This is a genomic window from Streptomyces sp. NPDC018947, assembly GCF_044390505.1.
In the GTDB taxonomy this organism is placed as follows: domain Bacteria; phylum Actinomycetota; class Actinomycetes; order Streptomycetales; family Streptomycetaceae; genus Streptomyces.
The window spans coordinates 1-56,094 of sequence record NZ_JBIRZD010000011.1 but is presented as its reverse complement, the minus strand read 5'-3'; the positions used below and the strand labels follow the sequence as shown (position 1 = coordinate 56,094).

Here is a 56,094-nt window from a genome sequence, read left to right as displayed (position 1 = left end):
CGCGACCTGGTTGGAGAACCGGGTGCAGCGGGCGCACAGCACGCACCGCTCGCGGTCGAGGAGCACCTGGGTGGAGATCGCCACGGGCTTCTCGTAGGTCCGCTTCCTGCCCTCGAAGCGGGACTCGGCGTTGCCGTGCGACATCGCCTGGTTCTGCAGGGGGCACTCGCCGCCCTTGTCGCAGACCGGGCAGTCCAGCGGGTGGTTGATGAGCAGCAGCTCCATCACCCCGTGCTGGGCCTTCTCCGCGACCGGCGAGGTGAGCTGGGTCTTCACCACCATCCCGTCGGTGCAGGTGATGGTGCACGACGCCATGGGCTTGCGCTGGCCCTCGACCTCGACGATGCACTGGCGGCAGGCGCCGGCCGGGTCGAGGAGAGGGTGGTCGCAGAACCGGGGGATCTCGATGCCGAGCTGCTCGGCGGCCCGGATGACCAGGGTGCCCTTGGGCACGCTGATCTCGATGCCGTCGATCGTCAGCGAGACGAGGTCCTCCGGGGGGAGGGCCGGCTCTCCCCCGCCGGAGGGAGCGCTCGTGGTCACAGTCATGCGTTCACCTCCGTACGGTGGTCGGCCCAGGCCGTCGACCGGGCCGGGTCGAAGGGGCAGCCGCGGCCCGTGATGTGCTGCTCGTACTCCTCGCGGAAGTACTTCAGCGAGGAGAAGATCGGCGAGGCGGCACCGTCGCCGAGGGCGCAGAAGGACTTGCCGTTGATGTTGTCGGCGATGTCGTTCAGCTTGTCGAGGTCGCTCATCGAGCCCTTGCCGGCCTCGATGTCGCGCAGCAACTGCACGAGCCAGTACGTGCCTTCGCGGCAGGGCGTGCACTTGCCGCAGGACTCGTGGGCGTAGAACTCGGTCCAGCGGGTGACCGCGCGCACCACGCAGGTCGTCTCGTCGAAGCACTGGAGTGCCTTCGTGCCGAGCATGGAACCCGCGGCGCCGACCCCCTCGTAGTCGAGGGGGACGTCGAGGTGCTCGTCGGTGAACATCGGCGTGGAGGAGCCGCCCGGCGTCCAGAACTTCAGCCGGTGGCCGGGGCGCATCCCGCCGCTCATGTCGAGGAGCTGGCGCAGCGTGATGCCGAGCGGCGCCTCGTACTGGCCGGGGGTGGCGACGTGGCCGCTGAGCGAGTACAGCGTGAAGCCCGGGGACTTCTCGCTGCCCATCGACCTGAACCACTCCTTGCCCTTGTGGAGGATCGCGGGAACCGACGCGATCGACTCGACGTTGTTCACCACGGTCGGGCACGCGTAGAGGCCCGCGACGGCGGGGAAGGGGGGCCGGAGCCGCGGTTGGCCGCGGCGGCCTTCGAGCGAGTCGAGCAGTGCGGTCTCCTCACCGCAGATGTACGCGCCCGCGCCCGCGTGCACGGTGAGTTCGAGGTCGAGTCCGCTGCCGAGGATGTTCTCGCCGAGGAAGCCCGCCGCGTAGGCCTCGCGCACGGCCGCGTGCAGCCGCCGCAGCACCGGGACGACTTCACCGCGCAGGTAGATGAAGGCGTGCGACGACCTGATCGCGTAGCACGCGATGACGATGCCCTCGATGAGGCTGTGCGGGTTCGCGAAGAGGAGCGGGATGTCCTTGCAGGTGCCCGGCTCCGACTCGTCGGCGTTGACGACGAGGTAGTGGGGCTTGCCGTCCCCCTGGGGAATGAACTGCCACTTCATCCCCGTCGGGAAGCCGGCGCCGCCGCGTCCGCGCAGACCCGAGTCCTTGACGTAGGCGATCAGGTCGTCCGGCGACATCGCCAGCGCCTTGCGGAGCCCCTCGTACCCCTCGTGCCTCCGGTAGACGTCCAGGGTCCAGGACTCGTCCTCGTCCCAGAAGGCCGACAGCACGGGTGCGAGCAGCTTCTCCGGGCTGGTGTCCTTGATCTCGGCTGCCAAGGTCATCACTCCCCCTCCTCGGCTGCGGGCCCGGCCGTATCGGAGGGGCGGGGCGAAGCCCCTCCGTCACGGGTGGTGGTGGGTGACGGGTGGGCGGGATCGGATGCGGATGTGTCCTGCGGCGCGTCGTGCGAGCTGAGGTGCTCGGTGGGGGACGGGTCGTGCACGGCCCGGTCCTGCGGCACGTCGTGCGGTGCGCCGTCCCGCGGGTGCACCACGCGCACCCCGGGCGCCTCGCCCTTGGCCAGCCTGAGCCCGGCCAGGGAGGCGGGACCCGCGCTGCCGCCGGCCTCGACGGCGCCCTCCCGCTCGTCGGGGAAGCCCGCCAGGATCCGGGCCGTCTCCTTGAAGGTGCACAGCGGCGCACCGCGGGTGGGCGTCACCGGCCGTCCCGCGCGCAGGTCGTCGACGAGTCGGCGCACGCTCGCCGGGGTCTGGTTGTCGAAGAACTCCCAGTTGACCATCACGACCGGGGCGTAGTCGCAGGCCGCGTTGCACTCGATGTGCTCCAGGGTGACCTTGCCGTCGTCGGTGGTCTCGCCGTTGCCGACGCCGAGGTGCTCCTGGAGGGACTCGAAGATCGCGTCGCCGCCCATGACCGCGCACAGCGTGTTGGTGCAGACGCCGACCTGGTAGTCGCCGCTCGGCCTGCGCCGGTACATGGTGTAGAAGGTGGCGACCGCGGTGACCTCGGCCGTGGTCAGGCCCAGCATGTCCGCGCAGAACCGCATCCCGGTGCGCGTGACGTGCCCCTCCTGCGACTGCACGAGGTGCAGCAGGGGCAGCAGCGCGGAACGGGAGTCCGGGTAGCGGGCGATGACCTCGCGCGCGTCGGCCTCCAGCCGGGCCCGGACGTCGTCCGGGTACGCGGGCGCGGGCAGTTCCGGCATGCCCAGGCTGACGCCCCGCTCCGAAGAAGAGGTGGTCACCGGTCGACGCCTCCCATCACGGGGTCGATGGAGGCCACCGCGACGATGACGTCGGCGACCTGGCCGCCCTCGCACATCGCCGCCATGGCCTGAAGGTTGGTGAAGGACGGGTCGCGGAAGTGGACCCGGTAGGGGCGGGTGCCGCCGTCGGAGACGACGTGCGCCCCGAGTTCGCCCTTGGGCGACTCGACCGCCGCGTACGCCTGTCCCGGCGGGACGCGGAAGCCCTCGGTGACCAGCTTGAAGTGGTGGATCAGGGCCTCCATGGACGTGCCCATGATCTTCTTGATGTGGTCCAGGGAGTTGCCGAGTCCGTCCGGTCCCAGGGCGAGCTGGGCGGGCCAGGCGATCTTCTTGTCGGCGACCATGACCGGGCCGGGCTCCAGCCGGTCCAGGCACTGCTCGACGATCCTCAGCGACTGGCGCATCTCCTCCAGCCGGATCAGGAAGCGGCCGTAGGAGTCGCAGGTGTCGGCGGTCGGGATGTCGAAGTCGTACGTCTCGTAACCGCAGTACGGCTGGGTCTTGCGCAGGTCGTGCGGCAGGCCGGCCGACCTGAGCACGGGGCCGGTGACGCCGAGGGCCATGCAGCCGGCCAGGTCGAGGTAGCCGACGTCCTGCATGCGGGCCTTGAAGATGGGGTTCCCGGTGGCGAGCTTGTCGTACTCCGGGAGGTTCTTGTCCATCTTCTTCACGAACGCGCGGATCTGGTCGACCGCGCCCGGCGGCAGGTCCTGCGCGAGTCCGCCGGGGCGGATGTACGCGTGGTTCATCCGCAGGCCGGTGATCAGCTCGTAGATGTCGAGAATCAGTTCACGATCGCGGAATCCGTAGATCATGATCGTGGTGGCGCCCAGCTCCATGCCGCCGGTGGCGATGCACACCAGGTGTGAGGAGAGCCGGTTCAGCTCCATCAGCAGGACCCGGATGACCGAGGCCCGGTCCGGGATCTGGTCCTCGATGCCGAGGAGCTTCTCGACGCCCAGGCAGTACGCCGTCTCGTTGAAGAACGGCGTCAGGTAGTCCATGCGCGTCACGAACGTCGTGCCCTGCGTCCAGGTCCGGTACTCGAGGTTCTTCTCGATGCCGGTGTGCAGGTAGCCGATGCCGCAGCGGGCCTCGGTGACCGTCTCGCCGTCGATCTCCAGGATCAGCCGGAGCACGCCGTGGGTGGAGGGGTGCTGGGGGCCCATGTTGACGACGATGCGCTCGTCGTCGGTGCGGGCCGCGGTCTGGACGACCTCGTCCCAGTCGCCGCCGGTGACGGTGTAGACGGTGCCTTCGGTGGTCTCGCGTGCCGACGCGGAAGACGGGGTGTGCGTGCTCATGAGTACGACCTCCGCTGGTCCGGAGCCGGGATCTGGGCGCCCTTGTACTCGACGGGGATGCCGCCGAGCGGGTAGTCCTTGCGCTGTGGGTGGCCCTGCCAGTCGTCCGGCATCATGATCCGCGTCAGGGCCGGGTGACCGTCGAAGACGATGCCGAAGAAGTCGTACGTCTCGCGCTCGTGCCAGTCGTTCGTCGGGTAGACGGAGAACAGCGACGGAATGTGCGGGTCGCCGTCGGGGGCGCTGACCTCCAGGCGGATCAGCCTGTTGTGGGTGATCGAGCGCAGGTGGTAGACGGCGTGCAGCTCGCGTCCCTTGTCGTTCGGGTAGTGCACGCCGCTGACACCGGTGCACAGCTCGAAGCGCAGGGCCGGGTCGTCGCGCAGGGTGCGGGCGACGCGGACCAGGTGCTCCCGCTCGATGTGGAAGGTCAGTTCGTCGCGGTCGACGACCGTCTTCTCGATGGCGTTCTCGGGCAGCAGCCCCTGTTCCTCCAGGGCGCCCTCCAGCTCGTCGGCGACCTCGTCGAACCAGCCGCCGTAGGGCCTGCTCGCCGGTCCCGGGAGACGGACCGAGCGGACCAGACCGCCGTAGCCGGAGGTGTCGCCGCCGTTGTCGGCGCCGAACATGCCGCGCTGGACGCGGATCTCCTCGCCGCCCTGTCCCCGCTGGCCGGGAAGGTTCTCCGCGGAGAGCTGCTTCTCGGGGTTCACGCCGTTCGCGTCACCGTTCGTGTTCTTCGCGTCGCTCACCGCAGCAGCCCCTTCATCTCGATGGTGGGCAGGGCCTTGAGCGCCGCCTCCTCCGCCTCGCGGGCCGCCTCTTCGGCGTTCACGCCGAGCTTGGAGTTCTGGATCTTGTGGTGGAGCTTGAGGATGGCGTCCATCAGCATCTCGGGCCGCGGCGGGCAGCCGGGGAGGTAGATGTCGACCGGGACGATGTGGTCGACGCCCTGGACGATCGCGTAGTTGTTGAACATGCCGCCCGAGGAGGCGCAGACCCCCATGGAGATCACCCACTTGGGGTTCGGCATCTGGTCGTAGACCTGCCGCAGCACCGGCGCCATCTTCTGGCTGACCCGGCCCGCGACGATCATCAGGTCCGCCTGCCGCGGCGAGCCGCGGAAGACCTCCATGCCGAAGCGCGCCAGGTCGTAACGGCCGGCGCCGGTGGTCATCATCTCGATGGCGCAGCACGCGAGGCCGAACGTGGCGGGGAAGACGGACGACTTGCGCACCCAGCCCGCGGCCTGCTCGACGGTGGTCAGCAGGAAGCCGCTCGGCAGCTTTTCTTCGAGTCCCATGACTAAAGGCCCCTCAGTCCCATTCCAGGCCGCCGCGCCGCCATACGTACGCGTACGCGACGAAGACGGTGAGCACGAAGAGCAGCATCTCCACGAGCCCGAAGATCCCCAGGGCGTCGAAGGTGACGGCCCAGGGGTAGAGGAAGACGATCTCGATGTCGAAGACGATGAAGAGCATCGCCGTCAGGTAGTACTTGATGGGGAAGCGCCCGCCGCCGGCCGGCGTGGGGGTCGGCTCGATGCCGCACTCGTAGGCCTCGAGCTTGGCCCGGTTGTACCGCTTCGGACCGATCAGCGTGGCCATGACCACGGAGAAGATCGCAAAGCCTGCCCCGAGGGCTCCCAGTACGAGGATGGGCGCATACGCGTTCACCGCTCCTCGCTCCTCTCAGTCGGCACTGACTGCTGGCGGTTGCACTGGGCTCACAGCCGCCCCAGCAGCCCCGCGAACCCCGCTGATCCCGGCGAAGATCGCGAACATGTGAAGCAGGTCACAAGCCCAACTGCCTCGCATCTTATGCCCGCCGCTCTGTGATCTGCGACACGGGGTATTGCACAAGCTTTGTGATCTCCACCACCTGACGAAGGATCATGAAGTCGGATGAGCGGTGATCTTCACACGGGAAGCGTTCATCTGATCACCAGAGGTGACATTTTCTCTCGTCATCGCTGGCCAGAGGGGTCCGCGAGAGCCCGTCTCAATATCAAGATGCTTCGCGTGCATGCAAATTGGTGCTGGACTTGATCTCTTGATAGTGGACGCCGTTCACACCTCGGAGGGACGGCGGGGGCGCGATGTGGACGTGTGCACGCGTTCACGAGCGGCCCGGCCGACGATCCGCGCGGGGGACGCGGCGGGCCGGGTAACCGTTCCGTGACCTCCGCCACATTCATGAGAGGTGTCCGAGAACCGGGCTTGGCCAACTGCCTCAACAAGTGGTAGGCGCGGGGCAATTCGGGCGAAACGATCAAAGCCCGTGATCACAGGTGGGTCACGACCGGTCCGCAATGTCCGTTACGGCGTCAATAAAGGGCGACACGCCCGGGATTCAGGGACCCGGCTGAGCAACTGTGGCGCAGGACACGTTTCTTGAAGGTATGGAGGAGCTCCTGATACCGCTTGTACCCATGTCCCACACCGCTCACATACGCAGCCACCGGAAGCCCCGCCGCAGCGCATCGACCCTCGCGATGCGGGCCGGAGTTGCCGGTGGCGTCCTCAGCACCCTGGCAGTGGCCGGTGCGTCGGGTTCGGCGAACGCGGCCGAGCCGGTGACGCAGACCCTCGAACTGCCCACCCTGACGGCCGACCTGGCCGCCCAGGTCGCCCAGTCCGCGGACGCCACGCAGCAGGCGGCCGCCAACTACGAGCTGCGCGCCGAGCGTGACGCGGCGGCCGTCAAGGCGGCCAAGGAGGCCAAGGCGGACCTCGCCGAGGCCAAGAAGAAGGCCGCGGAGGCCAAGAAGAAGGCCGAGGAGGCCGCGCGCAAGGAAGCCGCCGAGCGCGCCGCCCGCACCGCCGAGCGCGCCACCCTGAGCGCCTCCGCGAGCACCGGCTCCTCGTCGTCCTCCTCCTCCGGGAGCACGGCCGGTGTCAGCACCTCGACCTCGGTCACCGGTTCCGCCGCCGCCGTCGTCTCCTTCGTCGAGGCACAGGTCGGCGACGCCTACGTCTCCGGCGGCACCGGCCCCAACTCCTGGGACTGCTCCGGCCTCGTGCAGGCCGCCTTCAAGCAGGTCAACATCGACCTGCCGCGCGTCTCCCAGGACCAGTCGACCGCCGGCACCCAGGTGTCGCTGAGCAACCTCCAGCCGGGCGACATCCTGTACTGGGGCGGCGCGGGCAGCGCGTACCACGTCGGCGTCTACGTCGGCGACGGCATGTTCGTCGGCGCGCAGAACCCGTCGAGCGGTGTCGTCAAGCAGTCGCTGTCGTACGACCCGCCGAGCGGCGCCGTGCGCGTGCTCTGACGCTCGCGTCCGGACACCTCGGACCCGTACGAAAAGGCCGCAGCCGCTCGGGGGCTGCGGCCTTTCGGCGTGCGTCAGGCCTTCGGCGCGACCTTGCTCAGACCGTTGATGATGCGGTCCATCGCGTCGCCGCCCGTCGGGTCGGTCAGGTTGGCGAGCATCTTCAGGGTGAACTTCATCAGCACCGGGTGGGTGAGCCCGCGCTGCGTGGCGATCTGCATGACCTTCGGGTTGCCGATGAGCTTCACGAAGGCGCGGCCCAGCGTGTAGTAGCCGCCGTAGGTGTCCTTCAGAACGCGCGGGTAGCGCTGGAGGGCGGTCTCGCGCTGGGCCGGCGTGGCCCGCGCGTGGGCCTGGACGATGACGTCGGCGGCGATCCCGCCGGACTCCATGGCGTACGCGATGCCCTCGCCGTTGAAGGGGTTCACCAGGCCGCCGGCGTCGCCGACCAGCAGCAGCCCGCGCGTGTAGTGGGGCTGGCGGTTGAACGCCATGGGGAGTGCGGCGCCGCGGATCGGGCCCGTCATGTTGTCCGGGGTGTAGCCCCAGTCCTCCGGCATGGAGGCGCACCACGCCTTGAGGATCTCGCGCCAGTCGAGTTCCTTGAAGGAGGCGGAGGTGTTGAGGACGCCGAGGCCGACGTTCGAGGTGCCGTCGCCCATGCCGAAGATCCAGCCGTAGCCCGGCAGCAGGCGGTCCTGGGCGCCGCGGCGGTCCCACAGTTCCAGCCAGGACTCCAGGTAGTCGTCGTCGTGGCGCGGCGAGGTGAAGTACGTGCGCACCGCGACGCCCATCGGGCGGTCCTCGCGGCGGTGCAGGCCCATCGCCAGGGACAGCCGGGTGGAGTTGCCGTCGGCGGCCACGACCAGCGGCGCGTGGAAGGTGACCTCGCGCTTGTCCTCGCCCAGCTTGGCGTGCACGCCGGTGATGCGGCCCGTGCGGTCGTCGACGACGGGGGCGCCGACGTTGCAGCGCTCGTAGAGGCGGGCGCCCGCCTTCTGCGCCTGCCGGGCGAGCTGCTCGTCGAAGTCGTCGCGCTTGCGGACGAGTCCGTAGTCGGGGAAGGAGGCCAGATCCGGCCAGTCGAGCTGGAGACGCGAGCCGCCGCCGATGATGCGCAGGCCCTTGTTGCGCAGCCAGCCCGCCTCTTCGGAGATGTCGATGCCCATGGCCACGAGCTGCTTCACCGCACGCGGGGTGAGGCCGTCGCCGCAGACCTTCTCCCGCGGGAAGGCGGTCTTCTCCAGCAGGAGGACGTCGAGCCCGGCCTTGGCCAGGTGGTACGCGGTCGTGGAGCCGGCTGGCCCCGCGCCCACGACGATCACATCGGCGGTGTTGTCGGAGAGGGGCTCGGTCACGGCGGGATCTCCCCAGAGTTCGAAAATCTGCGTGCCGACGGGCACTGGACATGGGCAGTCTATTCAGCGTCACCGTTCCCCCGGCTGAAGGGCTGCCCCGTGAACCGAGCTCTGCCTGTCGTACGGCTGCGCGTCCCCACCGACGAGGACGCCGTCGCCTGGCACCGGACCTTCGACGACCCGGACGTCATGGAGTTCCACGGCGGCAGGTCCGCCGAGCTGTCCGTCTACGAGGAGCTCACCGCCCGCCAGCGCCGGCACGACGCCGAGCGCGGCTTCTGCCTGTGGACCATGGTGGACGAGTCCGACCGGGTCGTCGGCTTCACCGGCGCCCAGCCCTGGCCGCAGGACTGGGGGCCCCGGGGCGAGATCGAGATCGGCTGGCGGCTCGGGCGGGAGCACTGGGGCAAGGGGTACGTCACCGCGGCGGCCCGGCAGACCCTGGAGCGGGTGCGCGCGGCGGGCGTGACGGAGGTGGTGGCGATGGTCAACGCCCGCAACACCCGTTCCATCGCGGTCACGGAGCGGCTGGGCATGCGGCTCGCCGAGGTCTTCACCACGCCGGAGTCCCGGCAGCAGGGGCACTGCTACCGGCTGAAGCTGTGACGGCCCCGGTCAGCTCTCCTTGAAGCCCCGGTGCAGCGCCACGACGCCGCCCGTCAGGTTCCGGTACGCCACCTTCGACCAGCCCGCCTTGCGCAGCAGCCCCGCCAGGGCGGGCTGGTCGGGCCAGGCGCGGATGGACTCGGCGAGGTAGACGTAGGCGTCCGGGTTGGACGACACCGCGCGGGCCAGCGGCGGCAGGGCGCGCATCAGGTACTCGGTGTAGACGGTGCGGAAGGGCGCCCAGGTCGGGTGCGAGAACTCGCAGATGACGACCCGGCCGCCGGGCCGCGTCACCCGGTACATCTCGCGCAGCGCCGCGTCCGTGTCCTGCACGTTGCGCAGCCCGAAGGAGATGGTGACGGCGTCGAACACGTCGTCCCGGAACGGCAGCCGCGTCGCGTCGCCCGCCGTGAACGGCATCCAGGAGTGCCGCTCCTTGCCCACCTGGAGCATGCCGAGGGAGAAGTCGCAGGGCACGACGTAGGCGCCTGCGCGGGCGAAGGGCTGGGACGAGGTCGCGGTGCCGGCGGCCAGGTCGAGGACCTTCTGCGCGGGCCGGGCGTCGACGGCCCTGGCGACCTCCTTGCGCCACGCCCGGTCCTGCCCGAGCGAGAGCACGGCGTTCGTCAGGTCGTACCGTCGCGCGACGTGGTCGAACATCGAGGCGACTTCGTGCGGCTGCTTGTTCAGGGAAGCGCGGGTCACCCGCCCATTGTTGCAGGGCCGCGTCACGGCGCGGGCCCCGGCCCGTTCCGCGCGGCGGCGTCCGGCAGGCGCCGGGCGGCGGGGCTCAGCGCCGCCGGTACACCAGTCGGCCCGCGACGACCGTCGCCACGCAACTGCGGGCCCCGGCGCGGGCGAGCGCGGACTCGTCCGGGACGTCGAAGACGGCGAACCGGGCGGCGGAGCCCGCCTCCCTCGGCGGCGCGAACGTCACGGGGTGGCCGGAGGCGTACGGGTCCAGCGCGGGCACCCCGTCCGGGCGGCCGGTCTTGCCGACCACGCCCAGGCCGGAGCGGCGCAGGGCGTCCCGCACCGCGCGGATGCGCAGTCCCTCGCAGGCGACGGCCACCGTGCCGTGCGCCAGCATGCGCTGGAGTCCGCGCCGGGCGCTCGCGCCCCAGCGGGCCTCGTCCGGCGCCAGCGCGGCGAGCGCCTCACCGGTGAGCGGCTCGGTGCCCAGCTCGTCGGCCTCGCGCGGATCGGGGTGGTAGCACTCCTCCAGCAGCTCGTTGCCGTACGGGGTGACGAGCCCGGGGGTGAGGATGCCGGGCCACTGCCGCACCCGGGCGCGCGGGTGGGCGGCGGTCAGCTCCTCCAGCGGGCCCGCCATGGCGATCCCCTCGCCCTCGACGGCGAGCGCCCGGCCCCGGGAGTCGGCGTGGATCGTCAGCACGGCGGCGTCAGTTGGAGGCGAGCAGCTTCAGCTCGGGGTGGGCCGTGCCGCCCTCGATGGCCGTGGACGAGATGTGGGAGACGACCCGCTCGTCGACGGGGTCGTTCGCCGGGTCGTCGTGCACGACGAGGTGCTCGTACGTCGTGGAGCGCTGCGCCGGGACCCGGCCGGCCTTGCGGATCAGGTCGATGATCTCCAGCCGGTTGGAGCGGTGCTTGGCACCGGCGGAGGAGACCACGTTCTCCTCCAGCATGATGGAGCCGAGGTCGTCGGCACCGTAGTGCAGGGAGAGCTGGCCGACCTCCTTGCCCGTGGTCAGCCACGAGCCCTGGATGTGGGCGACGTTGTCGAGGAAGACGCGGGCGACGGCGATCATCCGCAGGTACTCGAACAGGGTCGCCTGGGTGCGGCCCTTCAGGTGGTTGTTCTCGGGCTGGTAGGTGTACGGGATGAAGGCGCGGAAGCCGCCGGTGCGGTCCTGCACGTCCCGGATCATCCGCAGGTGCTCGATGCGCTCGGCGTTGGTCTCGCCGGTGCCCATCAGCATCGTGGAGGTCGACTCGACGCCCAGGTTGTGGGCGATCTCCATGATCTCCAGCCAGCGTTCGCCGGACTCCTTGAGCGGCGCGATGGCCTTGCGGGGCCGCTCGGGCAGCAGCTCGGCACCCGCCCCGGCGAAGGAGTCGAGCCCGGCCGCGTGGATGCGGGTGATGGCCTCCTCGACCGACACGCCGGAGATCCGGGCCATGTGCTCGACCTCGCTCGCCCCCAGGCTGTGGATGACGAGGTCGGGGAACTCCTTCTTGATGGCGGCGAAGTGCTTCTCGTAGTACTCCACGCCGTAGTCCGGGTGGTGGCCGCCCTGGAACATGATCTGCGTGCCGCCCAGTTCGACGGTCTCCGCGCAGCGGCGCAGGATGTCGTCGAGGTCGCGGGTCCAGCCCTTGGCGGTGTCCTTGGGCGCGGCGTAGAAGGCGCAGAACCGGCACGCCGTGACGCACACGTTCGTGTAGTTGATGTTGCGCTCGATGATGTACGTCGCGATGTGCTCGGTGCCGGCGTACCGGCGCCTGCGCACGGCGTCCGCGGCGGCACCCAGCGCGTGCAGGGGCGCGTCGCGGTAGAGGGCGAGGGCCTCTTCGGGGGTGATCCGCCCACCGGCGGCGGCACGGTCGAGGATGGGCTGAAGGTCGGCCTTCTCGGTCACCGGCGTCCCTTTCGCAAGGTTCACAAGGGTTGTGGACGGACTTGCCCAGCGTACGCCAGCACTTTCGCCCGGCCTTCCTCAGGCCGCGTACGCGCCCGCCAGGACGCCGAGGAACGCGCCGCCGAGCAGGAACGGCCCGAAGGCGATCGCCGTCCCGCGCCCGGCCCGCCCCGCGACGACGAGGGCACCCCCGTAGACCGCGCCCAGCAGGAACCCGGCGAAGGTGCCGAGCATCAGCGTCGGCCATCCGTACCAGCCGAGGACCGCGCCGGCGCCCAGCGCGAGCTTGACGTCGCCGAAGGCCATGCCGGCGGGGTTGATGAGGAACAGCGCGAAGTAGCCGGCGCCCAGCGCGAGGGTGCCGAGCGCGGCGGTGGTCCACTCCCCGGCGTGCTCGGGCACGAGCGCGGTGACGCCGAGCAGGGCGAGGGCGGCGCCGGCCAGCGGGAGGGTCAGGGGGTCGGGCAGCCGCCGCACCCGCAGGTCGACGACCGTCAGCAGCACGCCGGCCGGAGCGAGCAGCAGCCAGACGGCCAGTTCGGGCCGGGTCCCGGTGGCGGCGGCGAGCGCGGCGCACACCAGGGCGGTGACGAGGACGGGACCGGCGGCGCCGGGTCCGTACCCCCCCGTCACGGGCACCCGCACCGGACCCTCGCCCGCGTCGTCCGGGAGCGCGCCCGCCCGGTCCGGCCCCGGTGCGGTCCCGGCCGGCACCGCGCCGTGTGCGCACCGCGCGCACCGTGCAGGACCGAGCCAGCCCCGGAGCGGGTGGCCGGCCGGACACGTGTCGCGCCACGGCTCGCCCGAGGGCGCGGAGAAGCGGTAGGCCGCCCGTGGCAGCAGCGCACCGGTCGCCGCGCCCCAGAGCACGGCGACGACGAGGACGAGCAGTTCGACGCTCATCTCCCGGCACTCCCTCCCCGTCGGCCCCCGGACGGCCGGCGGCCCGTGGACGGTGGCCGACACAGTAACGGCGCCCCACCGGGCGGGCGTCGCTTCCGCTCCACCTATCCGACCTTCGTCAGCCGCGCCTCGGGCCTGCCCGACTCGGCGCTCTCGGAGGTGTAGTCGAGGGCGTTCCCGGCCCGGGTGAAGCGGACGGTGGTGGGCGCCTGGTTGCATCCGCCGTGGTTGTCCTCGGCGCCGACGGAACCGGCGACGATCTCCTTCTCCGTCACCTGCTCCAGCGTCAGCACGTCGACGCACACGCCGCCGAGCCGGTCGGTCTGGCGCAGCCGCCCCAGTTCCTCGCCGACGGCGGCCTTCTCGATGGTGATGCGGAAGGTGCCCACCGGGAGCCGGCCGTCGAGTGCGGTGCCGGGGCCCTCCCAGGTGCCGAGGTAGGCGGCGGGGACGGTACCCGCGCCGGACGGCGGAGGGGTGCCGCCGTCCCCGCCGCCCGAACCGCCGGCGCCCGGGTTGTCGCTGCTCTGGTCGCTGCTCGGGGCGGACGGCGAGTGCGTGGCGGGGCCGCTGTCGCCGCCGCCCGCGGTGTCGCGGTGGCCGCCCGGCAGCAGGTCGAACAGGACCACCGAGCCGACCGTCACCGCCGCCATCGCCCCGGCCACCGCGAGGGCCACGCTGCAGCTCAGCCTGCGCCCGCGTCCGTCGCCGACCCGCGTGGAGGTGGCCGCCACGTGCACGGAGAGCCTGCCGGGACCTCGCTCGCCGTCCCTCTGGCCGGGCAGGGTGACGGGAGGCGCCTGGGACTCGGCCGGCGCCGGGGTCCCGTGAGGTACGTGAGCCGCCGGGGGCGTGTGTCCCGGCGGGGACGGAGTCGCGGGGGGACCGCCCGGAGCGACCAGAGCCCCGGATGCCGCGGCGGGCTCGGCGGAAGTGCCGTGAGGGCCGGAGGCCCCGTAAGGGGCGGAGGGGCCGGCAGCCCCGAAGGAACCCGGCACCCCGAAGGCCCCAGGTGCCCCCGGCATCACCGGCGGCGGCCCGAACACGCCCCCCGCGGGTCCGGCCGCCGGAGTCACCGGCGCTGCCGGCACCGCGTCCCCGCCCGCCGTCGACGACCGCGTGAACCCCACCGGACCCGACACCGCCTCGGGTGCCGCCCCGCCCTCCCCCGCCGCCTCCAGGTTGAGGAGCCGGACGGCGCCGCGGCTGACCTGCTCCACCAGCGCTCCCGGCAGCCAGCCGCCCGCGACCAGCCGGGCCGCGCCGTCCGGGGCGAGCCGCCGGGCCACCTCACCGGGCGCGGGACGGGCGCCGGGCTCCTTGGCCAGGCACCGGCGCACCAGTTCGCGCACCTCGCCGTCCAGCGCGCCGAGCTGCGGCTCCTCGTGCACGACCTGGTAGAGCAGGGCGGCCGAGGAGTCCCCGCGGAAGGGCGGCTCGCCGGTCGCCGCGTGGGCGAGGACCGCGCCGAGGGAGAAGACGTCGGCGGCGCCGGTGACTTTCTCGCCGAGGATCTGCTCGGGCGACATGTAACCGGGCGAGCCGACCGAGACGCCCGTCGAGGTCAGGGAGGCGGTCCCGTCCGTGGCACGGGCGATGCCGAAGTCGATGAGCAGGGGGCCGTCCAGGGTCAGCAGGACGTTGGACGGCTTGACGTCCCTGTGGACGAGGCCCAGTTCGTGCACCGCGGCCAGCGCCTCGCCGAGACCGGCGCCGAGCGCCCGTACGGTGTGGGCCGGCAGGGGGCCGACGTCCGCGACGGCCGCCGACAGGGGCGGTCCGGCCGCGTAGGCGGTGGCGACCCAGGGCACGCGCGCCCCGGGGTCGGCGTCGAGCACGGGCGCGGTCCAGGCGCCGCCGACCCGCCGGGCGGCCTCCACCTCGCGGCGGAACCGGGCGCGGAACTCCTCGTCGAGCGCGAAGTGCGGGTGCACGATCTTCACCGCGACCGTCCGGCCGCCGGCGCTGCGGCCCAGGTAGACCCGCCCCATGCCTCCGGAGCCCAGACGGCCGAGCAGCCGGTAGGGCCCCACGACGGTGGGTTCGTCGTCATCGAGCGGCCGCATAGGTCCACCCCTCCCCCGTACGCCGGAACCTTCCAGCAGGGTAGTGGCCCGGCCGCGCGGAGCTCAGGGCCGGAGCAGCTCGACCTTCACGTCCGCGGGGAAGCCCGTCGTCGGACCGACCCGGCGGGCGAACTCCGCGACCGCCTCGAGCTGCGGTGCGCCGAAGCTGAAGTCGAGGGTCCTGAAGTACTGCTCCAGGGTCTTCTCGTCGAAGGCCTCCCAGCGGGCCGCCTGCTCGGCGACCTTGCCGACCTCCTCCAGGGAGAGGTCGCGGGAGGCGAGGAAGGCCTCGTGCACCTTGCGGGCGATGAACGGCTCGCGCTCGGCGTAGTCGCGCCGGGCCGCCCAGACCGCGAAGACGAACGGCAGGCCCGTCCACTCCTTCCACAGCGCGCCCAGGTCGTGCACGTCCAGGCCGAAGCGCGGCCCGTCGATCATGTTGGCGCGCAGGGCGGCGTCACCGATCAGGACGGCCGCGTCGGCCTCCTGCATCATCACGCTCAGGTCCGGCGGGCAGGTGTAGTAGTCCGGCTGGACGCCGAAGCGCTCGGCCAGCAGGAGCTGGGCGAGGCGGACGGAGGTGCGCGAGGTCGAACCGAGGGCGACCCGGGCGCCGTCCAGTCGGTCCAGCGGGACCTGCGAGACGATCACGCACGACATCACGGGGCCGTCGCAGCCGACGGCGATGTCGGGAAAGGCGACCAGCTCGTCCGCGTGCTTGAGGAACTCGACCAGGGTGACCGGTCCGATGTCGAGGTCGCCGTGCACCAGTCGCTCGCTGAGCTTCTCCGGGGTGTCCTTCGTCAGCTCGAGATCGAGGAGTGTTCCCGTTCTCGCCAGCCCCCAGTACAGAGGCATGCAGTTCAGGAACTGAATGTGGCCGACGCGCGGCCGGGTGCGAGAATTGTCCACATCGTGAGGCTAGCCCTCTCCGGCCGGCCGTCCGGCGGCACCCCCCGGCGTCAGCCGAATGACACAGACGTTCAAACATTCGGGTGAAGTGATCTTGACCTCTGTTGCGCCCGGGGGCCCGCGTGCTAGGCTCACAGCAAGTTGCAGTTTGGTTTCCCTTGCAGTACAGAGCCTGCGGAGCATGTGACCGCGGGCTCTCGTCATTCTCAGACATATGCAGTTGTGCGGATCGGTCTTCACACTTGCTGGTTCTGGAGCAGGGCAACCCTTTGAGCCCAAGGAGGGCTTATGGCTACCGGAACCGTGAAGTGGTTCAACGCCGAAAAGGGCTTTGGTTTCATCGCCCAGGAAGGCGGCGGCCCCGACGTCTTCGTCCACTACTCCGCGATCAACGCGACCGGCTTCCGGTCCCTCGAGGAGAACCAGCAGGTGTCCTTCGACGTCACGCAGGGCCCGAAGGGTCCGCAGGCGGAGAATGTCACTCCTGTCTGATCGACAGCAGTACCCAAGGAGCCCCGCGCCGTTTCCGGTGACGGGGCTCCTGCCCTTTATGAATTCCCGGTGAAATCCGGTTGTCGGTGCCTGCCGCTAGGGTCCGCGCCATGACGGACGACATCGCGCGGCGCGACACCGGCTTCCTGGACACCACCCGCACCTTCTACGACACCATCGCCGAGGACTACTCGGCCCACTTCCGCACCGTGCTCGACGGCGCCCCGCTGGACCGGGCGCTGATGGGCGCCTTCGCCGAACTGGTGGGACCGGAGGGCCGGGTGGCCGACCTGGGCTGCGGACCCGGCCGGGTCACCGCCCACCTCGCCTCGCTCGGCCTGCGTGTCTTCGGCGTCGACCTCTCCGCCTCCATGGTGGAGATCGCGCGCCGCGAGAACCCGGGCCTGCGCTTCGAGCAGGGCTCCATGCTGGAGCTGGACCTGCCCGACGGCGCCCTCGCCGGGGCCGTCTCCTGGTACTCGTCGATCCACACGCCGTGGGACCGGCTGCCGGACCTCTTCGCGGAGCTGCGGCGCGTGCTCGCCCCCGGCGGCCATCTGCTCCTCGCCTTCCAGGTCGGCGACGAGCCCTTCCGCCCCGAGCGCCCCTTCGGCCACCGGGTCGCCCTGGACTTCCAGCGGCGGCGGCCGGAACCGATGGCGGAGCTGCTCGAAGCGGCCGGGTTCACCGTGCTGTCGCGGACGGTGCGCGTCCAGGAGCAGGACACCTCCGCGAAGGTCCCGCAGGCCTGTCTGATCGCCCGCCGCTGAGGCCCCGCGCCGCCTACCCCTCGTAGAGCGCCTCCACCACGTCCGCGAAGTCCCGCATGATCGTCTCGCGGCGCAGCTTCAGCGAGGGGGTCAGATGGCCCTCCCACTCCGTGAAGTCCCTCGGCAGGACGGCGAAGCGGCGGATGGACTCCGGGCGGGAGACCAGCCTGTTCGCCTCGTCCACCGCGCGCTGGAGGACGGCCCGCACCTCCTCGTCGTCGGTCAGCAGCTCCGGCGGCACCGGGTGCCTGCCGTTCATGCGGCGCCAGTGGGTGATGCCGTCCTGGTCGAGGGTGAACAGGGCGGTGACGTAGGGGCGGCGGTCGCCGAGGACCACGCACTGGGAGATCAGGGGGTGCTGGCGCAGCCAGTTCTCCAGCGGGGCCGGGGCCACGCTCTTGCCGCCGGCCGTGATCAGCAGCTCCTTCTTGCGGCCGGTGATGGTCAGGTAGCCCTCGTCGTCCAGGCTGCCGAGGTCGCCGGTGGGGAACCAGCCGTCGGGGGCGGCCGGGACGACGCCGCCCGCCCGCGGGTCCCAGTAGCCGTGCAGGACCTGGTCGCCGGCGACCAGGATCTCCCCGTCGGCGGCGATCCGGATGCGGGTGCCGGGCAGCGGCCAGCCGACGGTGCCGAGGCGCGGCTTCAGCGGCGGGGTCACGGTCGCCGCCGCCGTCGTCTCGGTGAGCCCGTAGCCCTCGTAGATCTCGATGCCGGCACCGGCGTAGAAGGCGGCCAGGCGGCGGCCGAGCGGGGAGCCGCCGCAGATCACGTACCGGACCCGGCCGCCCATCGCGGCCCGGATCTTGCGGTAGACGAGGGGGTCGTAGAAGGAGCGGGCGGTCCGCAGGGAGCGTCCCGGGCCGCCGCCCGCGCCGGTCTGTCGGGACTCCAGGGCCTCGCCGTAGCGCACCGCCGCCGAGACCGCGCGGTCGAAGAGCGGCGCACGGCCGCCCGACTCGGCCTTGGCGCGCGCGCTGTTGAAGACCTTCTCCAGCATGTAGGGGATCGTCAGCAGGCAGGTCGGCCGGAAGGCCGCAAGGTCCGGCAGCAGGTCTTCCGGTTTCAGGCTCGGCGCGTGGCCGAGCCTCACCCGGGCGCGGACGCAGGCCACGGCGACCATGCGGCCGAAGACGTGGGACATGGGCAGGAAGAGCAGGATGGACGGCTCCTCGGAGGACCTCGCCCGGAAGACGGGGTAGAGCAGCTCGATCGCGTTGTCGACCTCGGCGAAGAAGTTGCCGTGGGTCAGCGCGCAGCCCTTGGGGCGGCCGGTGGTGCCGGAGGTGTAGATCAGCGTGGCGAGTGTGGCGGGGCCGAGCACGCCGCGGCGTACGGCGACCTCGGCGTCGGGCACCCGCTCACCCAGTTCGGCCAGCCGCTCCACATGGCCCTTCTCCATGATCCACAGGTGGCGCAGATCGGGGATCCGGTCCAGTTCGGGGCGGAGGGCCGCCGCCTGGGCGGCCGTCTCGGTGACCAGGGTGACCGCGCCGGAGTCCTGGAGGATCCAGCGGACCTGGAAGGCCGAGGACGTCGGGTAGACCGGGACCGTGACGAGGCCGGCGGCCCAGGCGGCGAAGTCGAGCAGCGTCCACTCGTACGTCGTCCGCGCCATGATCGCCACGCGGTCGCCCGGCATCAGGCCCTCGGAGATCATCCCCTTGGCCACCGCGAGCACCTGGGCGGCGAACTCGGCCGCCGTCACGTCGCTCCACCGCCCGTCGCCGGACCGGCGGCTGAGCACCACCGAGTCCGGGACGGCGGACGCGTTGTCGAACGGCAGGTCCGCGAGGGAGCCGCGCCGCACGGGCGGGGCGAGCGGCGGTACGTACGCCTCCCGCACGTGCCCGTCCAGTCGCCGTGTCTCGGGCTCCACCAGGGTGGGGCCGGGCGAGTCGGCGTACGCGGCGGAGGGGGCGAAGGAGGGAAGCGGGGTGGACACGGGCGGCTCCTGGGACGTGCAGCGGCGAGACCGCTTCGCTGCATGACGTACGTGCCTCGCACGGCGGGGCGTTCATCGCCGGGCCCCGGGGATTCGGCCCGGCAGGGGGTTACCGGCGGTCAGCTCCGGGATCGTACGGGGCACGCGTGGGGAGTTGGTGCGGGTTCGGGGTCGGACCGGCGCCGGGACGGTGCAGCCCTGGGGGTTACCTGCGGGTAGGTCACGTTCGTTCCAGAATGGCCGTCACGCCCTGGCCCCCCGCCGCGCAGACGGAGATCAGGCCGCGCCCCGGCCGGTCGCGCTCGGCGAGCAGCTTGGCCAGCGTCGCGACGATCCGGGCGCCGGTGGCCGCGAAGGGGTGGCCGGTGGCCAGGGAGGAGCCGGCGACGTTCAGCCGGGTGCGGTCCACGGGGGCGAGGCCCCGCTTCTCCCAGGCCGCGAGCGTCGCCAGCACCTGGGACGCGAACGCCTCGTGGACCTCGACGAGGTCGAAGTCCTCGATGCCGAGCCCGGCCCGCTCCAGCATCCGCGGGACCGCGTACGCCGGGGCCATCAGCAGGCCGTCCTCGCCGCCCGCGACGTCGCCGCGGGGGAAGTCGACGGCCGCGCTCTCGTACGCCGTCAGATACGCGAGCGGCTCCAGGCCCCGCGCCCCGGCCCACTCCTCGCTCGCCAGCAGCACCGTCGCCGCGCCGTCCGTCAGGGGGGTCGAATTGCCCGCCGTCATCGTGGGGTTCGGTCCGGACAGGCCGAACACCGGCGTCAGGGCGGCCAGTTTCCCCACCGTGGAGCCGGGGCGCAGGTTCTGGTCACGGTCCAGGCCCCGGAAGGGGACCACCAGGTCCTGGAAGAAGCCGCGTTCGTAGGCCGCCGCCAGCCGCTGGTGGCTCGCCGCCGCCAGTTCGTCCTGGGCGTCGCGGCTGATGCCCCAGGCGCGGGCGGTGATCGCGGCGTGCTCGCCCATCGACAGCCCGGTGCGGGGCTCGGCGTTGCGGGGGACGTCCGGGACGAGATGGCCCGGACGGACCTTCGCCAGCGCCTTGGCACGGCCGGCGAGGGTCTTCGCCCGGCGGGCCTCCAGCAGGATGCGGCGCAGGCGGTCGTTGACGCCGAGCGGCGCGTCGCTCGCGGTGTCGGCGCCGCCCGCGACCGCCGATTCGGTCTGGCCGAGGGTGATCTTGTTGGCGGCGGCGATCACGGCCTGGAGCCCGGTGCCGCAGGCCTGCTGGATGTCGTAGGCGGGCGTGCGGGCGTCCAGCGCCGAGCCGAGGACCGTCTCGCGGGCGAGGTTGAAGTCGCGGGCGTGCTTGAGCACGGCCCCGGCGACGAATTCGCCGACCTCGCCGGGCCCGGTCAGCGCGTACCGCTCGGCCAGGGCGTCGAGGGCGGCGGTGAGCATCTCCCGGTTGGAGGCGGTGGCGTAGGGCCCGTCGGAGCGGGCGAAGGGGACGCGCGCACCGCCGAGGACCGCGACACGCCGGGTCCGCGGCGGCTTCAGGGGGCTCATCTCGATCTGCTCCTCATCCGCGGCGCTGCATCGACAAGGGTGCCAAGGGTTTACCTCCGGTAACCTTACTGCAGAGTCAGCGCTGTTCTCAGTCCCCGTCAGGAGCTGGAGTCACCCATGGCCGACCGCTATCTGCGCTTCACCGGCACCGCTCCCGGCCGCTTCCTGACCCGCCGCCTCGGGCTGCCCCGGCCCGCGGAGCTGATCCGCCGCTCGGACCGGCACCCCGGCCTCACCGGCGGCCTGCTGCACCTGACGGCCGGCCCGGCCGACCCCGCTGTCGCCCCGGTCCTCGCCCGCACGGGCCTCGGCGCCGACGGCACCGGCCGGCCCGCAGCCGTCGTCCTCGACGCGACCGGCGTCCGGGACGCCGAGACGCTCACCGAGGTGCACGCGGCGCTCCACCCCGTCGTCCGGACGGTCGCCACGAGCGGCCGGGTGGTGGTGCTCGGCGCCCCGCTCGACCCCGCCGACCACCACCAGGCGGCCGCGCAGCAGGCGTTGGAGGGCTTCACCCGCTCGCTCGGCAAGGAGATCGGGCGGGGCAGGACCGTCAACCTGGTCCGGCTCACCGACGCCGACGCCGCGGAGTCGACCCTCCGCTTCCTCCTCTCCCCCGCCTCCGCCTACGTCAGCGGCCAGGTGATCGAGGTCGGGACCGGTGAGGTCACCGCCCCCGAGGACTGGGGCCGCCCGCTCGCCGGACACACCGCCCTGGTCACCGGCGCCGCGCGGGGCATCGGCGCGGCCGTCGCCGAGACGCTGGCCGGGCAGGGCGCGCAGGTCGTCGTCCTCGACGTGCCGGGAGCCGAGCGCCAGGCGCGTGAGGTCGCCGACCGCCTCGGCGGCAGCGCCCTCGCCCTCGACGTCACGGCCCCCGACGCGGGCGGGCGCATCGCCGCCGCCCTGCCCGGCGGGCTCGACGTCCTGGTCCACAACGCGGGCGTCACCCGCGACCGGCGCCTGGTCAACATGCCCGCCGAGCGCTGGAGTTCCGTCCTGGACGTCAACCTCGTGAGCGTGCTGCGCACCACCGACGCGCTCCTCGCGGCGGGCGCGCTGAACCGGGGCGGGCGGATCGTGGCGACGGCCTCGATCGCCGGCATCGCGGGCAACGCGGGGCAGACCAACTACGGCGCGAGCAAGGCGGGCGTCGTCGGCATGGTCCGCTCCCTCGCCCCGCGCGCGCTGGGCGAGCACGGGGTGACGGTGAACGCGGTCGCGCCGGGATTCATCGAGACCGGGATGACCGCGGCCGTCCCGCTGCTCATCCGCGAGGCGGGCCGCCGCATGAACTCCCTCGCGCAGGGCGGGCTGCCGGTGGACGTCGCCGAGACGACCGCCTGGCTCGCGCACCCGGCCTCGGGCGCGGTCAACGGCCAGGTCGTACGGGTCTGCGGCCAGAGCCTGCTGGGGGCGTGATGACCCCCGCCGCTCCCCCGACGACCACGCTGCCCGGTGTCCCCGCCCTCGCGCCGCTCCTCGCGCGCGGCGCCCTGCTGTCGCCCCTGCGCCGCCCCAGCCCGGACGCGGACTTCCCGCGCACCCGGCTCGTCGTCCCCGGCCTGCGCGCCGACCCGGCACGGCTCGCCGCCTACGCCCGGGTGTGCGGCTTCCCCGCGGGGGCGGACACGCTCCCGGTCACGTACCCGCACGTGCTGGGTTTCCCGCTGGCCATGCGGCTGATGAGCGGCCGGGACTTCCCTCTGCCGCTGCTCGGGCTCGTCCACACCTCCCTCGGCATCACCCGGCGGTCGGTGCTCCCGGCGAGCGGGGAGTACGAACTCGCCGTGCGCGTCGAGGCGCTGCTGCCGCACCGGCGCGGCACCGAGGCCGCCGTGGTGACGGAGCTGAGGACCGGCGGGGACCTGGTGTGGGAGTCGCGCAGCACCTATCTGGCGCGGCACCGCGCGCCCGGGCACGGCTCCGCCGCCGGTCAGCCCGCCGGTTCCCCGGCCGACCCGCGGCAGGACGGGCCGCCGCTGCCCGTGCGGGCCGAGTGGCGGCTCGGGGGCGACCTGGGGCGGCGCTACGGTGCCGCCTCCGGCGACCGCAACCCGATCCACCTGCACCCGCTCACCGCCCGGCTGTTCGGCTTCCCCCGGGCCGTCGCGCACGGCATGTGGACCGTGGCCCGCTGCCTCGCCGAGCACGGGGCACCCCCGGCGGCCGTGGTGCGGGCGGTCTTCCGGGCGCCGGTGCTCCTGCCGGGGACGGTGACGTACGGGGCCGGCGGCGGGCGGTTCGAGCTGCGCGGCACCGACGGGCGGCCGCACCTGACCGGCGAGGCCGGCCCCTACCCGGCGGGCTGAGCCACCGCGTCCGCGTCGGCGCCCTCCGGCGGGGACCAGGGCCGGTCCGCCATCAGGTTGCCGAGGCCGGCCCAGGCGAAGTTCATCAGGGTGGCCGCCGCCTGCTTCGCGGTGACGCCCTCGGTCGCCCCCGCCCAGTCGGCGAGCGACTCGGCGGCACCCACGAGGGCCTCGGCGAGCCCGGCGACCTCCCGCTCCGGCAGCCCCGGGTCCCGGTGGGCGTCGCGCGCGGCGGCGGCGATGAGCTGCGTCACGAACGCGACGATCTCCTCCCGCATCGCCGCGACCTCGGCGGCGAACCGCTCGCCGTGGGTGCGGGCCTGAAGGTGCAGCACGGCCCAGGCGTCCGGGTTGCGGGCGGTGTGGGTGAAGAACGCCCGCAGTCCCGACCACAGTTGCGCGTCGGGCGCCAGTCCGGGGCGGACGCCCGCGCGGACGGCCTCGGTGAGCGCACGCGCCTCGCGGCGGATGCAGGCGGTGAAGAGGTCTTCCTTCGAGTTCAGGTACAGGTAGACCAGCGGCTTGGAGACGCCCGCGAGTTCGGCGATCTCGTCCATCGACGCCGCCGTGTACCCGCGCTGTCCGAAGATCCGCACCGCCGCGTCCAGCATCTGCTGCTCACGTACCGCCCGCGGCATCCGCTTGGTCCTGCCCACACCCATGCGCATCAGCGTACGGTCCCCGCGCCCGTACGCAGGACGGCGTCCGGACGTGGGGACGTCCGGACGCCGTTCGCCGTGCTCGGCCGGCCGCGCGGTCAGGCCGCGACCGGGACGGGCTCCGCGTCCCGCTGCTCCTGCTCCTGCTCGTCCAGCGGCGAGCTGTGCGCCTGGTCGTAGGCCTTGCGGTCGAGCAGACCCTCGCGGGCCGAGACGATCACCGGGACCAGGGCCTGGCCGGCGACGTTGGTCGCGGTGCGCATCATGTCCAGGATGGGGTCGATCGCCAGGAGCAGGCCGACACCCTCCATGGGCAGGCCCAGCGTGGACAGGGTCAGGGTCAGCATGACCGTGGCACCGGTGAGGCCGGCCGTGGCGGCGGAGCCGACCACCGACACGAACGCGATCAGCAGGTAGTCGCCGACGCCGAGCTGGATGTCGAAGATCTGCGCGACGAAGATCGCGGCGATCGCCGGGTAGATCGCGGCGCAGCCGTCCATCTTGGTGGTGGCGCCGAACGGCACGGCGAAGGACGCGTACTCCTTCGGCACACCGAGGCGCTCGGTGACCCGCTGGGTCAGCGGCATGGTGCCCACGGACGACCGGGAGACGAAGGCGAGCTGGATCGCGGGCCAGGCGCCCTTGAAGAACTGCACGGGGCTGGCCTTGGCGACGGTGGCGAGCAGCACCGGGTAGACCACGAACAGGACGATCGCGCAGCCGACGTAGATGTCCGCGGTGAAGGTCGCGTACTTGCCGATCAGGTCCCAGCCGTAGGTGGCGATGGCCCGGCCGATGAGGCCGACGGTGCCGAGGGGGGCCAGGCGGATGACCCACCACAGGGCCTTCTGGAGGAGTTCGAGGACGGACTCGCTCAGGTTGAGGATCGGCTGGGCCTTCTCGCCGAGCTGGAGCGCGGCGATACCGGCGACGGCGGCCATGAAGACGATCTGGAGGACGTTCAGCTCGGTGAACGGCGTGATGACGTCGGTGGGCACGATGCCGGTCAGGAAGTCGATCCAGGAACCGGTGTGCTCGGGCTTGGCACCGTCGGCCGGCGTGAGGCCGGTGCCGGCGCCGGGGTTGGTGACCAGGCCGATGACCAGACCGATGGCCACCGCGATCAGCGACGTGATCATGAACCAGAGAAGGGTGCGCGACGCCAGGCGGGCCGCGTTGTTGACCTTCCGCAGGTTGGTGATCGAGACGAGGATCGCGAAGAAGACCAGCGGGGCGACGGCCAGCTTCAGCAGGCCGATGAAGGTGCCGCCGATCTTGTCCAGGGTGGTGACCAGCCAGGACAGGTCCTGGCTGCGGGCCAGCCAGCCCAGCAGGACGCCGAGGACGAGGCCGGCGATTATCTGGGCCCAGAAGGGCACCTTGAACTTCACGGGTGAGGACACGGACAGGCTCCGTAAGGGGACGGGACGCGGGGACGGACGCGCAGAGCTGACGTGGAGAACGACGGGATCGGAAAGGGAACGTCAGGGGGAACGTCAGGGCCGACAGTTCGCGGACGCGCACCGACAGAGGTCCACGTGCAGGCGCGCCACGAGCGCGAGGCTCGGCGGTGTGGCGGGCGCGGCTGCTGACTTCATGCGTATGACTTTAACACCGATGCTTTGAGTCTCTCAAAGCCTATCTTTGAGAGGCTGGAGAGCACTCCTGCCCGTAAAACGCAAAGCGCCCCGGTTTCCTGCGATTTCGGAAACCGGGGCGCGTACGAGCGTGACGCGGATTACGAGGTCTGCCCCTGGGCGCGGGCGGCGTCGTCGGCGAGGTCCTCCTGGCCGCGGCTGGCCTCCAGGTTCGCCTTCATGCGGTCGACGCGCCGCACGACCTGCACGGAGGCCCGGTCGCGCTCCTTGCGCAGGACCACGAAGCTGATGGGCGCGGACAGCAGCAGGGACAGCAGGATGATCCACATGCCGTTGGAGTCGCCGAGACCGCGCGGGAACACGCCGGCGTAGACGAGGCCCCAGACGACCACGAGGCAGCCCGCGAAGACTCCGAGGCGCATCAGCGTGTAGCGGAGCATCTCAATCCACTCTTCCGTTGGGGGTGACCGGAACGTACCCATAAGGGCACCGTCCAGTGAAGCACGCCGCGACCGGGGCACCACAGGCGGGGTGCCGCGTTCAGGTCAGCGGCAGCAGCATCGTGATGTCGTCCCGGTCGTCGCCGGGCGCCACCCGTATCGCGCCGGGCACGCGGCCGACCTCCTTGCAGCCGCAGGACTCGTAGAACCGCTCCAGTCCGCCGCCGCCCCGGCAGGTCAGCCGGATCGCCTCGATGCCCTCGCAGCCGCGGGCCGCGTCGGCGGCGGCCGCCATCAGGTCCCGGCCGTAACCGCGGCCCTGGTGGCGGGGATGGACCATCACCGTGTAGAGCCACAGCCAGTGCCTCATCAGCCGGTGCGTGTTGAAGGCGAGGAACGCGGTGGCGGCCACCCGGCCCTCCTCGTCGTGCCCGACGAGCAGCCGGGTACGGCCCTCGGCCATGGCCACCAGGTGCTTGACCAGCTCGGGGCGCACGTCCTCGCGGCTCACCGGCGGCACGAAGCCCACGGAGCCGCCGGCGTTGGTCACGTCCGCCCACAGGTCGAGGACGCCGTCGCGCAGCTCGGGGGTCAGGGCGGGGTCGAGTGTGAAAGTAAGGGACACTGATCCATATTAGCTATTACCGACCGGGTCTCCCGTGTGATTCACGACAAGACCCGCGCCGCCACCTCCAGGTCGGAGACCAGACCCCGGTACGCCCCCTCCCGGTCGTCCGCCCGCAGCACCGCCGACGGGTGCACCGTCGGCACCAGCCGCTCCGGCCGCCCGTGGATCTCCTCCTCCAGCACCGTGCCGCGCACCTGCGTGACCCGGAACGACGACCCGAGCAGCGCCTTGCCGGCCGTCGCGCCGAGCACCACGATCAGCTCGGGCTCCACCCGGTCCAGCTCGGCGGCGAGCCACGGCCCGCACGCCGTCATCTCCCGCAGGGTGGGCGCCTTGTGGATACGGCGCTTGCGCGGCTCGGCCTGCGTGAACTTGAAGTGCTTGACCGCGTTGGTGACGTACGCGTCCGCCGGGTCCAGGCCGGCCTCGGCCAGGGCCCGGTCGAGGAGTTTGCCGGCGGGACCGACGAAGGGTCTGCCCTGGCGGTCCTCCTGGTCACCGGGCTGCTCTCCCACGAGCATGAGGCGCGCGTCGGCCCTGCCGGCGCCGAAGACCGTCTGCGTGGCGTCCCGGTGCAGGGGGCAGCCCCGGCACCCGGCGGCCGCCTCCCGCAGTGCGGCGAGGCCGCCGCGCTCCGGCACGAAGGGCTGTGCGGTGTAGTCGTCCTCGGGGGCCATGCGGTGCGGGTACCCGCTGGGAGCGGTTCGGATCCGATGCCGGCCGCGGGCCGGTGGCGGCCGCAGGACGACCGGGGACTCACACCCGCATCGCCTGCGGCGTGTCCCGCCGCGCCGGGTCGGGCCCCTCGTACTCACGGATGATCTCGTACCGCGTGTTCCGCTCCACCGGCCGGAACCCGGCGTCGCGGATCAGGTCGAGCAGGTCCTCGCGCGTCAGCTTGTTCGGCGTGCCGAAGTCGTCCGCGTCGTGCGTGATCTTGTACTCGACGACCGAGCCGTCCATGTCGTCGGCCCCGTGCTGGAGCGCGAGCTGCGCCGTCTGGACGCCGTGCATCACCCAGAAGACCTTGACGTGCGGCACGTTGTCGAAGAGCAGCCGCGACACCGCGAAGGTCCTGAGCGCCTCCGCTCCGGTCGCCATCTGCGTCCGCGCCTGGAGCCGGTTGCGGATCTTCCCGTCCTTCATGTCCACGAAGTCGTGCTGGTAGCGCAGCGGGATGAAGACCTGGAAGCCGTTCGTCTCGTCCTGGAGCTCACGCAGCCGCAGCACGTGGTCCACGCGGTGGCGGGGCTCCTCGATGTGGCCGTAGAGCATGGTGCACGGGGTCTTCAGCCCCTTCTCGTGCGCCAGGCGGTGGATGCGCGACCAGTCCTCCCAGTGGGTGCGGTGGTCGACGATGTGCTGCCGCACCTCCCAGTCGAAGATCTCGGCGCCGCCCCCGGTCAGGGACTCCAGACCGGCGTCGATCAGCTCGTCGAGGATGTCGGAGGCGGACATCCCGGAGATCGTCTCGAAGTGGTGGATCTCGGTGGCCGTGAACGCCTTCAGCGACACGCCGGGCAGCGCGGCCTTCAGCTCCCTGAGCGAGCGCGGGTAGTAGCGCCACGGCAGGCTCGGGTGCAGCCCGTTGACGATGTGCAGCTCGGTGAGGTTCTCGCCCTCCATCTCCTTGGCGAGCTTGACGGCCTCCTCGATGCGCATCGTGTAGGCGTCCTTCTCCCCCGGCTTGCGCTGGAAGGAGCAGTACGCGCAGGACGCCGTGCACACGTTGGTCATGTTGAGGTGCCGGTTGACGTTGAAATGGACGACGTCGCCGTTCTTCCGCGTCCGCACCTCGTGCGCGAGGCCGCCGAGCCACGCCAGGTCGTCCGACTCGTACAGCGCGATGCCGTCCTCGCGGGTCAGGCGGACGCCCGCCCGCACCTTCTCCTCCAGCTCGCGCTTGAGCCCGGCGTCCATGCGATACCTCTTTCCGATCAGACTCCGTAAACCGTACGCCCCGTGCCCTACATCTCCTCGGGCAGCTCGCCCACCCGGTTCTCCCACTTGGTGGAGAGCACGATGGTGGTACGGGTCCGCGAGACGCCCCGCGTCCCGGACAGCCGGCGGATGATGCTCTCCAGGCCGTCGACGTCGGTCGCGCGCACCTTGAGCATGAACGAGTCGTCGCCGGCGATGAACCAGCAGTCCTCGATCTCCCGCAGGTCCTTCAGCCGCTGCGCCACGTCCTCGTGGTCGGCGGCGTCGGACAGGGAGATGCCGATCAGGGCAGTGACGCCGAGGCCGAGGGACGCGGAGTCCACGGTGGCCCGGTAGCCCGTGATGACGCCGGCCGCCTCCAGCCGGTTGATCCGGTCGGTGACGCTGGGTCCCGACAGTCCGACGAGGCGTCCCAGCTCCGCGTAGGAGGCCCGGCCGTTCTCCCTCAGGGCCTGGATGAGCTGCCTGTCCACCGCGTCCATGCGATCGAAGCCTTCCGCTGAAGAGGTCTGGGGATACGTGGGGGGAGGTGGTGCCGAGGGGTGCCGCGGCCGGCACCCGGTGCTCAGCCGGCGGGGCGCGCCCCCGAGCCGAGTTCGCCGCGCCAGCGGCGGTACAGGCGGTGCTCCACGCCCGCCGCGTCGAGTACGCGTCCGGCGACGAAGTCCACCAGGTCCTGGATGTGCGTCGCCCCCGCGTAGAACGCCGGTGAGGCGGGCACCACGGCCGCGCCCGCGTCGTCCAGGGCGACCAGGTGCCGCAGGGTCCGGCCGTCCAGCGGGGTCTCCCGCACGGCGACGACCAGCGTGCGGCCCTCCTTCAGGGAGACGCTCGCCGCCCGCTGGAGCAGGTCCTTCGACAGCCCCAGCGCGACCCCGGCCACGCAGGCCGTCGACGCCGGCACGATCAGCATGCCCTTGGCGGGGTACGAGCCCGAGGACGGCCCGGCCGCGAGGTCGCCCGCGCTCCAGTACCGCACCCGGTCGCCGTCGAGGTCGACGTCGAAGGTGTCCGGTGTGCCGTCGGCTCCGCGGGCCAGCCAGGCGTGCAGGTCGTGCCGCCAGTGGGCGTCCCGGAAGGAGATGCCGGTCTCGTCGAGCAGGGTGAGCCGCGAGGCCCGGCTGACCACCAGGTCGACGCTCTCGCCGGCCGCGAGGAGCGCTCGCAGCACCGACGCCGCGTACGGCGTACCGGATGCCCCCGACACCCCCACGATCCAAGGCGCGCGCTGCGTCTGTCCTGGCTTCATGATGTCGAGCCTATCCGCAGGCTCGGACTGTTCAGACCGTGAGGCCCCGAACCAGCAGATCCAGCAGCGCGCACACGAACAGGGCAATGCCGATGAAGCCGTTGACGGAGAAGAACGCCCTGTTCAGCCGGGACAGGTCGGTGGGCCGCACGATCGTGTGCTCGTAGACGAACGCGCCCGCGACGATCAGCAGGCCGAACCAGAAGAAGGCACCGGCGCCGGTGGCCAGCGCGTACCAGACGAACAGGGCCGTGGTGACGGTGTGGCAGGCGCGGGCGCCCCAGATGGCCGCCGGGACGCCGAAGCGGGCCGGCACCGACTTCACGCCGACCCTGCGGTCGGTCTCGACGTCCTGGCAGGCGTAGATCAGGTCGAAGCCGCCGATCCAGACGCCGACCGCGAGGCCGAGGATGACCGCGTCCCAGGACCACTCGCCGCTGATCGCCAGCCAGCCGCCGACCGGACCCATCGCCTGGGCGAGCCCCAGGATGGCCTGCGGGAAGTTCGTGAACCGCTTGCCGTACGGGTACACCACCATCGGGATCACGGCGACGGGGGCGAGGGCGAGGCACAGCGGGTTGAGCAGGGCCGCCGCGCCGAGGAAGACGACGACGGCGACCAGCGCGCCGGTCCAGGCGTGCCGGACCGACATCGCGCCGGTGACCAGCTCGCGGTGGGCGGTGCGCGGGTTACGGGCGTCGATCTCGCGGTCGATGATCCGGTTGACGGCCATCGCGAAGGTACGCAGGCCCACCATGGCGACGGTGACCAGGAGCAGCCGGCCCCAGTGGATGTTCCTGTCCCACTCGTACATCGCGGTGAGCGCGGCGATGTAGGCGAAGGGCAGCGCGAACACCGAGTGCTCGATCATCACCAGGCGCAGGAACGCCTTGGTGCGCCCCGGTTGCCGCGGCAGCGCGGCGGAAGCCGACGTCACAGTCCGTACTCCTTCCAGCGGCGGTCGACCTTCGCCGCCGTCTCCGGGTCGGACAGCACCATGTCCGGCCAGCCCCCGTCGCGCGTGTACCCCTCCTCGGGCAGCTTCCGCGTCGCGTCGATGCCCGCCTTGCCACCCCAGAACTGCTGGTAGGAGGCGTGGTCGAGGTGATCGACCGGGCCTTCGACGACGGTGAGGTCCCGGGCGTAGTCGGTGTTGCCGAGCGCGCGCCAGGCGACCTCGTGCAGGTCGTGGACGTCGCAGTCGGAGTCGACGACCACGATCAGCTTGGTCAGGGACATCATGTGCGCGCCCCAGATGGCGTGCATCACCTTCTGGGCGTGTTTGGGGTACTTCTTGTCGATCGACACGATCGCACAGTTGTGGAAGCCGCCCGCCTCGGGGAGGTGGTAGTCCACGATGTCCGGGACGATGATCTTCAGCAGGGGAAGGAAGAACCGTTCGGTCGCGCGGCCCAGCGGGCCGTCCTCCGTCGGGGGCCGGCCGACGACGATGGACTGGAGCAGCGGGCGCCTGCGCATGGTCACGCAGTCGATCCTCAGGGCCGGGAAGGGCTCCTGCGGCGTGTAGAAGCCGGTGTGGTCGCCGAAGGGCCCTTCGGGCAGCATATCGCCGGGCTCCAGCCACCCCTCCAGCACCACCTCGGCGTTGGCGGGGACCTGGAGCGGCACGGTCTTGCAGTCGACCATCTCGACGCGCTTGCCCTGCACGAAGCCGGCGAACAGGTACTCGTCGATGTCGCCGGGCAGCGGGGCGGTGGAGGCGTACGTCACGGCGGGCGGGCAGCCGAAGGCGATGGCGACGGGCAGCCGCTCGCCGCGCCGGGCGGCGACCTGGTAGTGGTTGCGGCTGTCCTTGTGGATCTGCCAGTGCATGCCGATGGTGCGCTTGTCGTGGCGCTGGAGCCGGTACAGGCCGAGGTTGCGGACGCCCGTCTCCGGGTCCTTGGTGTGGGTGAGGCCGAGGTTGAAGAAGGAGCCGCCGTCCTTGGGCCAGGTGAAGAGGGCGGGCAGCCGGTCGAGGTCCACGTCGTCCCCGTGCAGGACGACCTCCTGGACGGGGGCGTTGTCGGACTTCACCTTCTTCGGCGGCACGTGCGTCATCGCGCCGAGCTTGCCGAACGCCTCGCGCATCCCGACGAAGCCCTGCGGCAGTTCGGGCCGCAGCAGCCCGCCGATCCTGTCGGAGATGTCGCTGTACGACTTCAGCCCGAGGGCCTTGAGCAGGCGCCGGTCGGTGCCGAAGACGTTCATGGCCAGCGGCATCGCCGAGCCCTTCACGTTCTCGAAGAGGAGGGCGGGGCCGCCGGCCTTGTTCACCCGGTCGACGATCTCCCCGACCTCCAGATACGGGTCCACCTCGGCCTTGATGCGCTTCAGGTCGCCCTCGCGCTCCAGAGCCCTGAGCAGGGAGCGAAGATCGTCGTAAGCCATGCCGTCCAGTATCCCCGAGCGGTTACGCTGGCCCTGTACCTGGGGGCCGTGACGCGTCCCCGTCCACCGCTTGAGCTGGAGAGGCCCCATGCTCCGGGTGCTGATGTTCCTCGTGCCACTGGCGTTGAGCGTCTACGCGTTCATCGACTGCATCAGCACGAAGGACGAGGACATCCGTCACATGCCCAAGCCGTTGTGGGCGATCCTCGTGCTGCTGTTCCCGCTGGTCGGGTCGATCTCCTGGATCATCGCGGGCAAGAAGCGGCAGCCGGCCGGCGCGGCGCCCTGGGGCGGCGGCGGGCGTCAGTGGGTGGCCCCGGACGACAACCCGGAGTTCCTCAAGTCCTTGAACGAGGAGAAGGACAAGGACAAGGACGAGGACCCCAAGGGCGACTGAGCGGACCGTCCACGCGGGCGTCCCGGTCCTGCCCGGACCCGGCGGCCGTACGCTCCCCCCGGGCCGCACGGACGGTCCCGGGTCCGGACAGGCATCCCAGTCTGTACCATCACCCGCCCGGATTGAAAGATCTTTCTAGAAAATCGTTCCGCGACGCTGGTCGTCACGGTCCCCCCGGAGAAAACGGTCGCCTCATGAGTCCCAAGCAGCAACGTGGTGAGGCCACCGCCGAGCTTCTCCTCGACGCCGCTCTGCGGGTGTACGGCGAGGCCGGCGAGCAGGGGCTGACCGTCAGCGCCGTGACCAGGGCCAGCGGAGTGAGCCTCGGCAGCCTCTACCACCACTTCGGCAGCATCGACGGCCTCGTCGACGCGCTGCTGCTGCGGTGGCTGGAGCGGCTGCTCGGCGAGATGGTCACCGCGCTGGAACGTTCGCGCACCGCCCGGACCGGCGTCCGCGCCCTCGTGCGCGCGTACCTGGCCTTCGTACGGGAGCACCCGGACGCGGGCAGGCTGCTGCACTCGTCCCGCGCCGACCGCCTCGGCATGACCCGGGCCGAGCAGCTCCGCGACGCCCAGGAGGCCCGCCTGACCCCGCTGGCCGACTGGGTCCAGCGGCACGTCGACAAGAGCGAACTCGCGCCCCTCTCCCTGCCGTTGATCGAGTCCCTGGTACTCGGCCCCGTCGTCGGCGCGGCACGCCGCTGGCTGACCCTCGGCGACATCGACCTGGACGAGGCCGCACGCGTCCTGCCGGAACGGATCTGGCGGTCGGTGCGGGCCGGGGAGCGGTGAGGGGCGGTCGGCTCACGACCGGACCCCTGTCGACGCGCACGCGAAGGGCCGGTCCGCGTGACCTGGGTCATGCGGGCCGGCCCTGCCGGTGCCGCGGAGGCTACACGCCCGAGTAGGAGTGCAGGCCGCCGACGAACATGTTGACGCCGTAGTAGTTGAACAGCCAGCAGCCGAAGGCGAGCAGGGCCAGGTAGGCGGCCTTGCGGCCCTTCCAGCCGGCGGTGGCGCGGGCGTGCAGGAAGCAGGCGTAGGCGACCCAGGTGATGAAGGACCAGACCTCCTTGGGGTCCCAGCCCCAGTAGCGGCCCCAGGCGTCGCCGGCCCAGATCGCGCCCGCGATGATCGTGAACGTCCACAGCGGGAAGACGGCGGCGTTGACGCGGTAGGCGAACTTGTCGAGGGACGCCGCGGCGGGCAGGCGGTCCAGCACGGAGCTGGCGAAGCGGCCGGGTGTGCCGCCCGTGGCGAGCTTGTTCTCGAACGAGTCCTTGAACAGGTACAGGAGCGCGGCCACCGCGCCGACGTAGAAGACCGCGCCGCAGAAGATGGCCGTGGAGACGTGGATGTAGAGCCAGTACGAGTGCAGCGCCGGGACGAGCTGGTCGCTCGCGGTGTAGAGGACCGTGACGGCGAGGCCGAGGTCCAGCAGGACCGTGGTGGTCAGCGGCAGGCCGAGCCAGCGGACGTTCTTCTTCAGGGCGAGCAGCGCGAGGTACACGCCGACGGCGACCGTCGTGAACGTGATGTTGAACTCGTACATGTTGCCCCACGGCGCCCGCTGCACCGACAGGGCCCGCGCGAGCACACCGCCCGCCTCGAGGGCGAAGGCGAGCACGGTGAGCGAGATGGCGATGCGCCCGTAGAGGTCGCCCTTCTCGGTGCCGCCGTGGGCGCCCGGCCCGTCGGGTACGTCACGGGAGCCGGCCGCGGCGCGCACGACGACCTCCGGCCGCTCCAGTACGGCGGTGCCGCCGGCCTTCTTGACGGTGACCGCCGGGGCGGCCTTGGCCTTGGCGTCCGTCTGCGCGGTGAGCGCGGCGGCCGTGCGGCCGACCTTGCTGCGACTGCCGAAGAGCCACTCGGTGATGTAGGCGAAGAAGGCCAGCGTGTAGACGGCCATCGAGGAGTAGATCAGCGTGTTGCTGAGGTTCGCCAGATCCTCGTTGGTGGCGGCGGCCAGTTGTGTGGCGGCGGCGAGAGTCACTTCTCAGCCCCTTCGGCAGGTACTACGGGGGGTTCGGGGGTCTCGGGGTCGGGGGCGCCGGGCGCCCGTTCGTACAGGATCCCGGCGAGGTCGCCGAGTTCCTCGGGCACCTTGGCGGACTCGCTGCGGCCGAGACCGGCCATCTCGACGACGGTGACGCCGTCGGGGCCCTCGACGGCCCGCACCCACACGCGGCGGCGCTGGATGAACAGGGAGCCGGCCAGGCCCAGGATGGCGACGACGGCGCCGCCGAGCGCCCAGCCGCTGGCGGGCTGCCTGGTGACCTGGAAGTTCGCCCACTCCTGGACGCCCTCGAAGGTCACCGTGCCGGCGCCGCCGGGCAGGGTCATGGTCTCACCGGGCTTCAGGAGCTGCTTGAAGAGCTTGCCGTCGGCGCCCTTGAACTCCTTCATGTTGGTCCGGTCGAGCTGGTAGATGCTCTTCGGGATGCCCGCGTCGACGCCGAGGTCGCCGTGGTACGCGGAGAGCGCGAGGGTCGGGTTGAGCAGCGCCGGGAAGGACGAGAACATGGCGCTGCCCTCGCCGCCGTAGGTCGGCAGGAAGAACGCGTTGAAGCCGAGCTGCTCCTTGACGCCCTTGGCGTTGCGGTAGCCGTCGCGGACCATGATGGCGCCGGAGGAGGTGACGTTGGCGTCCAGCGGCAGCAGCGCGGTCGCCTCGCGGTCCATCACGACGTTGCCCTTGCCGTCCCTGACGGTGACGATGGGCGCGTAGCCGTGGGCGGTGAGGTAGACCTTCGAGCCGTCGACCTCCAGCGGCTCGTTGACCTTGATGGTGGTCGCCTTGTCCTTGCCGTAGGCGCCCTCGCTGTAGACGACCTTGGCCTCGTAGATGCGCGGGGTGCCGCGGTTGGGGCCGGTCGCCTCGTAGGTGCCGCGGAAGTCCTTCAGGGAGAAGCTGAACGGCGACAGGTCGTGGTCCGGGTCGAAGAGGTTGCCGGACTTGAAGTCGTCGTACTGGGTCAGCGTGTTGGAGAAGCCGTCGCCCTCCAGGATCAGCTTGTTGCCCTCGTACTTGAAGAGCTGGCCCCAGGCGAAGGCGATCAGCATCACGATCAGCGCGACGTGGAAGGCGAGGTTGCCGGCCTCCCGCAGATAGCCCTTCTCCGCGGCGACGGCGTCACCGACCGTGTGGGCGCGGAACCGGCGCTTCTTCAGCAGGGCCAGGGCGGCCTCGCGGACCTGCTCCGGCTCGGCCCCGGTGCGCCAGGTGGTGTAGGCGGGCAGCCGGGTCAGGCGCCGGGGCGCGCCGGGCGGACGCCCGCGGAGCTGGCCGACGAACTGCCAGGTGCGCGGCACGATGCAGCCGATGAGGGAGACGAACAGCAGGATGTAGATCGCGGAGAACCACACCGAGCTGTAGACGTGGAAGAGGCCGAGCTTGTCGTAGACCGGCGCCAGGAGGTCGTGGTCCTCGCGGAACGCCGCGACCTTGGTGGCGTCGATGCCCTCCTGCGGGATCAGCGAGCCGGGGATCGCGCCCAGCGACAGCAGCAGGAGCAGGACCAGCGCCACCCGCATCGAGGTGAGCTGCCGCCAGAACCAGCGGATCCAGCCGACGACGCCGAGCGCGGGGAGGTTGGGTGCCTCCTCGCGGGGGGCGGTGGAGAGCTGGGAGCCGGCGGCGCCCAGTTCCTGTTCGTCGCCGCCCTCGGCGGGCCGTGCGGCAGGGGTCTTGTCCGACCCGGTTTTCGAAGTCGTGCTCATCGAGTCAGATCCCCACAGTGAAGCCGTTGGACCAGGTCTGCATGTCCTGCACGATGCTGTCCCACGCGCCGGTCAGCAGCAGCAGGCCGGTCGCGATCATCATGATCCCGCCGACGCGCATCACCCAGACATAGTGCCGCTTGATCCAGCCGAAGGCGCCGAGCGCCTTGCGGAAGGCGACCGCGGCGAGCACGAACGGCAGGCCGAGGCCGAGGCAGTAGGCGACGGTCAGTATGGCGCCGCGCCCGGCGGTGCCCTGCTGGGAGGAGAGGATCAGCACCGAGGAGAGCGTCGGGCCGATGCAGGGCGTCCAGCCGATGCCGAACAGGGCACCGAGCACGGGGGCGCCGACCAGCCCGCTCACGGGCCTGCGGTGGAAGCGGAACTCGCGCTGGGTGAGCCAGGGCATCAGGCCCATGAAGAAGACGCCCATGAGGACCATGAAGACGCCGAGCACCTTCGTCAGTACGCCCCGGTTGTCCTGGAGCGTCTCGCCGAAGAAGCCGAACAGGGCGCCGCTGGAGACGAACACGGCCGTGAAGCCGAGGACGAACAGCGAGGCACCGGCCACCATCCGCCCGCGCCGGGCCTCCTGCAGGTCGGTGCCGGTGACGCCGGTCACGTAGGAGAGGTAGCCGGGCACCAGCGGGAGCACGCAGGGCGAGAAGAAGGAGACGAGGCCGCCGAGCAGCGCGATGGGCAGCGCGACCAGCAGGGCGCCGTTGAGCACCGTGCCGTTGCTGCCCGTCGCGGCGAGCGTGGACAGTGCGCTCACGTCACTTCTCCGCCAGGACCGGGTCGAGCATCTTGCGCAGCTTCTCCTCGCTGAGCGCCTGGAGCGTGCGCGCGGCGACCTTCCCGTCCCGGTCGATGACGAGGGTGGACGGGATGGCCTGCGGGTTGAGGGTGCCCTTCTCGAAGCGGAGCATCAGCTTGCCGGTCGGGTCGTACAGACTCGGGTAGCTGACCCCGAACTCCTTCTCGAAGGCGCGGGCCGGACCGGTGGAGGTGTCGCGGGTGTTGATGCCGGCGAACTGGACGCCCTGGTCCTTGACGTCCTGGTAGACCTTCTCGAAGTTCTTGGCCTCGGCGCGGCAGGGCGGGCACCAGGAGCCCCACACGTTGAGGACGACGACCTTGCCCTTGTGGTCCGCGAGCGAGAACCGCCCGCCGTCCACGGTCTCGCCGGACAGGTCGGGGGCGTCGGCCCGCTCGCCCTTCTTCACGGTGGAGATGCCGTCCGAGCCGGTGATGAACCCGGTCTGGCCGCCTCCGCCGGACGTCCCTCCCGACCCGCACGCGGAGACGAGCAGCGCTGCCACGGCGGCGCCGGTGGTCAGGGCGGCGCGACGGCGGACTCTGGCGGTGCGGTTCGAGCGCAGGGGGGCGCGGCTGGCGGCACTCATGTGAAAAGTTTCGCATGTCCGTTCCGGGGATCTTGGGCACCCCCCTCGCGGACCGGAACCCGCATTTCAGGCGGCGTCCGCCGGGGCCGTGGAGCCGCTCGCGGGGGCCTCCTTGAGGAAGGCGTTCCAGCCACCGGCCGGACGCTGTCCCACCTCGACCGTGCGCAGCCTGGCGAGCACCTCGGGCCTCTGCGCGTCCAGCCAGTCGGTGAACTGGCGGAAGGAGACGAGCCGGATGTCACCGCCCTTCTCCTTCTCCCGCGCGATGTGTTCGAGGGCGTTCTCGACGGCGTCCATGTAGATGCCGCCGTTCCACTCCTCGAAGTGGTTGCCGATGAAGAAGGGTGCCCGGTTTGTCTCGTATGCCCGCTTGAATCCGGCTATGTAGGCGTCGGTGGCCTGTTGGCGCCAGCCCGGGTAGTTGTGGGCGGGCGCCTTGGTCGAGTTGAGGGACTGGTTGGCGAGGATGTTGTAGTCCATCGACAGGACCTCGAAGGAGTGCCCGGGGAACGGTATCTGCTGCAACGGCAGGTCCCAGATCCCGTCCTTCTTCACCGGCCACACCTGGCGGCCGCCGGGCGAGGAGGCGTCGTAGCGCCAGCCCAGCTCGCGGGCGGCGGGCAGCAGGTTGTCCTGGCCGAGCAGACAGGGCGTGCGGCCGCCTACCAGTTCCTTGTCGTAGTCGAAGGGCAGCGGGGGCAGGTCCGTCCAGCCGGTGTTGGTCCGCCACTGCTTCACGAACGACTTCGCCTGGTCGATCTCGCTGCGCCACTGCGCCGGGGTCCAGTTGCCGACCGTGCCGCTGCCGCCGCAGAAGTGGCCGTTGAAGTGGGTGCCTATCTCATGGCCCTCCAGCCAGGCGCGGCGGACGCCGGCGAGCGTGTCCTTGATGTGGGCGTCGGTGAGGTAGCCGATGTCGGAGGCGCCGCGCGGGTTGTTCGGCGGGTCGTAGAGGCGCTTCTTCGACTCGGGCAGCAGATACAGGCCCGAGAGGAAGAAGGTCATGTGCGCGCCGTGCTCCCGGGCGAGGTCCAGGAAGCGCGGGAACAGCCCGTTGCCGACCTCCCCCGCCCCGTCCCAGGAGAAGACGACGAACTGCGGCGGCGTCTGGCCGGGCTCCAGCGGCACGGGCGCCTCGGGCTGGTGCGGCTGCTTGCCCGTGTACGCCGTGGAGCCGTCGCCGATGGGCCGCGCCGGGGGCTTGCCGGAGGCGGACGCCGAGGGCCGGGCGCCGGAACCGGCCGCCTGGTGCGAGCCGCCCGACGACGTGTGGGAACCGCAGCCCGCGAGCCCGGCCGCGGCCGCGGCGCCCGCGCCGAGTCCGAGCATCCCCCTGCGGGTGAGAGTGCGGGTGGAAGTGCGCATCGCAACCTCGTTCGTCACGTCCTCTGGTGGTCACTCGGTGAGAGGACGTGACGAACGTGCGGGTTCCGCATATTTGTGCGGATTCCGTAACGGGGTGCGCGGCCGGGGGCGGCCGTCCCGCCGCGGAACCGTCAGGCCCCGAAGGCCTTGCCCTGCCCCTTCACCGGCTTGGCCCCCGCGAGGAGGTGGGCCGGGACCAGGTCGCGGGCGGGCTCGGTGTAACCGACGGACACGATCCGGTCGCCCTGGAACGTGAACGTCGTCAGGGACGCCAGCGTGCACTGCCGCTTGCGCGGGTCGTGCCACAGCCGCCGCCGCTCGACGTACGACCGCAGGATCCAGATCGGCAACTGGTGGCTGACGACGACCGCCTCGTGCCCGCGCGCCCTGTCCTTCGCCGCGGTCAGCGCGCCCATCATCCGCACCACCTGGTCGACGTAGGGCTCGCCCCAGGACGGCTTGAACGGGTTGACGACGTGCTTCCAGTTGGCCGGCCGGCGCAGCGCGCCGTCGCCGATGCCGAAGGTCTTGCCCTGGAAGACGTTGTCGGCCTCGATCAGCCGCTCGTCGGTGTCCAGGTCCACGCCGTGCGCCTTGGCGATCGGCGTCGCCGTCTCCTGCGCCCGCTCCAGCGGGGAGGCCACGACGTACGTCACGTCGCGGGAGGCGAGGTGCTCGGCGACCCGGTCGGCCATGCGCCGGCCCAGCTCGGAGAGGTGGTAGCCGGGCAGGCGGCCGTAGAGCACGCCGGTCGGGTTCTCGACCTCGCCGTGCCGCATCACGTGGACGACGGTCAGGTCGTCCCGCTTGTCCCCGGTGCTCACGCGGTCGCCTCCGCAGCCGCGCGGGCCGCCGCCGGAAGGGCGTCGGCGATGCGCTGGACGGCCCGCTCGTCGTGGGCGGTGGACACGAACCAGGACTCGAAGGACGACGGCGGCAGGTAGACGCCGTCGGCGAGCAGCGAGTGGAAGAAGGCGGTGAAGCGGAAGGACTCCTGCGCCTTGGCGTCCTCGTAGTCGCGCACCGGCCGGTCCGTGAAGAAGACGGAGAACATGTTGGAGGCGGTCTGCAGCGTGTGCGCGACGCCCTCCTTGCTCAGCGCCTCGGTGACCAGGCCCTGGATCTGCTCGGACACGGCGTTGACCTTGGCGTACGCCGCGTCGTCCAGCAGCCGGAGCTGGGCGAGGCCGGCGGCGGTGGCGACCGGGTTCCCGGAGAGCGTGCCGGCCTGGTAGACCGGGCCGGCCGGGGCGAGGTGCGCCATGACGTCGGCGCGCCCGCCGAACGCGGCCGCGGGGAACCCGCCGCCCATGACCTTGCCGAAGGTCATCAGGTCGGGCACGACGCCCTCGACGCCGTACCAGCCGGCGCGGCTGGTGCGGAAGCCGGTCATGACCTCGTCGGAGATGAACAGTGCGCCGTTCGCGGCGCACGCGTCCTTGAGGCCCTGGTTGAAGCCGGGCAGCGGCGGGACGACGCCCATGTTGCCCGGGGACGCCTCGGTGATCACGCAGGCGATCTCGCCGGGGTGCGCGGCGAAGGCGGCGTGCACGGCCTCCAGGTCGTTGTACGGCAGCACGATCGTGTCGCTCGCCTGGGCGCCGGTGACGCCCGGGGTGTCGGGCAGCGCGAAGGTGGCGACGCCGGAGCCGGCGGCGGCGAGCAGGGAGTCGACGTGGCCGTGGTAGCAGCCGGCGAACTTGATCACCTTGGTGCGCCGGGTGAAGCCGCGGGCGAGCCGGATGGCGGACATCGTCGCCTCGGTCCCGCTGGAGACCAGTCGCACCTGCTCCAGCGGCGCGACGCGGGCGACCATCTCCTCGGCGAGCGCGACCTCGCCCTCGGCGGGCGTGCCGAACGAGGTGCCGCGCGCGACGGCCTCCTGCACGGCGGCGATCACCTCGGGGTGCGCGTGGCCGAGGATCATCGGACCCCAGGAGCAGACGAGGTCGACGTACTCACGCCCGTCCGCGTCCGTCAGGTACGGCCCGGTGCCCGACACCATGAACCGGGGCGTGCCGCCCACGGCGCGGAACGCCCGCACCGGGGAGTTCACACCGCCGGGCGTGACGGCCGCCGCGCGGTCGAACAGAGCCTGCGAGGCCGGTGCTTCGTATGGATATGCCAGTTCGCTCATGACCTGCGACTTCTCCGACCTTCTCGACCTTCTCCGACTTCTCGGACTCTGGTTGCCCAGGGTGACCTCATTCAGGGTAGACAACCCGCCCGAACGTCGTGTCGTCTGCCAGACTGGAGCCCGTCCACGCAGCTCACGATGACGGCGTGGAGAGAGGTTGCCGGCGTCCTGCGGACATATGGACAGACATATGTTTCACCGCACGTTTCGGCGGGCGGCCGTGGGGGAGGTCACTGACACGATGATCGGGTTGCGCGGCGGGCGCCACGCGTCCTAGAAAAGCAGTCGGGTGGAGATATGCATCGCGGTGGCGGACTGGGCGAGGGGACCGACGATCTGGGTCCCCGACGTGCCCGGCGGGGCAGGCACCGACGCGAGGCGGAGGAAACGGCCGAAGCACGCGAGACACGGCACGCGCACGGTGCGCCGATCGAGCCCGACCGGCTCGACCGGCGGGTCGACCGGCCGAGGGCGGGGAGCGGGAATGGTGGTCGGGTGGGGGTGACGTACAAGTACTTCGGCGCGCCGGACGGCGCGACCGCGGCCCGCGTCCCGATCTCGATGCGCCCCGAGGAACTCGGCGGCGACGAGCTCGGCATGAACGGCATGTTCACCAAGATCAAGCCGGAGACGATGGCCGCGATGGTCCTCACCGGCATCGAGGGCGTGCCCCTGCACCGGGTCCCCCCGCTGGAACTGGTCGTCCTGCACCCCGACTACGCGGTCGTGAAGCTCCCGATGACCGTCGTCGACCCCCTGCGCGGCATCGGCGAGGAGGCGGTCGGCGCGGCCGCCTTCATCTGGTCCACGGTCCCGGACCGGGGCGGCCCGCGGGACGCGTTCAACGTGTACCAACTGCTGCACGAGTGGCAGGACTTCTCGCACCGGCTGCACGAGGCGGGGCATCAGCCTTATTGCCTGGTGTGGCCCTGAGTCACGGGCGCAGCGGCAGCGGGCGGGGTCTTCGGGCCTCGCCCTTTTCCGTGCGGGGCAAGGGCCGTCGGGCCGGACACCGGGTGGAGCCGGCCAACTCCCCCGTGCCGCGGGCGCGGTTGTCGGCCGGCGCCCGCACGCCTGTCGGCGGGTGCGTCTACGATCGGCCGTCATGGACTGGCTGGAGCGGATCGCGAGGCTGAGGCAGTGGACCCAGCGGGGAACGCGCGCTCCGCACAAGCCACTTCTGCTGCTGTACGCGCTCGGCCGGTACCGGGAGGACCCCGACGGGGGGTTGCGGTACACCGCCGTGGAGCGGGACCTCCAGCGCCTGCTCGTCGAGTACGGGCCGCCCCACAGGACGACACCCGCGTACCCCTTCCACCACCTGGTCGGTGACGGCGTGTGGGAAGTCCGCACCGATCGAGGGCCGGGCAGCCCCGGCAGCGGGGTGCGGGACCTCCGTGAGACGGGTGCCACCGGGCGGCTCGCGCCGGACCTGCGAGCGGCGCTGCGACGGGAACCGGACCTGCTCGGCAGGATCGCGCGCCTGCTGCTGGACCTGCACTTCCCGCCCTCCCTGCACGGGGAGCTGTGCGAAGCCGTCGGCCTGGAAGCGGAACCGGCCGGGCGGCTCGCGGCGGTACGCGGCAGGCGGCGGGACCCGCGAATGCGGGAGCTGGTGCTGACCGCCTACGAGTACCGGTGCGCCTTCTGCGGGTACGACGGCAGGATCGGCGCGGTGCCGGTCGGGCTGGAGGCCGCCCACGTGCGCTGGTGGGCGTTCGGCGGACCCGACGAGGTCGAGAACGGGCTGTGCCTGTGCGCGCTGCACCACAAGCTCTTCGACAAGGGCGTCCTCGGCGTGGGGGACGACCGGCGCGTCCTGGTCTCGCAGCGCTTCGTCGGTCACAGCGCCGCCGCCCGCGAGCACGTCACCGCCCTCGCGGGCCGGCCGCTCGTCGGCCCGCGGCCCGGCGCACGCCCTGTCGCCGCGGCTCACCGGGACTGGCACGCCCGGCAGGTCTTCCACGGCGAACCGCGCCCGGCCGCGGCCGTCTGACCGCGTCGGGACGCCTGCGTCCCGGGGTGCGGTGGGCACCGCCCCCTCGTCGGCGTGCCGCGCCGGCCGCCGTTGGCGATACTGGCAGCAGGTACGGGACGACGCTCCCCGTGCGCCGGGCCACGGCGGAGTCCGCGGCCGGGCCCACCACAAAGGCGCCGTCACCGCCGCCGAAAGGGGCGTCGCCATGTGCCGCTGGATCGCCTACTCGGGTACACCCGTCCTTCTCAGCCAGGTCCTGTTCGAGCCGGAGCACTCCCTGATCGACCAGAGTCTGCACTCCCGCATGGGCGTGGAGACGACCAACGGCGACGGCTTCGGCATCGGCTGGTACCCGCGGGACATGGCCGAGCCGGCAGTCCTGCGGGACGTCGGCCCGGCCTGGAACGACCGCAATCTGCAGGAGGTCGCCCACCACACCCGCTCGGGGCTGTTCTTCGGCCACATCAGGGCCTCGACCGGAACGGCCGTGCAGCAGAGCAACTGCCACCCGTTCCGGAGCGGTCGCTGGCTGTGGATGCACAACGGGGTGATCAGCGACTTCCGCCGACTCCGGCGTGACCTCGCCCTGGCCGTCGATCCGGCCCGGTACGCCCGCATAGAGGGCTCCACCGACTCCGAGGTCATGTTCTTCCTCGCCCTCACCTTCGGTCTGACGGACGACCCGCCCGGTGCGGTGGCGCGCATGGCGGGACTGGTCGAGACGACGGCGGAGGCGCACGGCGTCCCGCACCCGCTGCAGATGACCGTCGCAGTGACCGACGGTGAGAGCGTGTGGGCCTTCCGTTACTCCAGTGAGGGCCGCTCGCGCTCGTTGTTCGTCAGCACCAGGGTGGACGCCCTGCGCGCGCTCCACCCGGACGTGTCGTTCCTGCGTGGCCTCTCCGACGAGACCCGTCTCGTCGTGTCGGAGCCCCTGGGCGACCTGCCCGGCGCGTGGAACGAGGTGCCGGAGAGCAGTTACGGCGTCGTCCGGCCGGGCGGGGGCGAGTTGCGTCCCTTCCGGCCCGAGTACGCCGACGGACCGCGGGGGTGAGGCCGTGGCCGCGAGCGACGACACGGCCCGGGAACCGGCCGGGGCCGGCGCCGACACCGACCCGCTGGGAGACCCCCTCCTGCGCACCCGGTTCGCCCTGCCCTCGCGGCCTGCCACGTTCCTGCGGCGGCAGCGGCTCGTCGACCATCTCGACCAGGCACTCACGACACCGCTGACGCTGGTCAACGGCGCGGCCGGGGCGGGCAAGACCCTGCTGGCGGCCGACTGGGCGGCAGGTCTGCGGCTGCCGGTCGCCTGGCTCACCGTGGAGGCCGGAGACCACCGGCCCGGGGTCTTCTGGGCCTACGTCCTCGAAACCCTGCGGGCCTGCGGCGCGCGGGCCGCCGGGGCCGTCGGTACCCCCGCGGACTCGGGGGGCGTGGGACGCGGGCTGCTGGGCGCGCTCGCCGCCGAGCTGGACGCCCGCGACCGTCCCGTGGTCCTCGTGCTCGACGAGTACGACCGGATGACCGCTCCCCAGGTCGCCCAGGAGCTGGAGTTCGTCCTGCGCCACGCCGGACGGGGACTGCGCCTCGTCCTCGTCACCCGTACCGAACCGCTCCTCCCGCTGCACCGGTACCGGGCCGCCGGCGAGCTGACGGAAATCCGCGGCGCGGAGCTGGCCTTCACTCCCGGGGAAGCCGGCGCGCTGCTGGAACTGCACGGCCTGCGTCTGCCCGCGCACGCCACGTCCGCGCTGGTGGAGCGAACGCGGGGCTGGGCCGCCGGTCTGCGCCTGTCCGCCCTGGCGGCCCGGGAGAGCACCGACCCCGAGCGCTACCTGAAGGAGTTCGAGGCGGACCACAGTACGGTCGCGGACTTCCTGCTCGCCGAGGTCCTCAAGGGCAGGACGGAGGAGACCCAGGACCTCTTGCTGCGCGTGAGCGTCCTGGACCGTTTCTGTCCGGGCCTGGCCGACGCCCTGACCCTGCGGACCGACGCCGCCCCCCTCCTCGCCGGGCTGCACCGGGAGAACGCGTTCATCGAGCGGCTCGGGCACTCCTGGTACCGGCTGCATCCGCTCTTCCGGGAGATACTCCGGGCCCACCTGCGCGAACGCATGCCCGGTGTGGAGCCGGAACTGCACCGCCGGGCCGCGCGGTGGCTGCGCCGCTCCGGGTTCCTCCCCGAGACGCTCGCCCACGCCGCCGCCGGGGGCGACTGGGACCTCGCGGCCGGCGCCCTCGTCGACGACCTCGCGATCGGCCAGCTCTTCACGGGCCTGCGCTCCGACGACCTGACCGAGCTCTTCGCCGGCATGGGGCCGGAGGCCGGGAGTCCGGCGAGCGACGTCGTACGCGCGGCCCGCGCCCTGGCCCGGCGCGACCTCGGTCACGGCCTGGCCCGGCTGCGGGGGGCGCGGGAACGGTTGCCCGACGACGCTCCCGACCTGGCACCGGTCCGGTTGAGCTGCACGCTGCTGGAGGCGCTGGCGGCCCGGCTCACCGGATGCCCGGCCCGGGCCGAGGAGGCCGCCGCGGCCTCCGAGGAGCTGGTGCGGGAGCTTCCGGCCCCTCTGCTCGGCAAGCACCCGGAACTGACGGCCCTCCTGCTGACGCACGTGGGGTCGGCACGCCTGTGGGACGGGCGGTTCGAGGACGCGCGTGCTGTCCTGACCACGGCGGCCGGCACTCCTGGCGGGGCCGCCACCGTGCTGCCGCGGGTGGAGGCGATGGGACACCTGGCCCTGCTCGACTACCTCAACGGCTGGCTCGGCCGCGCGGAGCGCAAGGCCATGGCCGCTGTGTCGGAGGGAGAGCGGGCGGGGCTGCCCCGGCCACCGGGCGCGGGCATCGGCCGGCTGGTCCTGGCGGCGGTGGCCGTCGACCGCCACGAACTGGACCGGGCCCGGACCTTGCTCGACGAGACGGCCCGGCTCCCGGCGAGGGAACACGATCCGGTGCCGACGGCGGGGCGGGCCATCGCCGTGTCGCGGCTGCTGCTCGACAGCGGGGAAGCGGGTGCGGCCGTGGAGGCGGCGGACCCGGCCGTCCCCGCCGCCGTGGCATCGCCCTGGGCGCAGGGCCACGCGGCACTCGTCCGCTCCGCCGCCCGTCTGGCCGAGGACCGGCCGGACGAAGCCTCCCGGATACTCCGCGGCTTCTCCGGGGACCAGCCGGTGTGCGCGGTGGAGGCGGCGGCCCTCCAGATCGCCGCGGGACGCCCCCGGGCGGCCGTCGAACTGCTCGACAGCATCCGCACCGAAGGACGCACCGGCCCCGTGGTGAGCGTGGGCGCGGCACTGGTGAAGGCCCGGGCCGCCACGGAGGCGGGCGATGAGGCGACCGCCCGCAGGCTCGTCGCGCGGGCGCTGCTGGACGCCCGGCGCGAGCGGCTGCGGCGCCCCTTCCTCCGGGCCGGGGAGTGGCTCCGGCCGATGCTGGCCACGGACCCGCTGCACGAACTGGCGGAGGGCTGGCTCGTGGCCGAGCCATCACGGCGACGCGGGGAACGACCCCGGCCCGAACCTGGTCCGCCGCCCCTGGTGGCGGTGGAGCTGAGCGGACGCGAGCGCGATGTGCTGCGGCGGCTGGCCCGCATGATGTCCACGGAGGAGATCGCCGCCGACCTGTACGTGTCGGTCAACACGGTGAAGACGCATCTCAAGAGCGCCTACCGGAAGCTCGGCGTGAACCGGCGCAACGAGGCGGTGCGCCGGGCACGCGGCCTCGGCCTCCTGTGACCTCCCCCGCGAGGGGTGAGGCACACGGCGCCACCGCCGGGGTGCGATAGGGGAAGCGTGCCCCGGCGCGCCGGGCCGACCCGCGGAGGTGAGACGACGTGAAGCACTGGCGGGCCCTGGCGGTCCTGGGCACGGCCCAGTTCCTGATGGTGCTGGACACCTCCGTCATGAACGTGTCGATCAGCCAACTGGTCGAGGACTTCGACACCGAGGTCACCGCCATCCAGGCCGTCATCACCCTGTACGCCCTGGTCATGGCGGCTTTCATGCTCATCGGCGGCAGGCTCGGGGACATCTTCGGACGGCGCCGCGTGTTCCTGGCGGGGCTGACCGTGTACGGGGTGGGGTCGGCCGTGACCGCCGTGGCGCCCACGCTGTGGGTCCTCACGCTGGGCTGGTCCGTCGTCGAAGGGCTCGGGGCCGCCATGGTGCTCCCGGCGATGGCGGCCCTGGTCGCCGAGTCCTACCGGGGGCGGGACCGGGCCGTCGCCTTCGCGGTCGTCGGCGGCCTCGCCGGGGCCGGGATCGCGGTCGGCCCGATGCTCGGCGGCTGGATGACGACGTACCTCTCCTGGCGGCTGGTGTTCGCGGGCGAGGTCGTGGTCGTCGCGGCCGTGCTGCTGTGCCGGCGGCTGATCGCGGCACCCGCTCCGGCCGGGCGCCGTCCCCGGCTCGACGGGGTCGGGGCGGTGCTCTCCGCCGCCGGGCTCGGGCTGGGCGTGCTCGGGGTGCTGCAGAGCAGCACCTGGGGCTGGGTGGAACCCCGTAACCCGCCCTTCACCGTCCTCGGCTTCTCCCCCACCCTGTTCGTCGTCGGCGCCGGACTCGTCGTGCTGGCCGCCTTCCGGTTCTGGGAGCGGCGGCGTACGGGCCGGGGTGCCGACCCCCTGGTGCACCTGGCCCTGCTGGGCAGGCCCGTGCTCCGGGCCGGGCTGACGACGCTCCTGGGCCAGAACCTCATCCTCCTGGGTCTGTTCTTCGCCATCCCCCTGTATCTCCAGGTGGTGCAGGGCTTCGACGCCTTCCAGACGGGGCTGCGCCTGCTGCCGGTGTCCGCCACGATGCTGGTGACCTCCCTGTGCGGCTCCTCGCTGGGGCGCAGGGTGGGGCCGCGCAGGGTGGTGCGGCTCGCCCTGGTGGTCCTGGTGGCGGCCGTCGTGTGGCTGCTCGCCACCATCGACCCGGTCATCGACGACGCGCAGTTCGCCGGGGCGATGGCCGTCCTGGGCGTGGGCGTCGGCCTCCTCGCCTCGCAGCTCGGCAACATCGTCCAGTCCGACGTCGGCGAGGACGAGCGCAGCGAGGCCGGAGGGCTTCAGTTCACGGCCCAGAACCTCGGTTCGGCGCTGGGCACCGCACTCATCGGCTCGATCCTCGTCGGCGCGCTCGCCGGCGCCCTCACCACCCAGGTCGCGGACGACCCGCGGCTGTCCCAGGCGACCCGCGACCAGGTCGGAGTCCGCCTGGAGGCCGGCATCACCTTCGTCTCCACCGACCAGGTGCGTACCGCGGCCGAGCGGGCCGGTCTGCCACCGGCCGAGGCCGACGCCGTCGCCGACTCCTACGCCTCCGCCCAACTGCAGGGGCTGAAGGCGGCGATCCTGGCCACGGGCGGCGTAGCGCTCGCCGGCTTCCTGGTCACCGCCCCTCTGCCGACCGCCCGGGCGGTCCGGCCGCCGCCCGGCCCCGGCCTCGACGCCGACCCGGCGGGAACGACCGGTCCGACCGGCTGAGCGGGAAGGGAGACCCTGGTGTCCTCAGGCACGACCGGGTCCCGACGGGCCACACAGCGGCGGGAGCGCCGGGCCGAGCACCGGGCGCACGCCGACTACACCGGCGGCGTCTACGGGTCCATGCTCGCGGCCTCCGTCGTGATCGGCGCCGGCTCGTTCGGCTCGTTCCCCCGCGCCGAACTGGTCCTGCTGCTGTTGCTCACCGGCCTGGTGTTCTGGATCGCCCACGTCCACGCCGAGCTGTTCGGCGCACGCCTCGCCCGGGACGCGCCGGACCGGCGGGTGATCCTGCGCGTGTGCCGTGAGGAGTGGCCGATCGTCAAGGCCGCCGTGCCGCCGGCCGCGGCCGTCGCCGTCAGCCCGCTGCTGGGGCTGGACGTCCAGGGTGCCCTCTGGCTGGCGCTGTCCGTCGCCGTCGCCGGGCAGGTGGGCTGGTCCGTCGCCGCGGCCCACCGCGCGGGGGCCTCACGGCGGCTGATGGCCGCCACCGCGTCGGTCAACGTGCTGCTCGGCCTGGTGATCGTCGTCCTCAAGATCGCCCTGACGCACTGAGGGACCGCGCCGGCGCGGTGGCCGCCGCGAGTCACCTGCCCAGGGTGAGGCCCCCGGGGGCTCGGGGACGGACGATCGGCACAGAGGACTCCGTCCGCGCCGGGTCGTGGACGCCGTCCCGAGCCCGTCCGGTGGAGGGACCGCCCGTGCGCTACGAGATCCGAGTCGAGGGACACCTGTCGGAGACGCTGGCCAAGGCGTTCCCGGAGCTGGAGCACGTGGTGATGTCCGGGCAGACGGTGCTGTTCGGCAGTGTCGTGGACGAGGCCCACCTGTACGGTCTGCTGACGCGTTGCCAGTCACTGGGGCTGCGGGTCCTGGAGATGCGGCAGCTCCCGGAGTGACGCGGACCGGCCTGCGCGCCCTCCGCCGCTCTCACCGGTGTCGCGCTTCGATCCGGCCCGCGCTGCGGGCGGCGCCGAGAGCCTGGTGGTCCCGCTCGTTCTGGTCGGCGTAGGACCGGCCGAACTCGGCGAGCGCGCGGTCGAAGCGGTCGCTGCCGCCCAGGTAGGCGGCGAGTGCGACGGGGTCGCCCGAGCGGGCGTGCGCCCGGGCCAGACAGGCCCCGCACAGCCGGCCGAAGAGGGAGAGCAGCTCCGGCCCCATGGTCTCCGGCCGCGCGATGCCCTTCCAGTCCCACAGCTGGCGCACGTAGAAGTCCCGGCCCTGTCCGTCGAGGCCGGTGACGTGCGTCCAGCCGAGGAAGATGTCGCTGGTGGTCTGGATCAGGCGCTGCCCGGTCACCACCCGGCGGCCCTGGTTGCCGTAACGCTCACCGCCCGTGTGGGCGGCCAGCACCGACTCCGAGGCCTCCTTCGCCTGGAGCAGCAGCGGATCGTCGTCGTCCCTGCCGAGCAGGAGCAGCACCCAGCAGCGGGTGCCGACGCTGCCGACGCCCACCACCTTCCGGGCCATGTCCACCAGCCGGTAGTGGCGCAGCAGGTGCCGGCGTTCGACCGGCAGGGTCCGCGCGTAGCCCTCCACGAGGGACCGCAGCTGCTCCTCACGGCGGGCCTCGGAGCGCTCGGCCGTCAGGTCCCCGAGCGGGGTGATCAGCGGGGGGTCCGGTGCGATGCGCCGGCCCTCCGCCGTGACGCGGGTGAGTTTGGCGAACGCCTTCTCATGGGTCCGTGTGCGTGCCTTCGCGGCCGCCTCGCGCAGGCGGTGGCCCGCCTCGTCCTCCGCCCGCGCCGCCAGCAGCGCCCGCAGGTGGTCGGCGTCGTCCTGGGCGTACCAGATGTCCAGGGTGGGCATGCCGGCGAACTCGCGCATCCGCTCCCGTTACGCCCGCACGCAGGCCCGTACGGTGCCGTCCTGCTCCTTGCGCGAGAAGCCGTTCTCCCGTGCCGCGATCACGAGGCCCGCCGCCAGCCGCTTGACGTCCCACTCGAAGGGGCCGGGCAGGGTCTCGTCGAAGTCGTTGATGTCGAAGACCAGGCGGCGCTCGGGCGAGGCCAGCAGCCGGAAGTTCAACGGGTGCGCGTCGCCGCACAGTTGCACCTGGAGTCCGCTGCTGGGCAGGGGGGCCAGGTCCGCCGCCATGACCGCCGCCGCGCCCCGGTAGAAGCGGAACGGCGATTCCAGCATGCGGCCGTAGCGGATCGGCACCAGGGCGGGTACGCGCTCGGCGGACTGGCGTTCCAGGATCCCGGTCGGGTCGGGGCGCCGCTGCGCCGGCTCGTACCAGCCGTGGCACGAACGCGAGGCCCGCTTGCGCGCCTTCCTGCCGTACGCGGCCCGCTCGGCCGGCGGCAGGGAGGCGGTGAAGGCGCTGGGTACGGTCATGGTCCGGCCTCCGGTTCGTCGGGACCGGCACCGGCGGGCGGTTCCCGGAGCTTGCGGCGCAGTCCCGTCTGCACGGCGCTCGCCAGCACTCGGGCGGCGACGCCGACGAGCAGCAGCCCGCCCGCCATCTGCACCATCGCGAGCACCCGCCCGGTCTGGGAGCGCGCCGTGATGTCCCCGTAGCCGACGGTGCTGAACGTGCTCAGGGTGAAGTACAGGGCGTCCGTCCTGGTCAGCGGTTCGCTGAAGGAGCCCGGCGCGGAGCGGGCCAGCAGGTAGTAGGCGACGGCGAAGAGGACCAGGAACAGCACCAGCGTGGCGGCCAGGCCCTCGACGGCCCGCAGACGCGGATGGGGGGACCGCGCGATGGCCCGCACCTCCCACGCGAACACGAGCAGGACCACCAGCAGGCCGCCCGCCAGCAGCAGGGACGCGCCGGCCGTCAGGTGCTCGTCCAGGGGCAGCAGGTAGTAGGCGGTGACGAGGCCGGCGGCGATGAACGCGGCACGGGCGAGGGCGACGGCGGCGGCGCCCCGCCCGGCGCGGAGTCCGTCCGCCCCCGCCAGGGCCTGTCCCCCGTCGGTGTCCGTATCGCTCATCCGCACGTCTCTTCGCCGTGTCCGAGCCCGGTGGGCCGGTCGTTTCCGCTTCCCACCCTCACCGCCCGGTGGCGTCGGCGGATCACCCCTGACGGGTGGTCCCGTCGCGGCGAGCACACTCACCCTCGCCGGGTGATGCCACGCGGTGCGCCCCGTGACCACTCTGAAGTCCGGTGGGGAACGACGGCCGGGCCCCGCCCGGAACGGAGGACGGACATGAGCGCACCGACCTACCTGGCGTATGACTATCCGCTGCTGGGCGCCTTCTGGACCATGCTGATGATCTTCCTGTGGATCATGTGGTTCGTCCTGCTCTTCCGCATCGTCGCGGACATCTTCCGGGACGACGGACTGAGCGGCTGGGCGAAGACCGGCTGGCTGGTGTTCTGCATCCTCCTGCCCTTCCTGGGCGTGTTCGTCTACGTGATCGCCCGCGGGAAGAACATGGGCCGCCGTGAGGTGGCGCAGGCCCGTGCGCAGCAGGAGCAGTTCGACGCGTACATCAGGAAGACCGCGGCCGGCGGGTCCAGCAGCGTCGACGAACTCGCCCGGCTCTCCGAGATCCGGGACCGGGGCGGCATCACGGACGAGGAGTTCCGCAGGGCGAAGGAACTGGTCCTGACGGGTCACGGTCCGGCGGCCCACACGGGCGGCACCGGCACCGGCACCTCTGCCCACTGACAGCAACCGCACCCACGAAACGAGGCCCGACATGACCGCTGTACACCCGCGCCCGGCGCACACCGCGAGGCAGGAATGGGCGACCGGCCTGACCGCCTTCGCTGCCGTGATGCTCTTCCTCGTCGGACTGCTCGACGTCTTCCGGGGCATCATGGGCATCGCCCAGGACGACGTCTTCGTCACCACGCCCAGCTACGTCTTCAGGTTCGACCTCACGGGCTGGGGCTGGGTCCACCTCGCCCTGGGCGCCGTCGCCGTGGCGGTCAGCGTCGGGCTGCTGATGACGGCGATGTGGGCGCGCGTCGCCGGAGTCGCCATCGCCGGACTCGTGATCATCGCCAACTTCCTCTCCCTGCCGTACTACCCGGTGTGGTCCGTCGTCATGATCACCATCTCCGGCTTCGTCATCTGGGCCCTGTGCGTGGTGCAGCGGGGTGGCGATCCGCACGGCCGCGAGACGCGTTGAGGGTGCCGCCGGCCGACCGGCCCGCGTGCGGCCCGGCCGGCGCCGGGCCGCAGGCGGCGTCCGGCCCGCCGCGTCCTCTCGGTGGCGGGCCACGGGCAGGGAGAGGACGCTGGATGCGGGGGGGGGGAACACGATGGAGAGACCCCATGACTCGGACCAGGACGGACAAGGCGCACGGATCCTTCCTCTCGCGCCCCGGCGTCCGCCGCTTCCTGCCGTTCGCGGTGATCACAGCGATCGCCCTGATCTTCATCTTCGAGAACGACGCGAGTGTCGAGATCCGGCTTCTCGTCCCGATGGTGACGATGCCCCTGTGGGGCGCGCTGCTGATCGCCTGGGCCCTCGGCGTCCTCGCCGGCCTGTTCACGGTGCGGCGGCGGTCGGGCCGGAACGCACGACGGCACGGATGAACGCGCGCCGGGCCTCGAGGCCGCCCGCCGCTCGGAGGTAATCGCCTCCCCCTCCTTTCGGAATACCCCAGGGGGGTATATCGTTCAGTCCACCTGAGCGATACCCCATGGGGGTATCCATGTCGTTGGGAGGGATCAAGCCATGTCAACCGCCGATCCGCGGCGCTGGTGGGCACTCGCCGTGCTGGCCGCCGCTCAGTTCATGGTGATCATGGACACCTCGATCATCGGGGTGGCGCTTCCGGAGATGCAGCGTGACCTGGGCTTCTCCCAGGGCGATCTGCAGTGGGTCTTCAACGCGTACGTCATCGCCTTCGGCGGGCTGCTGCTGCTCGGCGGCCGGCTGTCCGATCTGCTGGGCGCGCGGCGGGTGTTCGCCGGCGGATGGGTCGTGCTGATCGCCGGCTCCGTGGTCGCCGCCGCCGCGAGCACCGCCTGGGTCGAGGTCGTGGGCCGCGCCGTGCAGGGCGTGGGCGGGGCGCTGATCGCGCCCGCCTCCATGACGCTGCTGATGATGCTCTTCGGCCAGAACCCCAAGGAGCTGGGCAAGGCACTCGCCCTCTACGGCGCCGCGGCCCCCGCCGGCGGCACCGCGGGCGTCTTCCTGGGCGGCGTGTTCACCGAGTGGGCGAGCTGGCCCTGGGTCTTCGTCATCTACGTCCCGATCGGTCTCGTGACCCTCGCCGCCACCGGGCTGCTGCCCGCCGTCGCGCCGAGCCGCGGTTCGGTCGACGTCCTCGGCGCCGCGTTCGTCACCGCCGGTCTGGCCCTCGCCGTGTTCGCGGTGGTCCGCGCGCCCGAGGTCGGCTGGGGTGCCGGCCAGACGGTGCTGGAACTCCTCGGCGCGGCCGTGCTGCTGGCCCTGTTCCTCCTCGTCCAGAGGTCGGTGAGGACGCCCCTGATGCCGCTGCGGGTCTGGCGCACTCCGGGGCTGGGCGTGTCCAACCTGGCGATGACGCTGCTGGGCGCCGCCTGGATCCCGATGTGGTACTTCCTCAACCTCTACCTCCAGCAGGTCCTCGGTTACGGGGCGTTCGCCAGCGGCGCCGCCCTGCTGCCGATGACCGGTCTGCTGATGCTCTTCATGACCCTCATCACCGCCCGCCTGCTGGGCCGCTTCGGCGCCAAGCCGCTGATCTCCGGAGGCCTGTTCGTCCTGGCCGCGGGCCTGGTCTGGCTGGCCGCGGTCGAACCGACCGGCACCTTCGCCGTCGACGTCCTGCCGGCCTCGCTGGTCGCCGCGACCGGCATGTCGCTGGCCTACATCCCGGCCATGATGTCCGCGATCTCGGGCGTCCCGCAGGAGCAGGCCGGCCTGGCCTCCGGCATCGTCAACACCACCTACCAGGTGGGTTCCGCGCTGGGCCTCGCCGCCCTGACCGCGCTGGCCACCTCCCGGGGCGCGGACCGGATCGGTGATCTGCCCGCGCTGACCGACGGTTTCAGCGCCGCGTTCCTCGGCGCCGCCGCCGTCGCGGCCGTCGGCGGACTGCTGACCGCCGTACTGATGCGGGGCCGCCCGGCGTCCGCGGCCGAGGACCCCGCGACCCCGGCCGGCGAGTCCGTCAGGGCCTGAGCGTGGGCGGCTGTCGCGCCCACGCCTCCGAAGGACCGTTCCGTACCGACCCCGTCGGGCGGAACGGTCTTGTCGTTTCCGGCGGTTGACACCCCGAACACCGCACGTCAGAGTCCCGCCGTGAGCGATACCGACGATCTGACGCCGGCCGAGACGCGCGTCTGGCGAGCCTTCCCGCGGGGCTCGTCCGTGGACTTCCGCGCCGACGGCGACGAGGCCCCGGAGCCCGGCGACACCTGGGGCGCCGAGCGGACCGTCAGGGCGAGCGTGCTGCGGGCACTGCTGCTCAGGGCTCCGCAGGAGGAGGGGGAGATCGCCGCCCTCAAGATCACGGGGGCGCGGATCACCGGGGTGCTCGACCTGAAGTACGCCACGGTCGACGCCCCCGTACGGCTGAGCCACTGCCACTTCGACAACGCCCCCGACCTCTACGGGGCCCATCTGCGCCAGCTCAATCTGAGCAGGTCCCTGCTGCCGGGCCTGACCGCGGCCACCCTGCGGGTCGAGGGGGTGCTGCGGATGACGGACTGCCGGGTGCGCGGGCCGGTGCGGCTCGGCGGGGCGCAGATCTCCGGGGCGCTGTTCCTGGAGCGGGCGCGGTTCACGGCGCCGGACGACTCCGAGCCGGTGCTCCAGCTCAACCAGGCGTCGATCGGCGACGACCTGTGGGCACCGGAGATGCGCGCGCACGGCCAGGTTCGGCTCACCGGCGCCATGGTCACCGGACGGATCAACCTCCAGGACGCCGAGTTCGACCGGCCCGGCGGCACCGCGCTGGACGCGCAGAACCTCCAGGTCGGGGGTCATGTGCGGGCGCGGTGCCTGCGTGCGCGGGGCCGGGTCGAGCTCCGCGGCTCGCGCATAGCGGGCCGCCTCGACCTGCTCCACGCGCGCCTGTCGAATCCGGGCGACACGGCACTGCGGGCGAGCAGCAGCGTCATCGGCGAACTCTGGCTGCGCGGCGGGCCACGCGTCCGGGGCGCCCTGAACCTGCGGCGCTCCCAGATAGAGATCCTCACCCTCGAACCGGAGATGCTCCCGGACCAGGTGCACCTGGGCAATCTCACGTACACCGTGCTCGCCCCGCACGAGCCCGCCGAGCGCCGCCTTCCCATGCTGGAACGGGACGGCGACCGGTACGAACCGTACGGCTACGAGCAGTTGACGGCCGCCTACCGCCACGTCGGGGACGACGACGCGGCCCGGCTCGTCCAGCTCGCCAAGCAGCGCCGCCGACGCGCCGGCCTCACCTGGTACGGCAAGGTGTGGGGGTACGTCCAGGACGCCGCGGTCGGCTACGGCTTCCGCCCGCTGCGCGCGGCCCTGTGGCTGCTGTCCCTCATGACCGTCGGGTCGATCGCCTACGGCATGGAGCATCCGCGCCCCGTCAAGGCGGACGAGGCCCCCGAGTTCAACCCCGTCTTCTACACCCTCGACCTGCTGCTGCCGGTCATCAGCTTCGGCCAGGAGACGGCGTTCGCCCCCGAGAGCTGGTACCAGTGGCTGTCGTACGGCCTGATCCTCACCGGCTGGATCCTGGCGACGACGATCGTCGCGGGCGTGACCCGTACGGTCAGCCGCCAATGAGCCCCCGGAGCGCGAGAAACGGGTGAGGGCGGGCCGTCGGGCCCGCCCTCACCCCTCGCGGGGACTGCTCAGTGGGTGGTGGTGAAGGTGCGGAGTCGGAGGCTGTTGCCGACGACGAAGACGGAGGAGAAGGCCATGGCGGCTCCGGCGATCATGGGGTTGA

55 protein-coding genes and 1 pseudogene (1 of these 56 only partly in view) are annotated in these 56,094 nt (G+C 72.1%); 20 read left to right on the top strand and 36 right to left on the bottom strand.

The window, feature by feature from the left end; genetic code table 11:
- The 7 genes in view from ACH499_RS21310 to ACH499_RS21280 are tightly spaced (at most 13 nt apart) and all read right to left on the bottom strand, a layout consistent with a single transcriptional unit that may run on beyond the window.
- Positions 1-549, bottom strand: the beginning of a protein-coding gene (locus ACH499_RS21310; RefSeq protein WP_399017571.1) for an NADH-quinone oxidoreductase subunit G. The gene continues 1,956 nt to the left of window position 1, outside the view; the window shows 549 of its 2,505 coding nt (coding positions 1-549); the start codon lies at positions 547-549; its stop codon lies beyond the left edge, outside the window.
- Positions 546-1,898, bottom strand: coding sequence for an NADH-quinone oxidoreductase subunit NuoF (gene nuoF / locus ACH499_RS21305; protein WP_356197601.1), 1,353 nt, complete (start codon positions 1,896-1,898; stop codon positions 546-548). The genes ACH499_RS21310 and nuoF overlap by 4 nt, the downstream gene beginning before the upstream one ends.
- The gene (gene nuoE, locus ACH499_RS21300; RefSeq protein WP_399017569.1) at positions 1,895-2,818 is read right to left on the bottom strand and encodes an NADH-quinone oxidoreductase subunit NuoE; all 924 of its coding nucleotides are present in this window, start codon (positions 2,816-2,818) and stop codon (positions 1,895-1,897) included. Before nuoE ends, nuoF begins: the two co-directional genes overlap by 4 nt.
- Positions 2,815-4,146 carry an NADH-quinone oxidoreductase subunit D gene (locus tag ACH499_RS21295; RefSeq protein WP_356197596.1) on the bottom strand — a complete coding sequence of 444 codons (1,332 nt, stop codon included), beginning with the start codon at positions 4,144-4,146 and terminating at the stop codon, positions 2,815-2,817. The genes nuoE and ACH499_RS21295 overlap by 4 nt, the downstream gene beginning before the upstream one ends.
- On the bottom strand, positions 4,143-4,898 hold the full coding sequence (locus tag ACH499_RS21290) for an NADH-quinone oxidoreductase subunit C (RefSeq protein ID WP_356197593.1): 756 nt from the start codon (positions 4,896-4,898) through the stop codon (positions 4,143-4,145). Before ACH499_RS21290 ends, ACH499_RS21295 begins: the two co-directional genes overlap by 4 nt.
- Positions 4,895-5,449, bottom strand: coding sequence for an NADH-quinone oxidoreductase subunit B family protein (locus tag ACH499_RS21285; RefSeq protein ID WP_029381065.1), 555 nt, complete (start codon positions 5,447-5,449; stop codon positions 4,895-4,897). Before ACH499_RS21285 ends, ACH499_RS21290 begins: the two co-directional genes overlap by 4 nt.
- 13 nt (positions 5,450-5,462) lie before the next feature.
- Positions 5,463-5,822 (bottom strand): NADH-quinone oxidoreductase subunit A, encoded by a 360-nt coding sequence (locus tag ACH499_RS21280; RefSeq protein ID WP_003992243.1) that lies wholly within the window; start codon positions 5,820-5,822, stop codon positions 5,463-5,465.
- A 755-nt stretch (positions 5,823-6,577) separates the two neighbouring features.
- Between ACH499_RS21280 and ACH499_RS21275 the strand changes: the two genes are divergently transcribed.
- On the top strand, positions 6,578-7,420 hold the full coding sequence (locus ACH499_RS21275) for a C40 family peptidase (protein ID WP_356197590.1): 843 nt from the start codon (positions 6,578-6,580) through the stop codon (positions 7,418-7,420).
- Positions 7,421-7,494: 74 nt separating this feature from the next.
- On the opposite strand, the gene ACH499_RS21270 is transcribed toward ACH499_RS21275, so the two are convergent.
- A complete protein-coding gene (locus ACH499_RS21270; protein WP_399017565.1) occupies positions 7,495-8,778 on the bottom strand; it encodes a geranylgeranyl reductase family protein in 1,284 nt (427 codons plus the stop codon).
- Positions 8,779-8,877: 99 nt separating this feature from the next.
- Here ACH499_RS21270 and ACH499_RS21265 point away from each other — a divergent pair, with 99 nt between their 5' ends.
- Positions 8,878-9,384 carry a GNAT family N-acetyltransferase gene (locus ACH499_RS21265; RefSeq protein WP_399017563.1) on the top strand — a complete coding sequence of 169 codons (507 nt, stop codon included), beginning with the start codon at positions 8,878-8,880 and terminating at the stop codon, positions 9,382-9,384.
- A gap of 9 nt (positions 9,385-9,393) precedes the next feature.
- Here the strand turns inward: ACH499_RS21265 and ACH499_RS21260 are convergent, their stop codons facing one another.
- The 6 genes from ACH499_RS21260 to ACH499_RS21235 all read right to left on the bottom strand — a co-directional run bounded on the left by ACH499_RS21260 (position 9,394) and on the right by ACH499_RS21235 (position 15,868).
- Positions 9,394-10,089, bottom strand: coding sequence for a demethylmenaquinone methyltransferase (locus tag ACH499_RS21260; protein WP_356197585.1), 696 nt, complete (start codon positions 10,087-10,089; stop codon positions 9,394-9,396).
- An 85-nt stretch (positions 10,090-10,174) separates the two neighbouring features.
- Positions 10,175-10,780, bottom strand: coding sequence for a hypothetical protein (locus ACH499_RS21255; protein WP_399017560.1), 606 nt, complete (start codon positions 10,778-10,780; stop codon positions 10,175-10,177).
- 7 nt (positions 10,781-10,787) lie between these two features.
- On the bottom strand, positions 10,788-11,987 hold the full coding sequence (mqnC, locus tag ACH499_RS21250) for a cyclic dehypoxanthinyl futalosine synthase (protein ID WP_356197581.1): 1,200 nt from the start codon (positions 11,985-11,987) through the stop codon (positions 10,788-10,790).
- Positions 11,988-12,065: 78 nt separating this feature from the next.
- Complete coding sequence (locus tag ACH499_RS21245) at positions 12,066-12,890, bottom strand: prepilin peptidase (RefSeq protein ID WP_399017558.1); 825 nt, start codon at positions 12,888-12,890, stop codon at positions 12,066-12,068.
- 104 nt (positions 12,891-12,994) lie between these two features.
- Complete coding sequence (locus ACH499_RS21240; protein WP_399017556.1) at positions 12,995-14,956, bottom strand: protein kinase; 1,962 nt, start codon at positions 14,954-14,956, stop codon at positions 12,995-12,997.
- A gap of 63 nt (positions 14,957-15,019) precedes the next feature.
- A complete protein-coding gene (locus ACH499_RS21235; RefSeq protein WP_399017554.1) occupies positions 15,020-15,868 on the bottom strand; it encodes a menaquinone biosynthetic enzyme MqnA/MqnD family protein in 849 nt (282 codons plus the stop codon).
- A gap of 288 nt (positions 15,869-16,156) precedes the next feature.
- Here ACH499_RS21235 and ACH499_RS21230 point away from each other — a divergent pair, with 288 nt between their 5' ends.
- Together ACH499_RS21230 and ACH499_RS21225 are read left to right on the top strand one after the other, a co-directional pair.
- Positions 16,157-16,360 carry a cold-shock protein gene (locus tag ACH499_RS21230; protein WP_004984723.1) on the top strand — a complete coding sequence of 68 codons (204 nt, stop codon included), beginning with the start codon at positions 16,157-16,159 and terminating at the stop codon, positions 16,358-16,360.
- 110 nt (positions 16,361-16,470) lie between these two features.
- Positions 16,471-17,130 carry a class I SAM-dependent DNA methyltransferase gene (locus ACH499_RS21225; protein ID WP_399017551.1) on the top strand — a complete coding sequence of 220 codons (660 nt, stop codon included), beginning with the start codon at positions 16,471-16,473 and terminating at the stop codon, positions 17,128-17,130.
- A 13-nt stretch (positions 17,131-17,143) separates the two neighbouring features.
- On the opposite strand, the gene ACH499_RS21220 is transcribed toward ACH499_RS21225, so the two are convergent.
- Both ACH499_RS21220 and ACH499_RS21215 read right to left on the bottom strand, forming a co-directional pair.
- Positions 17,144-19,072 carry an AMP-dependent synthetase/ligase gene (locus tag ACH499_RS21220; protein WP_399017549.1) on the bottom strand — a complete coding sequence of 643 codons (1,929 nt, stop codon included), beginning with the start codon at positions 19,070-19,072 and terminating at the stop codon, positions 17,144-17,146.
- Between the two features lie 220 nt (positions 19,073-19,292).
- Positions 19,293-20,579 (bottom strand): acetyl-CoA C-acetyltransferase, encoded by a 1,287-nt coding sequence (locus tag ACH499_RS21215; RefSeq protein ID WP_399017547.1) that lies wholly within the window; start codon positions 20,577-20,579, stop codon positions 19,293-19,295.
- A 117-nt stretch (positions 20,580-20,696) separates the two neighbouring features.
- Here ACH499_RS21215 and ACH499_RS21210 point away from each other — a divergent pair, with 117 nt between their 5' ends.
- Together ACH499_RS21210 and ACH499_RS21205 are read left to right on the top strand one after the other, a co-directional pair.
- Complete coding sequence (locus ACH499_RS21210) at positions 20,697-22,001, top strand: 3-oxoacyl-ACP reductase (RefSeq protein ID WP_399017545.1); 1,305 nt, start codon at positions 20,697-20,699, stop codon at positions 21,999-22,001.
- Positions 22,001-22,891, top strand: a complete 891-nt coding sequence (locus ACH499_RS21205; RefSeq protein ID WP_399017543.1) for a MaoC/PaaZ C-terminal domain-containing protein — start codon at positions 22,001-22,003, stop codon at positions 22,889-22,891. Before ACH499_RS21210 ends, ACH499_RS21205 begins: the two co-directional genes overlap by 1 nt.
- On the opposite strand, the gene ACH499_RS21200 is transcribed toward ACH499_RS21205, so the two are convergent.
- From ACH499_RS21200 to ACH499_RS21150, 11 genes are all read right to left on the bottom strand, one after another.
- Entirely contained in the window at positions 22,876-23,553 is a 678-nt protein-coding gene (locus ACH499_RS21200; RefSeq protein WP_399017541.1) for a TetR/AcrR family transcriptional regulator, read from the bottom strand. The genes ACH499_RS21205 and ACH499_RS21200 overlap by 16 nt on opposite strands.
- Before the next feature lie 95 nt (positions 23,554-23,648).
- On the bottom strand, positions 23,649-24,959 hold the full coding sequence (locus ACH499_RS21195) for a dicarboxylate/amino acid:cation symporter (RefSeq protein WP_356198162.1): 1,311 nt from the start codon (positions 24,957-24,959) through the stop codon (positions 23,649-23,651).
- Between the two features lie 87 nt (positions 24,960-25,046).
- Positions 25,047-25,148 (bottom strand): putative leader peptide, encoded by a 102-nt coding sequence (locus tag ACH499_RS21190; RefSeq protein ID WP_356197559.1) that lies wholly within the window; start codon positions 25,146-25,148, stop codon positions 25,047-25,049.
- 140 nt (positions 25,149-25,288) lie between these two features.
- Positions 25,289-25,588, bottom strand: coding sequence for a DUF4229 domain-containing protein (locus tag ACH499_RS21185; protein ID WP_356197556.1), 300 nt, complete (start codon positions 25,586-25,588; stop codon positions 25,289-25,291).
- A 100-nt stretch (positions 25,589-25,688) separates the two neighbouring features.
- Positions 25,689-26,213, bottom strand: a complete 525-nt coding sequence (locus ACH499_RS21180) for a GNAT family N-acetyltransferase (RefSeq protein WP_365596381.1) — start codon at positions 26,211-26,213, stop codon at positions 25,689-25,691.
- A gap of 41 nt (positions 26,214-26,254) precedes the next feature.
- Positions 26,255-26,959 carry a UdgX family uracil-DNA binding protein gene (locus ACH499_RS21175; protein ID WP_399017792.1) on the bottom strand — a complete coding sequence of 235 codons (705 nt, stop codon included), beginning with the start codon at positions 26,957-26,959 and terminating at the stop codon, positions 26,255-26,257.
- Positions 26,960-26,972: 13 nt separating this feature from the next.
- Positions 26,973-28,136: an aminofutalosine synthase MqnE gene (gene mqnE, locus ACH499_RS21170; RefSeq protein ID WP_356197552.1), complete on the bottom strand. Its 1,164-nt coding sequence runs from the start codon at positions 28,134-28,136 to the stop codon at positions 26,973-26,975.
- A gap of 47 nt (positions 28,137-28,183) precedes the next feature.
- Positions 28,184-28,639, bottom strand: a complete 456-nt coding sequence (locus ACH499_RS21165; RefSeq protein WP_356197550.1) for an Lrp/AsnC family transcriptional regulator — start codon at positions 28,637-28,639, stop codon at positions 28,184-28,186.
- Positions 28,640-28,722: 83 nt separating this feature from the next.
- On the bottom strand, positions 28,723-29,406 hold the full coding sequence (locus ACH499_RS21160) for a UbiX family flavin prenyltransferase (RefSeq protein WP_399017537.1): 684 nt from the start codon (positions 29,404-29,406) through the stop codon (positions 28,723-28,725).
- A gap of 31 nt (positions 29,407-29,437) precedes the next feature.
- On the bottom strand, positions 29,438-30,343 hold the full coding sequence (mqnP, locus tag ACH499_RS21155; RefSeq protein ID WP_399017535.1) for a menaquinone biosynthesis prenyltransferase MqnP: 906 nt from the start codon (positions 30,341-30,343) through the stop codon (positions 29,438-29,440).
- Positions 30,340-31,797 carry a menaquinone biosynthesis decarboxylase gene (locus tag ACH499_RS21150; RefSeq protein WP_399017533.1) on the bottom strand — a complete coding sequence of 486 codons (1,458 nt, stop codon included), beginning with the start codon at positions 31,795-31,797 and terminating at the stop codon, positions 30,340-30,342. Before ACH499_RS21150 ends, mqnP begins: the two co-directional genes overlap by 4 nt.
- Positions 31,798-31,885: 88 nt before the next feature.
- Here ACH499_RS21150 and ACH499_RS21145 point away from each other — a divergent pair, with 88 nt between their 5' ends.
- Positions 31,886-32,194 carry a PLD nuclease N-terminal domain-containing protein gene (locus tag ACH499_RS21145; protein WP_356197541.1) on the top strand — a complete coding sequence of 103 codons (309 nt, stop codon included), beginning with the start codon at positions 31,886-31,888 and terminating at the stop codon, positions 32,192-32,194.
- 194 nt (positions 32,195-32,388) lie between these two features.
- Complete coding sequence (locus ACH499_RS21140) at positions 32,389-32,988, top strand: TetR/AcrR family transcriptional regulator (RefSeq protein ID WP_399017531.1); 600 nt, start codon at positions 32,389-32,391, stop codon at positions 32,986-32,988.
- 100 nt (positions 32,989-33,088) lie between these two features.
- On the opposite strand, the gene ccsB is transcribed toward ACH499_RS21140, so the two are convergent.
- From ccsB to hemL, 7 genes are all read right to left on the bottom strand, one after another.
- Entirely contained in the window at positions 33,089-34,192 is a 1,104-nt protein-coding gene (gene ccsB, locus ACH499_RS21135; RefSeq protein WP_356197536.1) for a c-type cytochrome biogenesis protein CcsB, read from the bottom strand.
- Positions 34,189-35,919 carry a cytochrome c biogenesis protein ResB gene (locus tag ACH499_RS21130; protein ID WP_399017529.1) on the bottom strand — a complete coding sequence of 577 codons (1,731 nt, stop codon included), beginning with the start codon at positions 35,917-35,919 and terminating at the stop codon, positions 34,189-34,191. Before ACH499_RS21130 ends, ccsB begins: the two co-directional genes overlap by 4 nt.
- 4 nt (positions 35,920-35,923) lie before the next feature.
- Complete coding sequence (locus tag ACH499_RS21125) at positions 35,924-36,694, bottom strand: cytochrome c biogenesis protein CcdA (RefSeq protein ID WP_356197530.1); 771 nt, start codon at positions 36,692-36,694, stop codon at positions 35,924-35,926.
- Position 36,695: 1 nt separating this feature from the next.
- The gene (locus ACH499_RS21120) at positions 36,696-37,325 is read right to left on the bottom strand and encodes a TlpA disulfide reductase family protein (RefSeq protein ID WP_356197527.1); all 630 of its coding nucleotides are present in this window, start codon (positions 37,323-37,325) and stop codon (positions 36,696-36,698) included.
- 66 nt (positions 37,326-37,391) lie between these two features.
- Positions 37,392-38,690, bottom strand: coding sequence for a hypothetical protein (locus ACH499_RS21115; protein WP_399017526.1), 1,299 nt, complete (start codon positions 38,688-38,690; stop codon positions 37,392-37,394).
- A 131-nt stretch (positions 38,691-38,821) separates the two neighbouring features.
- The gene (locus ACH499_RS21110) at positions 38,822-39,469 is read right to left on the bottom strand and encodes a histidine phosphatase family protein (protein WP_356198161.1); all 648 of its coding nucleotides are present in this window, start codon (positions 39,467-39,469) and stop codon (positions 38,822-38,824) included.
- Between the two features lie 41 nt (positions 39,470-39,510).
- Positions 39,511-40,827 carry a glutamate-1-semialdehyde 2,1-aminomutase gene (hemL, locus tag ACH499_RS21105; RefSeq protein WP_399017524.1) on the bottom strand — a complete coding sequence of 439 codons (1,317 nt, stop codon included), beginning with the start codon at positions 40,825-40,827 and terminating at the stop codon, positions 39,511-39,513.
- Between the two features lie 495 nt (positions 40,828-41,322).
- Between hemL and ACH499_RS21100 the strand changes: the two genes are divergently transcribed.
- From ACH499_RS21100 to ACH499_RS21070, 7 genes are all read left to right on the top strand, one after another.
- On the top strand, positions 41,323-41,760 hold the full coding sequence (locus ACH499_RS21100; protein ID WP_030401649.1) for a hypothetical protein: 438 nt from the start codon (positions 41,323-41,325) through the stop codon (positions 41,758-41,760).
- A gap of 172 nt (positions 41,761-41,932) precedes the next feature.
- The gene (locus ACH499_RS21095; RefSeq protein ID WP_399017522.1) at positions 41,933-42,823 is read left to right on the top strand and encodes a phosphorothioated DNA-binding restriction endonuclease; all 891 of its coding nucleotides are present in this window, start codon (positions 41,933-41,935) and stop codon (positions 42,821-42,823) included.
- Between the two features lie 187 nt (positions 42,824-43,010).
- The gene (locus tag ACH499_RS21090; RefSeq protein ID WP_399017520.1) at positions 43,011-43,859 is read left to right on the top strand and encodes a class II glutamine amidotransferase; all 849 of its coding nucleotides are present in this window, start codon (positions 43,011-43,013) and stop codon (positions 43,857-43,859) included.
- 4 nt (positions 43,860-43,863) lie between these two features.
- Positions 43,864-46,542 carry a LuxR C-terminal-related transcriptional regulator gene (locus ACH499_RS21085; RefSeq protein WP_399017518.1) on the top strand — a complete coding sequence of 893 codons (2,679 nt, stop codon included), beginning with the start codon at positions 43,864-43,866 and terminating at the stop codon, positions 46,540-46,542.
- Between the two features lie 98 nt (positions 46,543-46,640).
- Positions 46,641-48,275 carry an MFS transporter gene (locus tag ACH499_RS21080; RefSeq protein ID WP_399017516.1) on the top strand — a complete coding sequence of 545 codons (1,635 nt, stop codon included), beginning with the start codon at positions 46,641-46,643 and terminating at the stop codon, positions 48,273-48,275.
- An 18-nt stretch (positions 48,276-48,293) separates the two neighbouring features.
- On the top strand, positions 48,294-48,827 hold the full coding sequence (locus ACH499_RS21075) for a hypothetical protein (RefSeq protein ID WP_399017514.1): 534 nt from the start codon (positions 48,294-48,296) through the stop codon (positions 48,825-48,827).
- Positions 48,828-48,973: 146 nt separating this feature from the next.
- Positions 48,974-49,171, top strand: a complete 198-nt coding sequence (locus ACH499_RS21070) for a hypothetical protein (RefSeq protein ID WP_356197508.1) — start codon at positions 48,974-48,976, stop codon at positions 49,169-49,171.
- 31 nt (positions 49,172-49,202) lie between these two features.
- Here the strand turns inward: ACH499_RS21070 and ACH499_RS21065 are convergent.
- Both ACH499_RS21065 and ACH499_RS21060 read right to left on the bottom strand, forming a co-directional pair.
- Positions 49,203-50,612, bottom strand: a pseudogene (locus tag ACH499_RS21065) (DUF2252 domain-containing protein).
- A complete protein-coding gene (locus ACH499_RS21060; protein WP_399017511.1) occupies positions 50,609-51,211 on the bottom strand; it encodes a potassium channel family protein in 603 nt (200 codons plus the stop codon). Before ACH499_RS21060 ends, ACH499_RS21065 begins: the two are co-directional and overlap by 4 nt.
- A gap of 216 nt (positions 51,212-51,427) precedes the next feature.
- Between ACH499_RS21060 and ACH499_RS21055 the strand changes: the two genes are divergently transcribed.
- From ACH499_RS21055 to ACH499_RS21035, 5 genes are all read left to right on the top strand, one after another.
- The gene (locus tag ACH499_RS21055) at positions 51,428-51,892 is read left to right on the top strand and encodes an SHOCT domain-containing protein (protein ID WP_399017509.1); all 465 of its coding nucleotides are present in this window, start codon (positions 51,428-51,430) and stop codon (positions 51,890-51,892) included.
- 31 nt (positions 51,893-51,923) lie between these two features.
- Entirely contained in the window at positions 51,924-52,358 is a 435-nt protein-coding gene (locus ACH499_RS21050; protein ID WP_356197499.1) for a hypothetical protein, read from the top strand.
- A gap of 146 nt (positions 52,359-52,504) precedes the next feature.
- Positions 52,505-52,768, top strand: coding sequence for a hypothetical protein (locus ACH499_RS21045; protein WP_356197497.1), 264 nt, complete (start codon positions 52,505-52,507; stop codon positions 52,766-52,768).
- Positions 52,769-52,910: 142 nt separating this feature from the next.
- On the top strand, positions 52,911-54,344 hold the full coding sequence (locus ACH499_RS21040; protein ID WP_356197496.1) for an MFS transporter: 1,434 nt from the start codon (positions 52,911-52,913) through the stop codon (positions 54,342-54,344).
- Positions 54,345-54,464: 120 nt separating this feature from the next.
- Complete coding sequence (locus ACH499_RS21035; RefSeq protein ID WP_399017507.1) at positions 54,465-55,931, top strand: membrane-associated oxidoreductase; 1,467 nt, start codon at positions 54,465-54,467, stop codon at positions 55,929-55,931.
- Positions 55,932-56,094 lie beyond the last annotated feature (163 nt).

Bases quoted from the DNA above. Each gene is read 5' to 3' on its own strand.
- ACH499_RS21295 (WP_356197596.1), bottom strand. From the start codon at position 4,146: ATGAGCACGCACACCCCGTCTTCCGCGTCGGCACGCGAGACCACCGAA.
- ACH499_RS21285 (WP_029381065.1), bottom strand. From the start codon at position 5,449: ATGGGACTCGAAGAAAAGCTGCCGAGCGGCTTCCTGCTGACCACCGTC.
- ACH499_RS21275 (WP_356197590.1), top strand. From the start codon at position 6,578: ATGTCCCACACCGCTCACATACGCAGCCACCGGAAGCCCCGCCGCAGC.
- ACH499_RS21245 (WP_399017558.1), bottom strand. From the start codon at position 12,890: ATGAGCGTCGAACTGCTCGTCCTCGTCGTCGCCGTGCTCTGGGGCGCG.
- ACH499_RS21240 (WP_399017556.1), bottom strand. From the start codon at position 14,956: ATGCGGCCGCTCGATGACGACGAACCCACCGTCGTGGGGCCCTACCGG.
- ACH499_RS21230 (WP_004984723.1), top strand. From the start codon at position 16,157: ATGGCTACCGGAACCGTGAAGTGGTTCAACGCCGAAAAGGGCTTTGGT.
- ACH499_RS21225 (WP_399017551.1), top strand. From the start codon at position 16,471: ATGACGGACGACATCGCGCGGCGCGACACCGGCTTCCTGGACACCACC.
- ACH499_RS21215 (WP_399017547.1), bottom strand. From the start codon at position 20,579: ATGAGCCCCCTGAAGCCGCCGCGGACCCGGCGTGTCGCGGTCCTCGGC.
- ACH499_RS21210 (WP_399017545.1), top strand. From the start codon at position 20,697: ATGGCCGACCGCTATCTGCGCTTCACCGGCACCGCTCCCGGCCGCTTC.
- ACH499_RS21205 (WP_399017543.1), top strand. From the start codon at position 22,001: ATGACCCCCGCCGCTCCCCCGACGACCACGCTGCCCGGTGTCCCCGCC.
- ACH499_RS21200 (WP_399017541.1), bottom strand. From the start codon at position 23,553: ATGGGTGTGGGCAGGACCAAGCGGATGCCGCGGGCGGTACGTGAGCAG.
- ACH499_RS21190 (WP_356197559.1), bottom strand. From the start codon at position 25,148: ATGAAGTCAGCAGCCGCGCCCGCCACACCGCCGAGCCTCGCGCTCGTG.
- ACH499_RS21185 (WP_356197556.1), bottom strand. From the start codon at position 25,588: ATGCTCCGCTACACGCTGATGCGCCTCGGAGTCTTCGCGGGCTGCCTC.
- mqnE (WP_356197552.1), bottom strand. From the start codon at position 28,136: ATGGACGCCGGGCTCAAGCGCGAGCTGGAGGAGAAGGTGCGGGCGGGC.
- ACH499_RS21165 (WP_356197550.1), bottom strand. From the start codon at position 28,639: ATGGACGCGGTGGACAGGCAGCTCATCCAGGCCCTGAGGGAGAACGGC.
- ACH499_RS21160 (WP_399017537.1), bottom strand. From the start codon at position 29,406: ATGAAGCCAGGACAGACGCAGCGCGCGCCTTGGATCGTGGGGGTGTCG.
- ACH499_RS21150 (WP_399017533.1), bottom strand. From the start codon at position 31,797: ATGGCTTACGACGATCTTCGCTCCCTGCTCAGGGCTCTGGAGCGCGAG.
- ACH499_RS21145 (WP_356197541.1), top strand. From the start codon at position 31,886: ATGCTCCGGGTGCTGATGTTCCTCGTGCCACTGGCGTTGAGCGTCTAC.
- ACH499_RS21140 (WP_399017531.1), top strand. From the start codon at position 32,389: ATGAGTCCCAAGCAGCAACGTGGTGAGGCCACCGCCGAGCTTCTCCTC.
- ACH499_RS21130 (WP_399017529.1), bottom strand. From the start codon at position 35,919: ATGAGCACGACTTCGAAAACCGGGTCGGACAAGACCCCTGCCGCACGG.
- ACH499_RS21120 (WP_356197527.1), bottom strand. From the start codon at position 37,325: ATGAGTGCCGCCAGCCGCGCCCCCCTGCGCTCGAACCGCACCGCCAGA.
- ACH499_RS21115 (WP_399017526.1), bottom strand. From the start codon at position 38,690: ATGCGCACTTCCACCCGCACTCTCACCCGCAGGGGGATGCTCGGACTC.
- ACH499_RS21110 (WP_356198161.1), bottom strand. From the start codon at position 39,469: ATGCGGCACGGCGAGGTCGAGAACCCGACCGGCGTGCTCTACGGCCGC.
- hemL (WP_399017524.1), bottom strand. From the start codon at position 40,827: ATGAGCGAACTGGCATATCCATACGAAGCACCGGCCTCGCAGGCTCTG.
- ACH499_RS21095 (WP_399017522.1), top strand. From the start codon at position 41,933: ATGGACTGGCTGGAGCGGATCGCGAGGCTGAGGCAGTGGACCCAGCGG.
- ACH499_RS21090 (WP_399017520.1), top strand. From the start codon at position 43,011: ATGTGCCGCTGGATCGCCTACTCGGGTACACCCGTCCTTCTCAGCCAG.
- ACH499_RS21060 (WP_399017511.1), bottom strand. From the start codon at position 51,211: ATGAGCGATACGGACACCGACGGGGGACAGGCCCTGGCGGGGGCGGAC.
- ACH499_RS21055 (WP_399017509.1), top strand. From the start codon at position 51,428: ATGAGCGCACCGACCTACCTGGCGTATGACTATCCGCTGCTGGGCGCC.
- ACH499_RS21050 (WP_356197499.1), top strand. From the start codon at position 51,924: ATGACCGCTGTACACCCGCGCCCGGCGCACACCGCGAGGCAGGAATGG.
- ACH499_RS21045 (WP_356197497.1), top strand. From the start codon at position 52,505: ATGACTCGGACCAGGACGGACAAGGCGCACGGATCCTTCCTCTCGCGC.
- ACH499_RS21040 (WP_356197496.1), top strand. From the start codon at position 52,911: ATGTCAACCGCCGATCCGCGGCGCTGGTGGGCACTCGCCGTGCTGGCC.